This is a genomic window from Burkholderia sp. MR1-5-21 (assembly GCF_053427715.1).
The window spans coordinates 1-57,210 of record NZ_JBSAXD010000045.1; the positions used below are offsets into that span (position 1 = coordinate 1).

Genomic DNA, 57,210 nt, shown 5'->3' on the forward strand with positions numbered 1-57,210 from the left:
GATGTGACCTACGCGTGCCAGGCCGCGCGTAGCTGCTGTCCAGGCAGCCACGCCGCGGTCGCCTTTGCTGTCCGTGTGCCCTGTCCGACGCTCCGCCATTGCTCGCGAATCTTTATCCGATATCCGACGTGCCGCTCGGTAGCGAATCGAGGAAGACGTAGAGCGCCGCAATCTTCCCGTCGCGAACGATGATCACATCCAGGCCCGTATAGTCGGGTTCTTCGCCTCGCGGGCCGGAACCCCACGCAAGACGACCGGCATTGTGAAGCGCTTGAGGTTCGCCGTGCGGCACATACGCGAAATGCGGGTGCGTTGCACGAAGATCGCCGGCGAATTTGTCGAGTGCGTCGTGCCCGACTAACGTACCGGCGGGCGAATAGAGCACACAGTCATCGGTATAGAGCTCCTCGACGGCCGCGCGACGGCGAGTCGCGTCGCCTTCGCCGAAAACCTCCTGAAGGTTGCGATAAAGCAGCTCATGGATACGGTCATTCATCACACTTCTCCTTGATCATTGATTCCGGAACGAGTCAGGTTGCGTCTTGCAGATCACCGAAAAACGGCGGGTTGCATCGCATTACTGAGCGAGCGCCAACGTCTTCGCGATCGCGGCAGCGACGGCGGGGCGCGCAGAAATGTCGTCATGCCAACGGGCAACGAACGGAAACTTGTCGAGGGTCACGCCGAGTGCCTGATGACGCCACATTCCCCCGAAGTGAGCGATGTCCGCGATGCTGTACGCATCACCTGCAACGTACGGATGTCGCTCGAGACCACGATTGAGGACAGCCAGCGACCGGTCAACTTCCGATAGCGCACGCGCTTTTGCGTCGGGTTGTGGCGACGACTGGATCGTGGCCAGGAAAGCCTGCAGCAACGCCGGACCAAGGCTGGACGCCTGGAAGAAGAGTTGCTCGAACACCTTGGTGCGTTCGGGGCCGTCCTTCGGAAGAAGCCGCCCGGTCTTCTCTGCCAGGTAGACCAGGATCGCGGCGGACTCGCTGAGCACCACGTCGCCGTTTCCGCCAACCGTACGGTCGACGAGAACCGGGACTTTCGCGTTGGGATTCATCGCCTTGAAGGCGTCGGTCTTCTGCTCGCCCTGGCGCAGGTCGACGCGAACGAGCCGATAGTCGAGCTTCATTTCTTCCAGTGCGATGGGCACCTTGACGCTGTTGGATGTGGCGAATGCGTGAACTTCGAGCATGGTGCTCATGAAAATTTCCTTTGCGGGTTGATTGCCTGCGCCCTGGGCTCCAAAACGCGTGGCGGTAGCAACGCCGATGCCGGTCGTGCCGCCGGTGACGACGGCTGCCTTTCCTTCCGGTTGGCGTTCCATGATTCGTCTCAGATGAGATGAGACAAATCTAAGGCGGCGTGCTAATTTTCGAAATAGAAATGAATGCAAACCATCGTTGCAGAAGTGTCTATGTCGAAGCTGCCGGATTTTGAAGGACTCGCGATGTTCGCGAAGGTCGCCGAGGAAGGTTCGTTCGCTGCGGCGGCAACGGCAATGGGCGTCTCCGTTGCCACGGTCTCCCGGGCCGTGACCCGTCTTGAGGAGCGATTGGGCGGGCGGCTCTTCAACCGTACCTCGCGACGACTCGCACTCACGGACTACGGCCATATGCTCGCGGAGCGGGCCGCGAAGATTTACGTCGACGCCGAGGAGGCAGAGGATTTCGCGCGCGAGACGTCAAGCCGGCCGCGTGGCCTGGTCAAGCTCGCTGCGCCCCTTTCCTTCGGCGCCCGCTGGGTTGCACCGCTGCTGCCCGAGTTCTTCCGCGCCTATCCGGATATCTCCGTGGATCTCCATCTCACGGATGTCCACGTCGACCTGATCGGGGAAGGGTTCGATGCCGCCCTCCGTATTGCGATCCTGGAGGACTCGTCTCTCGTCGCCCGTCTCATTGCCCCCGTCCGCCGATTTGTCGTGGCGTCGCCCGACTATCTGGCTCGTCATGGTCGTCCGCAGCACCCGCGCGATCTCGGCGCGCACCCGTGTCTGACCTACGTCAACAGAAGCAAGCGCGACGTATGGCGCTTTACGCACGAAAGCGGCGACGAATGCGCGGTCACCCCCACCGGGGCGTTGCGAGGAACGAGCGTGGAAGCGTTGCTGCCTACGGTGCTCGCGGGACTTGCAATCACCGAGCTGCCGGAATTTGCTGCGACGGAGTACTTCCCGGACAATCGGCTTGTACCGATTCTCACAGATTGGCGCTTGCCCGAAGGCGGCCTTTATTTCGTCACGCCGAGTGCCCGTGCGCGACCGGCAAAGGTGAGCGCATTGGCCGACTTTTTCGTCGCGAAGCTGACCCACGCGGAATGGCGCGCCGAGGCGCTCACGGGCTGGAGGCCGCCAGACCACCGCCGAACGTGACGTGACGGCCGCCGCTCGGGCTACTGTTCGAAATTGTGCGAAGGCCAACCGCGCATATGGCGCCGCGGACATACGCTTGCGGTTCATGAATCTGGTGTCCGACGTGCCTCGCCGGTGATCGCACCCCAATCGACAACGCGCCGCGCGCGTGTATTTACGCGCATAAATCACGTGTGACCTCGCGTTTCGGCCAAGCGAAGATTCAGGCCTTCAGGGTAATATTGGCCACTCGTGCCGATCGTTCGCGACTGTCAACGTCGGGAGCGGCACCCGGCGTCTACTGCATTCCGCCCACCGTCCTGCTAATGGCTGCTACTTCTACTCAAAGAAGTCGGACGACCGACCTCTTGCCGTATCTCGTTGCCGCGACATTCTTCATGGAGTATCTCGATACGACCGTGATTGCGACCGCGCTGCCGCAGATGGCGCACTCCTTCGGCGTCGGGCCGAACGCGTTGAGTCTCGGGATGACCGCCTACATGCTCGCGCTCGCGGTGTTCATCCCGATCAGCGGCTGGATCGCCGACCGATACGGTTCTCGCACGGTATTCGGTAGCGCAATCGTCATCTTTACCGGCGCGTCGGTGCTGTGCGGCCTGTCCAACGGCGTCGCGTCGTTCACGGCCGCCCGTCTTCTGCAGGGCATCGGCGGGGCGATGATGGTGCCGGTCGGGCGGATGATCGTCGTGCGCAGCACCGAGAAGGCGCGCCTGATGCGCGCGATCGCAACCATTACGTGGCCGGGAATCGTCGCGCCGGTCGTCGGGCCGCCGATCGGCGGATTCATTACAACCTATGCGTCGTGGCGGTGGATCTTCCTGCTGAACGTGCCGTTCGGCATCGCCGCGTTCGTGTGCACCTGGCTGATCGTCAGGAATACGCGCGCCGACGAGCAGCGGCCGCTCGACTGGGTCGGTTTCGTGCTGGCGGGCGCCGCGCTGACCTGTCTGCTGATCGGAACGGAGACAGCCGGGCAGCAGGATGCCCATTTCTTGCGTGCGGCGGTGCTCGTCGGCGCGAGCGTGCTGTTCGGCTACGCCACCTGGTTGCACGCGCGGCGATGCGCGCATCCGCTGCTCGATTTCACGACGCTGAAGGTGCCGACGTTTTCCGTCACCGTGATTACGGGGTCGGTCACGCGGATCGCGATCAATGCCGTGCCGTATCTGCTGCCGCTGCTGTTCCAGATCGGCTTCGGCCTGTCGCCATTCCAGTCCGGCCTGCTGCTGCTGGCGAGCGCGCTCGGCAATCTCGGCATGAAGGCGGGAACGTCGTGGATCCTCGACCGGTTCGGCTTTCGTCGCGTTGCGCTCGTCGACGTGACGATCGCCGGCGTGTTCACGATCGCATGCGGCTGGCTGACCGCGTCGACGCCGCTCGCGATCACGCTGCTCGTCGTATTCGTCTACGGACTGACGCGCTCGATGCAGTTCACGGCGCTCGCGACGCTCGCCTATGCGGACATCCCCGCGCAGCAGACGAGCGCCGCGAGCACGTTGTGGAGTGCCGCGCAGCAGATGACGATCGGCATGGGGATCGCGTTCGGCGCGCTCGCGCTGCGGGTCGCGGCGAACTTGCGCGGCGACGCGACGGGTGTGCATTACCTGCTCGAGGATTTTCGCTGGGCATTCTTCGTGGCCGGTGCCCTTGCGTTGCTGACCTTGCCCGGCTATGCGCGGCTTGCAGCAAACGCGGGAGACCGGTTGCGGGCGAGCGTCGCGAGAGGGTAACGAGGGTCGCCCGCGCGACGCACGGACGTCGCGATCTCCAGGCGGATCATCCGCGTATGGCGGATCAATCGTCGCGCGGCATGATGCCCGTGACTGTCATGGCTCGCCAGGCGCTGGCCATTGCGTTTTCATTCGGAATGCAGAGCGAGCGCATCACGTCACATTGCATGCCGGATACAGCCGATGATGCCATGACCGACGATGCCGCTTGCGGTTCGATCACTGCGCATCGTGGAAGATGATGCCGACCGTATGACGCTGTCCCGACCGGATGCGGCTCACGCCGTGACGCAGATTGACGCGATAGACGCCGCGCGTGCCCTGCACGGGCCGGCCGTGGACGGCGAAGATCACCGCGTCGCCCTGGGTCAGCGGGACCACCTCCGCCCGCGACTGCATGCGCGGCCGCTGCTCGGTCAGCACGAATTCGCCCCCCGTGAAGTCGCGCCCGGGCGCCGACAGCAGGATCGCAACCTGCAGCGGAAACACGTGCTCGCCGTACAGGTCCTGATGCAGGCAGTTGTAGTCGTCCGGCCCATATTGCAGGATCAGCGGTGTCGGACGGCTCTGTCCCGCCGCGTGGCATCGCGCGAGAAAGTCGGCGTGATCGGCCGGATAGCGGACGTCGATGCCGAGTGCGGCGTTCCAGCGATTCGCGATCGGCGCCAGGTGCGGATAGAGCGTCGAGCGCAACGTATCGATCGTTGCCGGAAGCGGATACGCAAAGTATTTGTACTCGCCGCGGCCGAAGCCGTGGCGTGCCATCACGACCCGCGAGCGGTACAGCGGGTCGTGCGGGTAGAGCGACGCCAGCGCGTCGCAAGCGGACGCCGGCAGCAATTCCGGAACGTGTGCGCATCCTTGAAGATCCAGCTCCGCAGCGATTGCCGGCCAGTTCAGGGCGTCGATGCGCGGGACGATGTCGCGCGCGCCGGTGTCGGCAGCGCGCAGGTCGGCGATGTTCACGCGTGTTCTCCCTTCATCAACCGGGTTGCTGTGGATCCCTGAATGCGTCGGGCCGACGGGCGGTTCAAGCAAACCGAACGCACCGTCGTCGACGGCAAGCAGAACAGGGGGCGTATCGAACGAGCGAGTTCCGACGGCGTGACGCGCATGACTGTATTCGGGGCAGTGATCGATGAATCCAGTCTAGCGGCGTCGTTCTGCGGATGCGCTCCGCATCTTGCGGTCAAATTCGACGAGTGGGAAGCGGAGGCGTTGCCGGCGGCACCGGTCGAAACGCATGCGCGCGCCGCTCAATGCGCGTCACGCGAGGCCGCCGTGCCGGCCAGCGCGTCGGGCGCGGGCGTCTCGGCGATCACGCGCCGCTCGCGGTCGAGATCGAGCGACCGCGACAGCAGCCAGTACACGCCGCCCGCGACGATCAGCCCGACGAGCCACGCGACGTCGACGCCACCGAGCATGCGCGCGAACGGCCCGACGAACACCTCGCGATTCGCTTCCGCATCGAACACGTAGAAGAACGGCACCATCGCCGCGAAGCCGATCAGGTACGACAGGATCCCGCGCAGCTGCCACGTGCCGTACAGGCCGCGCGGCGTGAAGAAATGCGCGATCGCGTAATGGCCGCGCCGCACGAAGAAGTAATCGACAAGGTTCACGGCGGTCCACGGCACGAGGAAGTAGAGCATCAGCGTGAGGAACGTCTGCAGCAGCGCGATGCCGTTGCCGCGGATCGCGAACACGCACGCGAGCACGAACGTGCTGATCGCGAGGATCGATGCGACGCGCGCGCGGCGGGTCGGCTTGATCGGCACGATCGAATCGATGCCGGTGAGCACCGTCAGCATCGCGCTGTATGCGTTGAGCGCGATGATCGGCAGGAAGCCGACGAGCGAAACGATCGCGATCAGCTTGCCGAGGCCGGGGACGAGCGACGCACCGACGTCGTTCATCGCGACCAGCGCATCGGCCGCGTGCAGCTTCTGCGCGAGCCACGCGCCGAGGCCGATCATCCAGGTGCCCGACAGCGACGCGCCCGCGAAGATCACCGCGATCAGCTTCGCGCGGCTCGTATGCTTCGGCAGGTAGCGCGAATAGTCCGACACGTAGGGCGCATACGAGATGTTGTAGCTCGCGGCGATCGCGAACTGCGTCGCGAACCCGATCCAGTTGAACCCGGGCGCGGCCGACGGCGCGGCGGCCGCGCTCGCGGGCGCCGCATGGCCGAACGCGAGCGCAAGCGTGACGAGCGCATACAGCGGCAGCGTCGCGATCAGCGCCCAGGTGAAGGTCCGGTGCATCAGGTCGTGGCCGTAGATCGCGAGCAGCGCGCCGACCGCGACGGCCGCGACCGCGACGAATCCGCCGTCGATCCCGAACACGTTGTGCACGCCGTCGACCATCAGCGACACGTTGACGACATTGAAGCCGACGAACACGAACAGCGTTGCGAGCAGCGCGACGATCACGCCGCGATAGCCGAACTGCGCGCGCGACTGGATCATCTGCGGCAGGCCCATTTCCGGGCCCTGCGAACCGTGGAACGCCATGAAGATCGTACCGAACATGATGCCGAGCGCGCCAGCGAGCGTGGTCCAGCCGGCCGACAGGCCCATGCCGGGGCCGACGAAGCCGATCGAGATCGTGAAGAAATGGAAGTTGCCGAGGAACCAGAACGGGCCCTGGCTCGCAAGCTTCGCGTGGCGCTCGTTCTCGGGGATGTAGTCGATCGAATGGTGTTCGATCTCGAGGCCGGCCGGTTCGGCGCGACCGAGGTCGAGGGTGTCGGGGCGATTCATGACTGCGATGTCTCCGGGTTGCGTGCAGCTGATCGGCCGTCGTTGGCGACGCGAGCGCGCACGCACGCCTGCCGCGATGCAGTCGCAGCAGGCAGTCGTGATCTGAAATCTGAAATCCTCTGGCTGGAATATCTTGTGTCGGGATCAGGCGCGGTACGCGACGCCCGGCAGCACGCACAGCAGCTCGTACGCGAGGTTCGCGCCGAGCAGCGCGGTGGTGCCGAACGGGTCGTACGGCGGCGCCACTTCGACGAGGTCGCAGCCGACGATGTTCAGGCCCTTCGCGCCGCGGATGATCTCGAGCGCCTGCGGCACCGTGAGGCCCGCGATTTCCGGCGTGCCGGTGCCCGGCGCGTAGGCGGGATCGATGCCGTCGATGTCGAAGCTGATGTAGACGGGGGTGTCGCCGATCCGCTCGCGCACTTCCTGCATCAGCGGCGCGAGCGACTTGTTCCAGCATTCCTCGGCCTGGACGACGCGGAAGCCCTGCTCACGGCACCAGTCGAAGTCCTCGGCTGCGTAGCCGGTGCCGCGCAGGCCGATCTGCGTGACCTTGTCGCCGTGCAGCAGGCCTTCCTCGACCGCGCGGCGGAACGGCGTGCCGTGCGCGATCTTCTCGCCCATCATCGTATCGTTCACGTCGGCGTGTGCATCGACGTGGATCAATGCAACCTTGCCGTGCTTGCGGTGGATCGCGCGCAGGATCGGCAGCGCGATCGTGTGGTCGCCGCCGAGCGTGATCGGCTTGCAGTCGTGCTCCAGGATCGCGTCGTATGCCGCCTCGATGCGCGCGATCGAATCGTGCAGATTGTACGGATTGATCGCGACGTCGCCGATGTCCGCGATCTGCAGCGAATCGAACGGCGCGGCGCGCGTCGCCATGTTGTACGGGCGCAGCAGCACGGACTCGGTGCGGATCTGGCGCGGACCGAAGCGGGCGCCGGTGCGGTTGGACGTGCCGAGATCGAACGGCACGCCGACGAAGCAGGCGTCGAGGCCTTCGGCCGTCGGCACGTGCGGCAGGCGCATCATCGTCGCGATGCCGCCGCAGCGCGGCATTTCATTGCCGCCGAGCGGCTGGAAATGGGTGTGGTCGTTCATGGGGCGTCTCTTCCAATGTGGGGTTGCCGTATCATTCGACCGGCTTGGCGCACAGTTGTACGCGTTCCGGCCGCAAAGAAGAATGCGAAGATATCGACGTAAACATCGATTTCCATCGATGTATGGAAGGGGAATAGCGTGCTGGGGAATCTGTCGACCCTCGATCTGCGGCTGATCCGCGTGTTTCTGGCGGTCACGGACGCCGGCGGCGTATCGGCCGCGCAGGCGATGCTGAACGTCGGGCAATCGACGATCAGCGCGCAGCTGTCATCGCTCGAAACCCGTCTCGGCTACCGGCTCTGCGAGCGGGGCCGCAGCGGTTTCCGGCTCACGCCGAAGGGCGAGCGCTTCCATGCGATGAGCCGCAAGCTGCTGAGCGCGCTCGACGAATTCGGGATAGCCGCGCGGCATATGGACCGGCAGCTGGTCGGCACGCTGAACATCGGCCTGATCGGCCATACGCCGGTCAGCCAGAACGCGCGGATCGCCGAGGCAATCGCCGCGTTCCGCACGCGCGACGAGGCCGTGCGCTTCTCGATCTGGGTGCGGGCGCCCGGCGATCTCGAGGAAAAGCTGCTGAGCGACGAGATCCAGATCGCGGTCGGCTATTTCTGGCACCGGGTGCCCGCGCTGCACTACACGCCGCTGTTCATCGAGCGCCAGGTCGCGTATTGCGGCCGCGGCCATCCGCTGTTCGAGCGCGCCGGCGCGCTGACGCCGGCCGACGTCGCCGGGTTCGAATGGGCATGGCGCTCATACCCGCTGCCGGAAGCGCAGATGTCGACGACGCCCGACCGCGTGACCGCAACCGCCGACAACATGGAGGCCGTCGCGCTGCTGATCCTGTCGGGCCACCATCTCGGCTACCTGCCGCAGCACTTCGCGGCGCCGTATGTCGCGCAGGGGCTGCTCGCGCCGCTCAATCCGGAGCGGCTGCACTACGACGTCACGTTCCACATGGTCGTCGCGCGCAACGGGCGCGGCAATCCGCTTGTGGAGGCCTTTCTCGAGGATCTCGAGCGCGCGCATCAATCGCCCGATGTCGCGTAAGGCCGGCAGCGCCGGCAATGTGGACGAGCGATACGTCGGCGCGGTTCGCAGCCCGCATCGATGCGTGTCGAAGTGACGGGCCGAACGGTGCCGTGCGTTCGTCTCCTGCCCGCCCATCGGCATCACGGCACCGGCAACCCCGCGTCGTGCTTGACCTCGCGCAGCGACAGCGCGGATTCGATCGACGTGACGCCCGGCAGCATCCGCAGCGATTCGCGCAGGAACGTGCCGTAGTCGTCGAGGTCGTGCGCGACCACCTGCAGCAGGTAGTCGGCCGTGCCCGACACGTTGTGGCACGACAGGATCCGCTCGATCCCGAGCACGTCCCGCTCGAACCGGTCCGCGACCTTGCGGTCGTGCGTCGCGAAGCGCACGAGCACGAACGCGACGACGCCGAAGCCGAGCGCCTTGCGCGACAGCTGCGCGCGGTAGCGCTCGATGTAGCCGTCGCTTTCGAGGCGCTTCAGGCGCCGCGCGCACGGCGTCTCGGACAGGCCGACGGTGTCGGCGAGACGTGCGATCGGCATCCGGCCGTCGCGCTGCACCGCAGCGAGAATCGCACGGTCGGTTTTGTCGAGATCGGTCATGTTGGCGGAATCCATGTTCGAATCCCGTCATTGTGGGGGATTCCCCTCTCGATCGCCAGATAGCGGCCAAAGATGGCCAATAATCCCTCGTTCGTTGGCGGCACCATATCGTCATCGACGGATGGGGGCAGAACATGATTTCCACGCATTTGCTGTTGATTTACCTCGCCGCGCTGGCGGCGATCTACGCGGTGCCGGGGCCGGACATGGCGCTCGTGCTGCAGACCAGCATCGGCCGCGGCGTGCGGCCCGGCATCGCCGCGGCGGCCGGCCTGTCGCTGTCGCGCTCCGCGCATGTGACGCTGTCCGCGTGCGGCGTCGCGGCGCTGATCCGCAGCGCGCCGTGGCTCTATGAAGTGATCCGCTACGGCGGCGCGCTCTATCTCGCGTACGTCGCGATCCAGGTGTTCCGCTCGCCGGTGTTCGCGCTCGGCGACGGCGCGGCCGATACGGCCGGCGAGTTGCGGCAGGCGTTCGTGAAGGGCCTGCTGACGAACCTGCTGAACCCGAAGGCGCTGCTGTTCTGCTCGGTGCTGCTGCCGCAGTTCGTGCGGCCGGAGGTCGGGCCGGTGGTCTGGCAGATGTTCGAACTGGGCGCGCTGCTGGTCGCGGCCGGCGTGTGCTTCGACCTCGCGTGCGTGTTCGGCGCGTCGCGAATCGCCGCGTGGATGCGCGCGCATCCACTCGCGCAGACCGTGCAGCGCTGGACGTTCTCCGCGGCGCTGATCGGCTTCGCGCTGCGACTGTCGATGGACTGAGCAGCACGGCGCGCGGTGGTCAGGGACACGCGCCCGCACCGCGCCGCCACCGGCGAACCACCCGTTCGCCGATGCGCTTGCCGGCCACCGGCCCGCAAGCGCAATTCATCCGACTTGTTCTAAACTTCCTTTACCTCGCCGCGCTGCGAATCCGTCTGATCGAACGGAACCGACCGCCGCCGATCATGTCCGATTTTCTGGCTGTTCCGTGCAACGCGGTACCAAGGAGGGTCTGAACATGGCAAGGCATCTTCACGCCGACCGCGAACCCCGAATCGTCGCCGAGTCGCAGTGTCTCGGCCCGTGCGATCCGGCCGAGCGCATTCACGTCACGATCATGTTGCGGCGGCAGGAAGAAGGGGATCTCGATTCGTTGCTTCACCAGCTGGCGACCGGCGATCCGAACGCGCGGCCGCTGTCGCGCGACGCATTCGCGAAGCGCTTTTCCGCCAATCCCGACGATATCCGCAAGACCGAGGAATTCGCGCGCCGTCATCAGCTGACGGTCGATCGCGTCGATCCGGTCGAAAGCGTCGTCGTGCTGTCCGGCACGATCAAGCAGTTCGAAACCGCGTTCGGCGTCACGCTCGAACGCTTCGAGCATCGCTCGATCGGCCAGTATCGCGGCCGGTCCGGCGCGATCACGCTGCCCGACGAACTCGGCGATGCGGTCACCGCGGTGCTCGGCCTCGACAGCCGGCCGCAGGCGCGGCCGCACTTCCGGCTGCGCCCGCCGTTCAGGCCGGCGCGCGGCGGCGCGGCGGCCGTCACGTTTACCCCGCCGCAGCTCGCGTCGCTGTACGGCTTTCCGGCCGGCGACGGCGCCGGGCAATGCATTGCGGTCATCGAACTCGGCGGCGGCTACAACGCGGCCGATATCGCGCAGTATTTCCGCGGGCTCGGCATCACGACGCCGCCGAAGCTCGTCGACGTGAACGTCGGCACGGGCCGCAATGCGCCGACCGGCGATCCGAGCGGCCCGGACGGCGAAGTCGCGCTCGACATCGAGATCGCCGGCGCGATCGCGCCCGCCGCGACGATCGCCGTGTACTTCGCGCCGAACAGCGACGCGGGCTTCATCCAGGCCGTCAACGCGGCGGTCAACGACACGACGAACCGGCCTTCGGTGATCTCGATCAGCTGGGGCGGCCCCGAGGCGATCTGGCAGGCGCAGTCCGCGCAGGCGTTCAACCGCGTGCTGCAGACGGCGGCCGCGCAGGGCATCACGGTCTGCGCGGCGTCGGGCGACAGCGGCTCGGGCGACGGCCTGCAGGACGGCGCGCAGCATGTCGATTTCCCTGCGTCGAGCCCGTACGTGCTCGGCTGCGGCGGCACGCAGCTCGACGCGCTGCCGGGGCAGGGCATTCGCAGCGAGGTCGTGTGGAACGATGAAGCGTCCGGCGGTGGCGCGGGCGGCGGCGGCGTCAGCACGATGTTCGACTTGCCCGCGTGGCAGCAGGGGCTCAAGGTGACGCTCGCCGACGGCAGCACCGCGCCGCTCGCGAAGCGCGGCGTGCCGGACGTGGCGGGCGACGCGTCGCCGCAGACCGGCTACGAAGTCGCGATCGCGGGCACGCCGACAGTGATGGGCGGCACGAGCGCGGTGGCGCCGCTGTGGGCCGCGCTGATCGCGCGGATCAACGCGGCGGCGAGTGCGGCGGCGAGTGCGGCGGCTAGTGCGGCGGCGAGTGCAGCTGCAAGCGCGACGGCAGGTTCGGCGGCGAGTGCGGCGCCCGGCATGTCCGTCGGCTGGATCAATCCAGTGGTGTACAAGAACCCGGGCGCGCTGCGCGACATCACCGAAGGCACGAACGGCGCGTATGCGGCGGCGCCGGGCTGGGACGCGTGCACCGGGCTCGGCAGCCCGAATGGCGCGCAACTGGCCGCGATCCTGACACGCAAGCCGTCGAGCTGACGGCGAGCGTCTTCACGCAGCACGCTTGTTGCGGGTTACCCGCATCCCTTTCACCTCCAGGAGCAGCACGATGGGCATCGATTCCGCATCCAATGGCGGCGTGTATCCGCTGCATCACGGCGACCACAATTCGCACGGCGTGCCGCCGACCGTCAATCCGGTCGCGCTGAGCCACGGCCGTGACCAGCCGTTCTTCGATCCGGTTGCGTATGGCAACGGGCCGGACGACTCGGTGACCGACACGACCGAGGCGGCCGCCGTCACGCATCACGCGGTGACGATCGGCGGACGGCGCATCGCGTACACGGCGACGGCCGGGCATCTCGTGACGGTCGATCCGAGCAGTTCGCTGCCGGCCGCGAAGATCTTCTATGTCGCGTTCACCGAAGACGGGCAGAAGGAGGAGGCGCGGCCCGTGACGTTCTTCTATAACGGCGGGCCCGGTTCGTCGTCGGTGTTCGTGCTGCTCGGCTCGTTCGCGCCGCGCCGCATCAAGACGTCGATGCCGGGCTTCACGCCGCCCGCGCCATACCAGATGGAAGACAACCCCGACAGCCTGCTCGACCGCAGCGACCTCGTGTTCATCAACCCGGTCGGCACCGGCTATTCGGCCGCGGTCGCGCCGAACAAGAACCGCGATTTCTGGGGCGTCGACCAGGACGCGAATTCGCTGAAGCAGTTCATCAAGCGCTACCTGACGAAGAACAACCGCTGGAATTCGCCGAAATACCTGTTCGGCGAGTCGTACGGCACCGCGCGCAGCTGCGTGCTCGCGTACAAGCTGCACGAGGACGGCATCGACCTGAACGGCATCACGCTGCAGTCGTCGATCCTCGACTACCGGCAGGCCGGCAACCCGGTCGGCGCGCTGCCGACCGCCGCGGCCGACGCGTGGTATCACAAGCGGCTCGGCGTGTCGCTGGCGCCGACCGATCTCGGCGCGTTCGTCGAGGAAGTCGCGCAGTTCGCGCGCACCGACTACCTGGATGCGCTGCGCAAGTTCCCGCAGAGCGATCAGGCGGTCGTGCAGAAGCTCTCCGAATACACGGGCATCGACACGACGACGCTGCTGTCGTGGAGTCTCGACATCTCGGGCTACGACGCGCGCGGCAATTCGCTGTTCCTGACGACGCTGCTGCATGCGCAGGGGCTGTCGCTCGGCTCGTACGACGGCCGCGTGACGGGAATCGGCACGGGCATCGCGGGCAAGGTCGATCCGAATTCGGGCGGCAACGATCCGACGATGACGGCCGTGTCGGGCGTCTATACGGCGATGTGGAACAGCTACCTGAACGAGCAGCTGAAGTTCACGTCGAATTCGGCGTTCACGGACCTGAACGACCAGGCGTTCCAGAACTGGGACTTCAGCCACATCGACCCGACCGGCGCGCAGCAGGGCATCGACGCGAAGGGGAACGTGATCCTCTACACGGCGGGCGACCTCGCCGCAGTGATGGCGCTGAACGTCGACCTGAAGGTGTTGTCGGCGAACGGCTTCTATGACTTCGTCACGCCGTTCTACCAGACCGTGATCGACCTGCAGCAGATGCCGCTCGAGGATCAGAAGGTGCGGCAGAACCTGTCGGCGCGCTTCTATCCGTCGGGGCACATGGTGTATCTCGACGGTGGCTCGCGCACCGCGCTCAAGCACGACCTTGCGGCGATGTACGACACGACGGTCGCCGATACGGGCGCGCGGATGCGGATTCGCGCGCTGCAGGCGAAGCAGGCGGCGCCCGTGTCGGGCGGGCACGCCTGAGCCGTCAGGGCGACGCGCCGGTGCGTGAATGGGGCGGCGCGGTGATGCGCGTTCGGCCGTGGCCGCGTGCGGCGGCGCGCGCCGGCAGCGGTCCGCCGGCGCGCTGCGGTTGATGGCGGCGGCCGACGGCAGGCGGGCGATCCGTCATGCCGTGGGCGGTCGCCGCCTGCCGCGAGATGCGCCCGGGCGCGCCGTCAGCCGCGCTGCTCGGGCCAGTCGAACGGCGTGTAAGGCAGCGCGCGCTTGTGTCGCGAGCCGTGATGGAAGCGCAGCACCGTTTCGTACACGTGGTCGCTGACGGGCTTGCCCTCGAGGAAGTCGTCAATCTCGTCGTAGGTGACGCCGTATGCGTGCTCGTCGGGGCGCAGCGGACGCAGCTCCTCGAGATCGGCGGTCGGCACCTTCATCACGATCGTCTCCTCGCCGCCCAGCGCGCGGGCCACCGCGCGCACGCGGCGCTTGTTCAGGCCCGCGAGCGGCAGCACGTCCGCGCCGCCGTCGCCGAATTTCGTGAAGAACCCCATCAGCGATTCGGCCGCGTGATCGGTGCCGATCACGATCCCGCGCCGCGCGCCCGCAACCGCGTACTGCGCGATCATGCGCTCGCGCGCCTTGATGTTGCCGTGCACGAAGTCCTGCTGGGCCGGGGTTTCGAACGCGTGGCCGGACGCGGCCAGCGCGCCGAGCATCGCTTCGGCGGCCGGCTTCACGTTGACCGTCAGCTCCTCGTCGGCGCGCACGAACGCGAGCGCGCGCTGCGCATCGACTTCGTCGTTTTGCACGCCGTTCGGCAAGCGCATGGCGATGAAGCGCGCGTCATAACCCTCTGTGCGCAGGCGTTCGACCGCGAGCTGAGCGAGCCGGCCCGCCGTCGACGAATCGACGCCGCCGCTGATCCCGAGCACATAGGTCTGCAGTCCGGTCGAGCGCAGGTAATTGGCCAGGAATTCGACGCGACGCGCGATCTCGGCATCGGCGTCGAAGTGCGGGGCGACGTTCAGTTCGGCAATGATTGCGCGTTGGCGGCTGGCGTAATCGGCGGCTGTCATGGGAGAGTCCCGGGTCGAAATGCGAGGCGCTCATCATAAGCGCATTCGCGGCGCCGTGCCGCGCCGGGGGCATGATGCCGGGGGGCACGTTGCACGGGGGACACGGTGGATCGGCAGGTCGGTGAATCGGTGAGTCGGTGAATCGGTGAATCGGTGAATCGGTGAGTCGGTGAGTCGGTGAGTCGGTGAGTCGGTGAGTCGGTGAGTCGGTGAGTCGGTGGATCGGTGGATCGGTGGATCGGTGGACCGGTGGATCGGTGGATCGGTGGATCGGTGGATCGGTGGATCGGCGGACCGGCGGATCGGCAGGGCGGCGGACTGACCGACTCGCCTATCGCCGCGCGAGCACGACGCCTGCCAGTGCAACTGCGAACCCCGCGAGCTGGACGGCCGCGAGCGTTTCGCCGAACAGCATGTAACCCTGCAGCGCGGCGAGCGGCGGTGCGAGGAACAGCAGCGACGTCGCACGCGCCGCGTTGCCGCGCCGGAGCATCCACATCAGCATCGTGACCGCGCCGCCGGACAGGAACACGACACCCCAGACGAGCGACACCCACAGCGCCGGTGCGCCAATCCAGCGCGTCTCGTGCAGCAGCGCCGCGAACACGGCCGCGACGATCGCGGCGCCGAAGTTCTGCACGGCGACGGCCGTGCGCAGGTCGCTCTGCGCGAGCCGGCCCTTCTGATAGAGCGAGCCGGCGGTGATCGATCCGACCGACAGCACCGACACCGCGACGACGAGCCATGCCGGCGCGGCGCCCGGCGGCGGCGCGACACCCCCCATCACCTTCGGGGCAAGCACGAGCGCGACGCCGGCGAGCCCGAGCGTCATCCCGAGCCATCCGCGCGCGGACAGCCGCTCGTTGAACAGCGGCACCGCGAGCACCGCGGTTGCAAGCGGCTGCAGCGCGCCGAGCAGCGCCATCACGCCGGCATTCAGTCCTTGCGCGACCGCCCAGTAGCTGGCGCCGAGGTACACGCCCTGCAACAGCGCACCGGCAATCAGGTGGCGCGGCCATTCGCGGCGCGCGGGCCACGGCGCGCGCGCCGCGAGCGCGACCGCGCCGAACAGCACGGCGGTGCCCGCGAAGCGCGCGAGCAGGAACAGGTTCGGATCGGCGTAGGGCTTGATTGCCCGCGCAACGATGAAGCCGGTGGACCAGAGCGCGACGAAGGCTGCCGCGACTATCGAGTTGAGCATGCGAAGCGGGCCGGGACACGGCCGGACGGAATCACGAAGTCCGGCAGTATCCGGCGCCGCGGCGCAGGTGTCTTGTCGAATCCTGCAATCGCCCACGCGGCACGAAGCGGGCGGATTGGGGGATCAGTCGATGGAGAAGGTGTCGAGCGGCTGGTTCGCGCTCGTTTCGTTCGCGAAGCGCGCGGCGAGCTGCTGATGGAGACGGCGGGCTTCGTCGAGCGTGAGGTCGATCCAGTACGGATCGCCGGCGGCGTCGTTGAGTCGTTCGGGCGGAAACTGGATTTCGAGCACTATGCCTTTGCGATACATTGCGCAAGTCCCCTGGATGGTCTGTCGTTCGGTGAAGCGCAAAGTGTAGCAATCCGCACCGCTGCGATTCGCTCGCTTCCGGCAATACAGAATTTCGCTACCTGCTACCTGCTACCTGCTACCTGCTACCTGCCTCCTGCTGTCCGCTGCCGATTTCCGATTTCCGATTTCCGGTTGCCGATTTCCGGTTGCCATCCATCGAGCGCCCGACACCCAACCGTCAAACGCCGGTCAAATCGTCGTAATACAATGGCACGCTCCCCATTTACTTGTCGCCTCGGGCGTGTAACGAGATGCTGGCGGAACAACGTCATCAATTCATTCTGTCGGAACTCGGACGATCGGGCGCGCTGTCGGTCGCGGAACTGGTACGTTCGCTCGACGTGTCGCGCGAGACGGTGCGGCGCGACCTGAACGCGCTCGCCGCGCGTGGCCTGCTCGTGATGACGCACGGCGGCGCGCTGGCCGCGGACCGCCGCGAGCCGAGCCTGTCCGAGCGCGAGGCCGCGAATGCCGACGCGAAGCGCATGATCGGGCGGCGCGCGGCCGAGTTCGTGCCAGACGGCGCATCGGTGCTGATCGATTCCGGCAGCACGCCGCATGCGGTGGCGCTCGCGCTTGCCGACAAGCACCGTCTGTCGGTCTACACGAACGACTGGCGCACCGCGTTCGTGCTCGCGCGCCGCAACGGCAATCGCGTGACGCTGCTCGGCGGCGAGCTGTCCGACGACGAGGACGCGACGTTCGGCCTCGACACGATCCAGCAGCTTGCGCAATACCACGTCGATTTCGCGTTCGTCGGCGCGGGCGGCATCACGGCCGACGCCGAGTTCACCGACTACTCGCGGCTCGCGGCCGAAGTGCGCAGCCGGATGATCGCCGCGGCTGCGATGGCGGTCGTCGTTGCCGATCATTCGAAATTCGGCCGCGTGACGCCGGTGCGGATCAACGGCACCGACGCGGCGCGCTGTCTCGTGACCGAGCGCGCGCCGGACAAGGCCGTGCGCCGCGCACTGACCGCGCGCGGCATCGAGCTGATCGTGTGCGGCTGACGCACGCGCGACACGCAAGGTTCATCGAACCGTCATCCTGCGTGAAAGACCGCCGAGGACACTGGTCCATTCGATCTTGACCGGCCGTTGAGCCACGGAGAATGCCGATGTCTGTCAGCGTGCGCAGCTATCTTTCCCCGACCCTGGTGTTGCTGGCCTTCGACTGGCCCGGCGCGCAGGCGCGACCCGATTTCCTCGGGTTCGCGATCAAACGCACGCCCGGGTTCTGGTCGGCGGACGGCAAGACGCGCGCGCCCTACAGCTGGTTGCCGAATCGCCTGACGTTCGATGGCCCGGCCGCCGACACGCAGGGCGACGCGCCGACCGACCAGGCGCCGATCCAGAAATTCATGTGGTGGGACGCGCGGATCGACCCGCAGGATCGCGGCGCCGGGTTCCGCTATGACGTCTATCCGGTCGTCGGCACGCCCGCGAGCCTGCAGGTGCTCGATGCGGAAGCCGGCACGTGCGACGTCGTGCTGCCCGCACATGTCGAGGACGGTGTCGGCACGTGGTTCAACCGCGCGGTGGTCAGCTCGCAGGCGTTCGCGAAGCAGGTCGCGGCGCTGCAGCTCGCGCCCGGTGCGGCGCCGAGCGCCGAGCAGGCGCTGAAGCTGCGCACGTGGCTCGCGAACGACATGGAACAGGTGTTCGCGCAGATGCTGGATCCCGCGTCGCGCGCGGTGTCGGCCGTCTATCACCTGACCGACACGCGGTGGGCGCTGCCCGCGTTCGAGGCGTTCGGCCATGCGCACGGCGAGGCGGCGCTCGCGATCGTCTACGACGCGCACGTGACGCCGCGCAAGGGCCAGCCGCCGCTGCCGTCGCCGAACCAGCCGGCCGTCGACGCGCTGCAGGGGCTGGTGACGCTCGCGCCGCGCGACAAGACGCACATCATGCACGACAAGTTCATCGTGACGGACGCGCCGGCGAACGCCGTACCCGCGCGCGTGCTGACGGGCTCGGCGAACTTCACGACCGAAGGCCTGACCGAGCAGGCGAACGTGCTGCACACGTTCGATTCGCCCGCGCTCGCCGCGCTGTACAACGACCGCGCGCGGGCGCTGGCCGCAAATCCGCCGGTCGCCGAGACGGCACGGCTGTCGCCGGGCTGGTCGGAGCCGCTGACGGTCGGCACCGCGCAGCTGCGCGTGTCGTTCTCGCCGGAGCCGGCCGGGCAGCGCACGCAGATCGACACGATCGTCGCGGCGATCGCGGCGGCGAAGCATTCGGTCTCGTTCTGCCTGTTCATGCCGACCGACGCCGCGTTGCGCGACGCATGCTTCGCGGCGGGCGACCGCGGTCTGATGATGTTCGGGCTCGTCAACAAGATCAACATAGGCAGCGCGACGAAGGCCGAGACGGAACAGCAGAACGGCCAGGCGCTCGATGCGGCGACGCTCGCGAACCTCGAGCTGTACCACCGCAGCCGCGACCACCGCGACGTGATCGACGCGCAATACTTCTCGCCGGCGACGGTGCCGCAAGGTTTCGAGCCGGAGTTGCGGCTGTTCCCGGGCGAGCCGGCGCCCGCGTATCCGCCGGTCGTGATCCATCACAAGTTCATCGTGATCGACGCGGAAGGCGCGAACCCGATCGTCTACAGCGGATCGGCGAACATGAGCCGCAACTCCGAGCAATTCAACGACGAGAACCTGCTCGAGATTCGCGATTCGCGGATCGCCGCGATCTATCTGGCGGAATTCCTGCGGCTGTACGAGCACTATCGCGCGCGGGCGCTGTCGATCGATGCGAAGAAGCAAGGCGGCGCGTCGGCGCACCCGCAACTCGCGCTGGCGCCGGATTCGAGCTGGGCGAAGAAGTATTTCGTGGCGGGGAGCCCGGAAGAGAAGGCGAGGATCGCGCTGGCGGCGGCTCCGACGAACTGACGCACATCGGCATCCGGAAGGCGGTCGCGCACGTTGCGGATCGCCTGCGCGATGCGCATTGCGCGCGTGCTGGCGGTATTCGCTTCGTTCCGGCGGCGCGTGCCGCCGGCTGTCACGCTCAAGGCGATCGTCGCGGTGCGGACGCCTTCCGGCAGTCCGCACGATGCGCTCGGAAGGGGAACGGGCGGAACGGGCGTTATGCGGCGACGTAGCGCAGCACGGCCTCGGCGATCGTGTCGCGGTGCCGTGCGCGCAGGCGCGGCGCCGACGGATCACGGCCGAACGCGGCGCCGAACGTGTAGCGGTTCGACACGCGATGGAAGCAGAACGAGCTGATCAGCAGGTGCAGGTCGAACGCATCGACGTCCTGGCGGAACGCGCCGCTTGCCGCGCCGCGCTCGAGCAGTTCCTCGAGCGTCTTGATGATGCTGACGTTGCGGTTCTTGAACGACTTCAGCTGTTCGAGATACTTCGCGCCGTGGATGTTCTCGATCGACACGAGACGGACAAAATCGCGATGCTTGTCGTGGTAGTCGAACGTGAACTCGACGAGGCGGCGCATTCCTTCGCGCGGCTCCATGTCGCCGACGTGCAGTTCCAGCTCGAGCGCGCGGATGTCGCCGTACACCTTCTCCAGCACGGCCTCGTACAGGCCTTCCTTGCTTTCGAAGTAGTAATAGAGCATCCGCTTCGTCGTGTTGGTGCGTTCGGCGATGGCGTCGACGCGCGCACCGGCGAGGCCCATCGCGGAAAACTCCTGCGTGGCAACGTCGAGGATGTTGCGCTTGGTCTGCTCGGGATCGTATTTGCGCCGCGCATCGGACGGAAGCGCGCGGTTATCGGACGAGGCGGTCCTGCTTCCAGATTTCATGTGGCGTTTTTTGTGGCTTTGCGGCGGCTTGGACAGGGCATTCTAGCATGTGGAAAACCCCGTCCCGCCTGCGTTTCGCCGACCTTTCGTTCTAGCCGGAGCACATCGCGCGGCACCCGGCGGGGCGCCGCGCGGGCGTTCAGTTGCGGTATGCCGCGATCGCATCGCGGGCCTGGTATGCGGTGTACGTGAGCTGCGCGGCGGCAAGGCCCGCGAGCCCGAACGTGCGCGTCAGGCCGAACTCGGCGAAGCCTGCCGGCACCGGCCGCTCGCCGGCCAGCGCGGCCGCGAGCGTTTCGCCGGCGACCGTGGTCGGCGCCATCCCGTGGCCGCCGAACGCGATCGCGTGCCACACGCCGTCGGCGTCGCGGCCGATCTGCGGCATCTTGTGCCGCGCATAGCTCATCAGCCCGCCCCATGCGTATTCGACCTTCACGTCCGCGAGCTGCGGATACACGCGCACGAGGTCGCGCTTGAGCAGGCGAGCGATCGCGTCCGGGCCGCGGTCGAGTACCGAGATTCGGCCGCCCCACAGGATCCGCGTGTCCTGCAGCGGACGGTAGTAGTCGAACGCGAAGCGCGTATCGTAGATCGCATAGGGCGCGTCGATCGCGTCCGGCAGGCGCGCGCCGAGCGGCTCGGTCGCGATCACGTAGGTCGCGATCGGCAGCACCGCGCGTTCGATGCGCGGCGACACGCCGCGCGCGTAGCCGCCGCACGCGAACACGACGTCCTTCGCGCGCACCGCGCCGTGCGCCGTGCGCACGACGTACCCGGCGCCTTCGCGGGCGATGCCGAGCGCGGCCGACTGTTCGTAGATGCGCGCACCGCCGCGCGTCGCGGCCGCGGCGACGCCGAGCACGTACTTGAGCGGGTGGAAATGGAACGCGTTCGGCTCGAACAGGCCGCCGTGGTAGCGCGCGGTCTTCAGCCGGTCGCGCAGCGCGTTCGCGGCGACCGGCTCCCAGTCGACGTCGAGTTCGTTCTTCATCAGCTTGCGCAGGCTGTCGAGCCGGGACGGATCGTCGAACCAGTTCGCGAGCATCACGCCGCGGTCGACGATGTCGCAGTCGATCCCGTAGCGTGCGATGCGCGAGCGGATCAGGTCGACCGCATCGACCGTCAGCCGGTACAGGCGGCGCCCTTCTTCGCGGCCGAGCGTGCGCAGCAGGTCGGCGTTGTCGAGGCTGTAGCCGCCGAACACGAAGCCGCCGTTGCGGCCCGACGCGCCGTAGCCGACGCGTTCGCCGTCGAGCACGACGACGTCGCGCACGCCGCGCTCGACTAGGCCGAGCGCCGTGCACAGGCCGGCGAGGCCGCCGCCGACGATACAGACCTGGGTGTCGATCGTGCCGGTCAGTTGCGGATAGGGCTGGCGGGTAACGGTGGCTTCGTAGAAATTCTGCATGTGATTCGATGACTGATGAACGACGGAAAAACGGACGCCGCGCGTCGATCTTGCCTGATCGCGCGCGCCGCGTCGAATGCCGGATGAACCGCGCCGGCGGCGGCCCTCGGACGGGCGGCCGCCGGCGCGGCGGGAATCAGGCGCCCGGGGTCGGGGTCGCGGCGTAGCCGGCGGCAGGCGCGGGTGCGGATTGGGCTTCAGCCGCCTGGGCCGCTGCATTGCGCTGGATCCACGGCGCGATCTCCATGTCCTCGTAGCGGACCAGCCGGCACTTGCGCACCAGCGCGTAGCCGAGCCAGATCGCGAAGAAGAACGGCAGGCCGATGTAGGTCGCGGCGATGCCGGCCCAGTCGATCTTGCTCGACAGGAACGCCTGGTAGTCCTGGCCCAGCGCGACGATCGCGCACAGCACGAACGCGAAGATCGGGCCGAACGGGAACCACTTCGCGCGGTACGGCAGCTGGTCGAGCCGGTAGCCCTGCTTCAGCAAACCCTTGCGGAACCGGTAATGGCTGATCGCGATGCCGAGCCACGTGACGAAACCGGCCATGCCCGACGTATTCAGCAGCCACAGGTAGACCGTCTTGTCGCCGTACAGCGACGTGAGGAAACACAGCGCGCCGACCGCGGTGGTCGCGTACAGCGCGTTGAGCGGCACGCCGCCCGGCGACAGCTTCGCGAACAGCTTCGGCGCGCGGCCTTCGACCGCGAGGTTGTAGAGCATCCGCGTCGACGCGTACATGCCCGAGTTGCCGGCCGACAGCACGGCGGTCAGGATCACCGCGTTCATCACGCCGGCCGCGAACGCGAGGCCCGCGTGGCGGAACACGAGCGTGAACGGGCTCACGCCGATGTCGGTCACGTCGCTCTTCAGCAGGTTCGGGTCGGTATAAGGAATCAGCACGCCGATCACGAAGATCGCGAACACGTAGAACAGCAGGATGCGCCAGAAGATCTGGCTCACCGCGCGCGGGATCGTGGTGCGCGGGTTTTCCGATTCGCCGGCCGCGACGCCGATCATCTCGGTGCCCTGGAACGAGAAGCCCGCGATCATCGCGACGCCGAGCATCGCGGCCCAGCCGCCCGCGAACGGCGCGTCGCCGATCGTGAAGTTGCTCCAGCTTGCGCGCGGCCCGCCGTGCATGATGCCGAAGATCATCAGCAGGCCGACGCCGACGAATGCGACCACGGTGACGACCTTGATCAGCGCGAACCAGTACTCGGCCTCGCCGAAGCCGCGCACCGACAACGCGTTGAGCGCGAAGATCAGGACGAGAAACAGCGCGCTCCACCAGACGCCCGGCACATGAGGGAACCAGTAGTTCATCACGAGCTGCCCGGCGACCAGTTCGACCGCGAGCGTGACGGCCCAGCTGTACCAGTAGTTCCAGCCGATCGCGAAGCCGAAGCCTTCGTCGACGAATTTCGAGCCGTAGGTCGCGAACGAACCGGACACCGGCATGAACGCGGCCATCTCGCCGAGGCTCGTCATCAGGAAATAGACCATCAGGCCGATCATCATGTACGCGAGCATCGCGCCGCCGGGGCCGGCTTGCGAGATCGACGCGCCGGACGCGACGAACAGGCCGGTGCCGATCGAGCCGCCGATCGCGATCATGCGCAGGTGGCGTGCCTGCAGGCTGCGGTGCAGGGCAGGCTTCGAAGCTTGCGAGCCGGACGGGCTCGTGGAATCGGGGTGGGAATCTGAACGCATGGGGGAGCTGAGCGCTGTCTCCGGGATTGTTTTGGGGAGACGAAGCGCGGCACGTCCGCCCGCCGCCTGCCGGCGGCGTCGACGCGCGGTGCGGGGGCCTGCCGACCTGCGCGTCGCCTTCGTCTGGGGTCCGGCCGTGCCCGGCGAGGCGGGCAGGGCGGCTGTCGGCGCGCCGGGTGCTGTATCGCACGCCTTGACGCAGATCAGATTGTGTGGGGGCGAAGCGTGCGCAGCAAACGATATTTCCGAACTAGTTGATGCGTCTTTATCATCAAGTCCTGCCGCATCGCGGTGTGCGCGGCAATCGCGCCGTCCGCCCGGGCTTGATGCGCTGGACGCATGCCGCGACAACCCGAAGGGTCAGGCCGGATTCCATGGTGTGATGCGTTTTGGGAATGAAGTCGTGAGTTAATATCAATAGCCGCCCGACTTGTGGACACCGACAATGCTGGTCATGGATCGCGGCTCGCGAGGCGAGGCCACGTGCGACGGCAGAGGCGAACCGGCGATGGCCGGCGCCGAGTGGCCTCGTATGGCCGGATAGCGGCAGGCTTGCCCGGGCGCGTATCCGCTTGCACCGGGCGCGCGAACGCGCTCCAATCGAATCACGAGGGCGGCGTCGCCGCCGCACCGATCAATCTGTCCCTGAAGAGGAAGTGATGCAATTCAACGACATTCTCGCCGCGCTCGACGTCGATCTCGCCCAGTGGAAAGGCAATGCGCTGACCGCGCGCTCGCCGCTCGACGGCGCGACGCTGGCGACGCTGGCCGTCGACAGCCCCGCCGATGCAGAGCGCAAGATCGACGCCGCGCACGCGGCATTCCTCAAGTGGCGCACGGTGCCCGCGCCGGTTCGCGGCGAATTGGTGCGCGTGTTCGGCAACGTGCTGCGCGAGCACAAGGACGCGCTCGGCCGGCTGGTCACGCTCGAGGCCGGCAAGATCACGTCGGAAGGGCTCGGCGAAGTGCAGGAAATGATCGACATCTGCGATTTCGCGGTCGGCCTGTCGCGCCAGCTTTACGGCCTGACGATCGCATCCGAGCGCCCGGGCCACCGGATGATGGAGACGTGGCATCCGGCCGGCGTGTGCGGCGTGATTTCCGCGTTCAACTTCCCGGTCGCGGTGTGGGCGTGGAATGCGGCGCTCGCGTTCGTGTGCGGCGATCCGGTCGTCTGGAAGCCGTCGGAGAAAACCCCGCTCACCGCGATCGCGTGCCACGTGCTGCTCGGCAAGGCGCTGCGCGAGTTCGACAAGACGCATCCGGGCGTCGCGCCTGAAGGCCTGAGCCAGCTCGTGCTCGGCATGCGCGATGTCGGCGAGGTGCTGACGTCGTCGAAGAAGGTGCCGATCGTCAGCGCGACGGGCAGCGTGCGGATGGGCACGGAAGTCGCGAAGGTGCTGAGCCAGCGTCTCGCGCGCGGCATCCTCGAACTCGGCGGCAACAACGGGATGATCGTCGCGCCGAGCGCGGATCTCGACCTCGTCGTGCGCGCGGTCACGTTCGCCGCGGTCGGCACCGCAGGCCAGCGCTGCACGACGCTGCGCCGCCTGATCGTCCATCGCAGCGTCGTCGACCAGCTGCTGCCGCGCCTCGAGAAGGCCTATGCGTCGGTGAAGGTCGGCAGTCCGCTCGAAGCGGGCACGCTGGTCGGGCCGCTCGTCGATCGCGCATCGTTCGACGCGATGCAGAAGGCACTCGCCGACGCGCGCGAGCAGGGCGGCGAAGTGAAGGGCGGCGAGCGTATCGACGTCGGTCATGCGGATGCGTACTACGTGCGTCCGGCCATCGTCCGGATGCCGGCGCAAACGGCAGTCGTCGAGCGCGAGACGTTCGCGCCGATCCTGTACGTGATGGTGTATGACGACTTCGCGGACGCGATCGACGTGCACAACGCGGTGCCGCAAGGCCTGTCGTCGGCGATCTTCACGAACGACATGCGCGAAGCCGAGCAGTTCATGTCGGCAGCGGGCAGCGACTGCGGGATCGTCAACGTGAACATCGGCACGAGCGGCGCGGAGATCGGCGGCGCGTTCGGCGGCGAGAAGGAAACGGGCGGCGGGCGCGAGTCGGGTTCGGATTCGTGGAAGGCGTACATGCGCCGCGCGACGAACACGATCAACTACAGTCGGGAGCTGCCGCTGGCGCAGGGGGTGAAGTTTGATGTTTGATGCGTGAGCGTCGTTTGCGGACGTGTATTGTGTGCTGATCGCTTACTGCGACTGACAATACGACGTTTATAGCTTTAGCGGAAAAGCCGGCCATGTGCCGGCTTTTTTGTTCTTCGAACGAACCAGCCAGAGGGGCCTTCGGATTCGCAAGGCGGATCAGATGGTGTCTCCAAGCGTTTGGAGTCGTTGGAAATGTCCGGGGAATTCACGATAGGACAGGTACGTAATTGATTGGGGTTTTTCGTATGAGTATGAAAATAAATGGTTTGCTTGTTTTCTTTCAATTCTTTCTATATCTTCGTGGCATTGCGTCTTGTCAGTGGGTAGTGTGATTCGTGGTTTCGATTTGATAACACTTTGAAATATTGATTAGGTATCCATATGGAGTGGGGGCGTGAGCCAAGATGGCGTGCTTGTGATAACGAGCGGGAAGGGGCTAAGCCGCATTGTAGGCCGCTATTGACGGAGGGGGGCGATGGCAAAGGGCCACGAAATATCTTTAGTTTCTTGTTCGAGCTCTATCGCAGGAGTCCGGCGCTCATGGTGTTGCATCTGGCAGGTGCACTGATTGCATGGTTTGCACCGGATGACGCGCTGACGCGTTGGCCTGTGCTGAAGACAATTGTGGTCAGTATCGGGGAAATATTTTCGTTGCTACCTAAGGCAATCGAGAAATCCCGGTTTCCTGAAGTAACTGCACTCTATTTCGCTCTGATGTTGGCCGCTACACCTCTCAGGATTTTTGAGGCATTTCGCCTTTGTTATGCAGAGAGGGAGAGGATAGCTCTTGGGTACTTGAATTATTCATGGAAAAGGAAAATTTCAGCATTCCTGGTTGCATTTTTGTTTGTATCTGGGAGTGTGTTTCTATTGATTTTTCGAGGTCAGTATTTTGATTGGAATTTTATGTCGGTTGGGCAATCGAAATTCTGGCTCGGAATGGTTGGGCCATTGTTTGCAGGTGGATATTTGATAATTTGCTTTGTTGCAGGCGTTGTGGCGATGCTTTCTTTGTTGCGCTGCGTATTTCTTATTGATAGAGGGTGAGATATGGCTTGGTATGAGCTCGATGAATGGGATGCGTTGGGGGCGTCTGGTGAGGGGGTGAGGGTAGCCTTGCAAAATATTGCTACCCAATTGGAAGGAGTCGCAGAAAGCTCTGCAAAGTTGTCCACTGACGCGGCGGCGCGCGCTGAATATGCCCGAACTATGTGGAAAAATCTCGACTCACTAAGTGTTGGCGCGGTCAAGGCGCTCGATAGTGTTGATCGTAGTCGACTCGATGCTCAAGTAATTGCGCGAGTCGAAACTATGCGAGCGGAATTGGGCAAGATGCGCTCGTTTTTGGAGATTGCTCAGGAGGCCGGTACATCTGCGAAACGGATGTCTGCTATTGGGGGGAAATTAGGCGGTATTATTTCTGCCGTTCAATTGATATGGGTTGTCAAAAATCCGAGCGCGTCATCCTATGAAGTAATCGACACCGCCGTTGGAATATTGGGCGGTATTGTCGGCGCGGCCGTGGCCACCGTTCTTCTACCTGCATCTATTTCGGCCTTTACGGTGGGCGTAGCCGCCGTGGGGGGGGTATGTTTGTTGGAGCCCTAGCTAAAGGTGCTTGGGAGGAATATATTGCACCGAACGTCCTTGGCCTGACCGCAGACAACAGCCCGCTTTTTCGTGATGAAGTGTCGCGCACTATCGACCGGCTGATGGGAGTGCCATCGTCTGGTGTGACTGTGGCAAGTATTCGTACCGATGGAGACTGGAAGATCACAAGGTACAGCAATGGTGTCGAGATAAAAATGTCGACTCTGTCGCTCGAGAATTACCCGCCGGGGTTTGAGCCAGGATACATCGCGGTTGGAGACCGGTGGGAAGGGTATTCAATCCAGATCACCACGCCCAACGGAAAGGGCGGCCGTACCGTCCAGTACATAGGACAATCTGGCACGATCACAAAAGCCGACACCAACGGTGACGGCATATTCGATAACATCAAAAAAGAAACACGCGTCGGCGATGGCGCAAGCATAGTCCGCGAAGACACCAACGGCGACGGCATCGCCGATCGCAATTTCGTGGTGAACAACGGCCAGCGCTACGACCTGTCGAACGCACGCGATGCAATCTTTGCCGACAGCCTGCTGTCGCGGTATCGCGCGACGGGATTGCTGAGCGGCGCGAGCTACCTGAACCTGAGTCAGGTCATTTCGCAAACCCTGACCTACGGTGGCCGCAACGACTACGGATTCACGATGCCGTCCGGCTGGTACAACCCGATCGGCGCATTCTACGAAGCGAAGAGCCAGAACCTCGACACAGCCGTATCGATCGCCAGCAAGACCCCGGTGCTGCTCAATGCGCATCGACAGGGCCTGAATACCGGGATACTGAATGCGATGGACGCGAATCGCGACGGCAAGCTTTCGGGGGCGGAATTGAATGGTCTGCAGGTGTGGATCGATGCCAATGAAGACGGCATCGCCGACGCTGGCGAATTCCGGACTCTCGCCCAGGCAGGCGTCTCCGAAATCCGCGCGATCGACTACGACATCCTGACTCGCGGAAACAGCCGCTATGCTGCAGCGCCGGTTGCCACACCGGCGAAGGGTAACGAAGCGGCTGGCCAGCCCGGCAGGATTTACGTCGCACCGGCGGTGCCGTTCTCGAACTATCGCAACCTGCGCGATAGCGACAACATCTACGTGACCGGTGCCGAGCAATTCATCTTCTTTCAGTCCAGCCAGATCAAGGTCAACAACAAGAATCGCTCCTATCTCATCGGAACCGACGGCAACGATGTGTTCGACGCGAGCTATTACGCAGCATACGGCCACTGGATCAACAGCAGCCTGCTCGTGAACTTCCTTGCCGGCGACGGCGACGACACGATGGGCGGCAGCACGCGCAACGACAACCTGTGGGGTGGAACCGGCAACGATGTCCTCTTCGGGTACGCCGGTGACGACAGGCTGTACGGCGAGGAAGGCGACGACGAACTGAACGGCGGTGACGGAAACGACGTGCTCGATGGCGGCACGGGCAACGACAAACTCTTCGGCCAAGCCGGCAACGACATCATGAATGGCGGCGATGGCGACGACATCATGATGGGTTTTACCGCCTCGAACGAAAGCAAGCAATCGCTCGCGCCAGGCGAAACGGATGACGACATCATGTACGGCGGCGCCGGCAATGACCGGATGTGGGGCGGTTTGGGCAACGACTACATGGACGGCGGCGACGGTGCGGATCTCGTTTTCGGTGGCCATGGGAACGACATCGTGTTCGGCGGCACGGGCAATGACGAATTGCACGGCAACGAAGGCAACGACCGGCTGTTCGGCGAGGCGGGCCATGACCGGATCTTCGGCGAGGCAGGCGACGACGTGATCTGGGGCGGCGACGGCGACGACGTGCTGGTCGGCTTCACGGCCAGCAATGACGCGAAGCAGTGGCTCGCATTCGGCGAATCCGATAATGACACGCTGTATGGGGGCAACGGTAACGATTCGCTATACGGCGGACTCGGCAACGACTACCTCGACGGCGGCAACGACGATGACTTCCTCGACGGTGGAGACGGTGACGACAGACTCTTTGGTGGCGCGGGCAACGACGAGTTGAATGGCGGCAACGGCCACGACATGCTTTCCGGCGAATCAGGCAACGACAAGATCTTCGGCGGCGCGGGCAACGACACGATCTGGGGCGGAGATGGCGACGACATTCTTGTCGGCTTTACCGGCAGCAATGAGGCGAAGCAGTCTTTGGCAGCGTGGGAATCCGATGACGACACGATCTACGGCGGGGCAGGAAACGATCTGATTCTGGGCGGCCTCGGCAACGATCTGCTCTACGGCGAGGCGGGCAACGATGAACTTCAGGGCGGGGACGGCAACGACCGGCTCTATGGCGGCGACGGCAACGACCGCCTCTTCGGCCAGGTCGGGAACGACATTCTGTATGGCGGCGCGGGCGACGATCTGCTGGTGGGTTTCACCGGCGACAACGAGGCGAAGCGGACGCTGGGTCCCGGCGAGTCTGATGACGATTATCTCTACGGTGGCGACGGCAGGGACACGCTGATCGGCGGTCTGGGAGACGATTATCTCGACGGCGGCGCAGGCGCGGACCACATGGAAGGCGGGCAGGGGAACGACACCTATATCGTCAACACCGTCAACGACGTGATTCTCGAATACGCGAACGAAGGCTACGACACAGTCATCAGCAGCGCGAATTACATTCTCAACGCGAACATCGAGGAACTGCGCCTCGTCGAAGGATTCAACATCAACGGCACCGGCAATGCGCTCGACAACCGGATTGTCGGCAACAGCGCGGACAACATCCTGGATGGCGTGACCGGCGCCGATACGATGATCGGAGGCAAAGGCAACGATACCTACTATGTCGACAACGTTGGCGACCGGGTCGTGGAATTCGCGGGAGAAGGAATCGACACCGTGCAGAGCAGGATCAGCTATGTGCTGGGTGACCACGTCGAGAATCTGAACCTGCTGGATTTCGGCAAGCCTGAAAAAGGTCTCGTCGATGACGCAGCAGTTCTGGTATACGGCTACCCGAAGGCCAACGAACTGGATTACATGCAGGGCGATGCGATTCCGACGTTCCAGGGCACTTGCGCCTTGACATCGATCGCCAATCTGCTCACGCAGACGGGGACGCCGACGACCGAGGGGGAGGTGGTGAGACGCGCGATCGAAAACCAGTGGGCTGTTACCAGTCCGACTGCGACTGATTACCAGCGAGGCGGGTCGAACTACATCCAGCAACAAGCGCTTCTCGGCAGCTACGGCATCGCGAACAATTTGCTTGCCGGGTATGACGAGCATGCAATCGCCAACCTGATTCGTAGTGGTCGCGGCGTGATTCTCGCGCTGAATGCCGGTCGATTCTGGGAAGACGGTGCCTATCTCGACAACGGTGGGGTCAACCACGTCGTGACCGTGACCGGCGCGGTGTACGGAGAGGCCGACGGTACGCTGAAGGGCTTCTATATCGCCGACTCGGGCCGTCGGCGCGTCAGCGACATGACTCGCTACGTGAGCCTTCAGGAGTTCAGGTCGGCTGCCAATGTGCCGAATGCCTATGCAATCTATACAGCCGAGGCATTGAAATTGTGGAACGAGGACATCAACGGCACCGGCAACGCGCTCGACAACACGATCGTCGGCAATCGGGGCAACAACGTGCTCGACGGCGGCGCAGGCAATGACATTCTGGTGGGCGGATTGGGCAACGACACGTACCGCTTTGGCCGCGGTTCGGGGCGCGACACGATTCGGGACGAGGACGTCACGGTCGGCAACAGCGATGTGATCAGTATCGGCAGCGGCGTATCCACGGATCAATTGTGGTTCCGTCATGTCGGGAATGATCTCGAAATCAGCATTCTGGGTACCGGCGATACTGCCTGGGTCCAGGATTGGTACCGCGGGGCTCAGCATCAGATCGAGCAGATCCGGACGGCCGATGGACGGACACTCGTGAATTCCGATGTCGAGAATCTGGTGCAGGCGATGGCGGGCTGGGCGCCGCCGGCAGCCGGTGCCGTGACGCTGCCGCTGGATTACCAAAAGGCACTCGCACCGACGCTGGCCGCCAACTGGCGGTAATACCTGTTATCGGAAGCGCTTCGGCCAGACATCTTGTCTGGCGCGAAGCGCTCCTTTGCATGCTGTAGCACACTCTTCTCGCAGTTTCTTCTCCCTATGGACAGCCAAACTTCGCGGCCTGCCGCGCCGCGCGCGACGCAGGAGGCCGATTCCGGTCTGGCGGTCGTGCTGGCGATGGCCAGCCTGCACGGCATCGCTGCCGACGAGGCCGCCTTGCGGCACGAATTCGGCTTCGACCGTTTCGATACTCGCACGATCCTGCGAGCTGCCCGCTCGCTCGGCCTGACGGCACGGGCCGTTCGGCAGGATCCGACGCGGCTCGATCGTGCGCCGTTGCCGGCGGTCGCACAGTCGAAAGACGGCGGCGGTTATTTTCTTGTCGGGCATTATCAGGCCGGCGACGGTTCGCGGGCGCCTCGCGCGCTTATTCAGATCCCCGGCGCCCCCCCGAAAGTGCTGACGCGAGACCAGCTGCTTGCGATCTGGACCGGCGAACTCGTCTATTTCACGAGCAGAAGCAGCATTGCCGGTGCGCTCGCGCGATTCGACTTCAGTTGGTTCATCCCGGCAATCGTGACCTACCGGAAGCTGCTCGGCGAGGTCGTCCTGATTTCATTGGTACTGCAGTTGATTGGCCTCGCCACGCCGCTGTTCTTCCAGGTCGTAATGGACAAGGTACTGGTCAATCACGCAATGAAGACGTTGAACGTGATCGCGGTCGGGCTCATCTGCGCAACGCTGTTCGAAGCGGCGCTCACCGGCATCCGAACCTGGGTGTTTGCTCACACGAGCAGCAAGATCGACGTCGAACTCGGAGCGCGACTTTTTCGTCATCTGCTGGCGCTGCCTCTGGCCTGGTTCCAGGCGCGCCGTGTCGGCGATTCGGTTGCGCGCATTCGCGAGCTGGAGAACATTCGCGCCTTTCTGACCGGCAATGCGGTAACCCTGGTGATGGACCTGGCCTTCTCCATCATCTTTCTGGGCGTGATGCTCTGGTACAGCGCGTGGCTGACCCTGATCGTCGTCGTCTCGATTCCGCTGTACGTCTTGCTGTCCTTTGCATTGACGCCAGTCATCCGGCGGCGCCTGAACGAGAAGTTCAACAAGGGTGCCGAGAATCAGGCATTCCTCGTGGAGACGATCAGCGGCATCGACACGGTCAAGGCGTTGGCGCTGGAGCCGCGCTGGACGGAGCGGTGGGACCGGCAACTGGCCGCCTACGTGAGCGCCGGCCTGTCGACGACCAACGTCGCCACGATCGCAAGCGGCGGCGTGACATTGATCAGCAAGCTGGTGACAGCGTCGATCATGTGGTTGGGGGCGACGCTCGTCATCGACAGCAGGTTGACCGTGGGCGAGCTCATCGCATTCAACATGCTGGCCGGACAAGTATCGAGCCCGATTCTGCGTCTGGCGCAGCTTTGGAACGACTTCCAGCAGGTCGGAATTTCGATGGGGCGGCTCGGCGACATCCTGAATGCGGTCCCCGAAATCGCCGGCAAGAAGACGCGGCTGCCGCGCCTTTCGGGCACCGTCGAGTTCGACCAGGTGTCTTTCCGGTACAGGCCGGATGCGAGCGATGTGATCCGGCATGTCTCCGTCAGGATCGCCGCCGGTGAAGTGATCGGCATCGTGGGGCGTTCGGGTTCGGGCAAGAGCACGCTGACAAAACTGGTGCAGCGTCTGTATGTGCCGGATCGCGGCCGGGTGCTGGTCGACGGGCAGGACCTCGCCGTGATCGATACGGCAAGCCTGAGGCAGCAGATCGGTGTCGTCCTTCAGGAAAACACGCTGTTCAACCGTTCGGTACGGGACAACATCGCCCTGGCCCGACCGACAGCCTCGATCGAGGCTGTGATCGAGGCGGCAAAACTGGCCGGCGCCCACGAATTCATCTGTGAGCTTCCCGAAGGGTACGACACATTGGTGGGCGAGCATGGCACGGGACTCTCGGGCGGACAGCGCCAGCGCATCGCGATCGCACGGGCACTGATGACGGATCCGCGCATCCTGATCTTCGACGAGGCGACCAGCGCGCTCGACTACGAATCCGAAGCCATCATTCAAGCGAACATGCGCCGCATCTGTGAGCGCCGCACAGTCATTGTCATTGCGCATCGCCTTTCGGCGGTGCGCGACGCAAACCGGATTCTCGTGATGGAACGCGGGCAGATTGCGGAGAGCGGCTCGCACGAGGCGTTGCTGCAGATTCCGGGTGGCATCTATGCACGTTTGCATGCATTGCAGCAGGACGGTCGTGACGTATCCGGAGCATGCGCGTGAGTGCGAGGCAACTGATACAGGCTTGGCGCGAACTGTTCGGACGTTACCGGGACATCTGGCTTCATTGCTGGGAACGCCGCCATCGAATGACACTGCCGAGGTTCGACGCGCACGAGGCCGAATTTCTGCCGGCAGCCTTGGCCGTGCAGGCCGCTCCCGTGTCGCCGATGGGACGGTGGGTCGCCCGCATTCTGATGCTGCTGGTCGTGACGCTGGTCGCGTGGGCGTGTTTGGGCAAGATCGACATCATCGTCAATGGCAGCGGCAAGATCATCCCGTCCTCGCGCACCAAGACGCTGGCGGTGGTGGAGGTGGCGAGCGTGCGGGCGCTGCACGTGCGTGACGGCCAGACGGTGAAGGCCGGCGACGCGCTGATCGATCTCGATACGCGCGTCATCGACGCGGAGCGTCAGAAGGCGGATGGCGATCGGATGAACGCGGCATTGCAGGTTGCGCGGGCTCGGGCCCTGATCGAGGCGATCGAAACGGGGCGGCAACCCCGCCTGTCCGGTATCGAAGGGGCGCCGACAGAGCGTCTGCGTGAAGCCGAGCGTCACCTGATGGGTCAGTGGCGTGATTTTGTCGCGCGGCGTGATCGGTTCGATGGCGAAGTTCGTCGCTACAGTCAAGCGCTCCCGCTCGCCGCACGTCGGGCGAGGGACTACGCCGAACTCCTGAAAACGCATGATGTTGCCGAACACGCGTGGATCGAGGCCGAGCAGCAGCGGATCGACACCGAAGGGCAATTGGCCGACGCACGTCACCAACGCGCGGCGCTGGTGGCAGAAACGCGCAGAAATGCACAGGACGCGCAGAACGACGCGCAGCGAGTCGTGGACGCGTCCGCACAGGATGTGCGCCGGGCAGAGGCACACGGCGAGCTGTTGCAACTGACCGCGCCAGTCGACGGCACCGTGCAGCAGCTTGCGGTGCATACCGTTGGCACGGCGGTGCCGGCCGCGCAGCCGCTGATGCAGATCGTGCCTCGGGAGACCGCAGTGGAGATGGAGGCGTTCATCGAAAACCGGGATGTGGGCTTCATCAAGGAGGGGCAGCCGGCAAGCGTGAAGATCGATGCATTCGAGTACACGAAGTACGGGACCGTGCCGGCGACCGTCAGTCATGTATCGCGCGATGCGATTGAGGACGAGAAGAAGGGGTTGATTTATGCGGTCAAGGTGACGCTCGATCGTGCCACGCTGCTCGTGGACGGCCGTGAGATCAGGCTGTCTCCCGGGATGTCGGGCAGCGTCGAGATCAAGACCGGTATGCGCCGTGTGATCGAATACGTGCTGTCGCCGCTGCTGCAGCACAGCCGGGAGAGTTTGCGTGAGCGCTAGGATCCTGAGTCGGTTCAGATGCCGCCGACGGATGCGTGACGTACTGCTCGCTTTGATCGCCTGCAAGGCTCACGCGGCGGGTGTTCCGGATGTATTGACCGATCCATTGCTGACTCGGCCGCCAGTGCTGGACACGGGGGCAGGGCTCCCGGGAGACGACGTCCCCGCCGTTTGCCCGCCGTCCGTCAATCTGGTGCGGCCATTGACGCTTGGCGATGCGGTGGACCATGCAATGTGTCACAACCCGCGAATCCGGGTCGCCTGGGCGTCGATCAAGATTCAGGCCGCGGCGTTGGGTGAGGCGAGGTCGGCGTGGCTTCCCACGCTCAATGGATCGGTGAACTGGCTCGCCGCGCACAGCCGTTATCCGCAGGCGCCGTCGATGAATAGCCGTGGCACCGGGACCACGTCGAATGCAAGCATGAACTGGCGACTGCTCGATTTCGGTGGGCGGGCCGCGAACCGGGGCGCGGCGCAGCAGCTGTTGACGGCCGCGTTGGCGAGCCACGACGCCGCGATGCAGAAAGTCGTGGCGGATGTCATCGGAAGTTATTTCGATGTTCAGAACGCGCAAGCTGCCTTTGCAGCGCGTACCGAGTCTGCGGGTCTTGCCGAATCTACGTTGCTTGCATCGCGTCAGCGTCTGACCAAAGGCGTCGCGGCGCGCAGCGACGCGCTGCAGGCGGAAACGGCGCTGGCGAAGGCGAGGTTGGCTGCGAGGCGGGCTGGTGGCGACGTGGCTCGGGCTCGCGCGGAACTCGTTTATGCGATGGGGCTGCCGGCCGGCACGCGGATCGACGTGACGGAGGCAGCGGCGCCGGTTGCGACGGATGCGTTGCGCGAACTGGGTGACTGGCTTCGCGAGGCGGAACGGTCTCACCCGGAAATCACGGCCGCGCGCGCTCAATGGGAGGCCGCGAAGGCGAAGGTGACGACAGCGCGGTCGGAAGGCCTGCCGACGCTGGACTTGAGTGGCACGTTTTCCCGGAACGGTTATCCGAATCAGGGATTGCAGTCACTACGTTCGACACAGACGAGCATCGGTCTGACCCTGACCATTCCGTTCTTCGAAGGCTTTTCGCGGACGTATCGGATTCGTGGGGCGCAGGCTCAGGCCGAACAGGCACAAGCGCAACTGCTCGACACGCAACAGCAGATTCTGCGTGAGGTGCTGAAAGCGCATGCGGACGCCGAGACCGCCATCGGCAATCTGGATGCATCCGCACAGCTGTTGGTTGCCGCTGAAACGGCGCTGGCTTCGGCACACAATCGTTACGCGCTCGGAGCCGGGGATATCCTTGAGCTGCTTGCGGCGCAAGCGGCCTTTTCCGAGGCACGTCAGGAGCGCGTGCGCGCGCTCGCCGACTGGGAATCGGCGCGGCTCCGTCTGTTCGCCAGCGCAGGCATCATGGGGCGATGGGCAATACGGTAGCCCGCAAGGCGGACGACGGCGCAGCATACAGCGCCGCTCAGGCCGGAATCGGATCGAGCGCGCATGCGGCAGTTCGAGCACTTTGCAGACCTTCGAGCCCAAACGTCCATTAGCCTCCCGCTTCGTACGCATCCTCCGCCGGCATGTTCTGCACCATCAGCATCTGCGGACTCGACAGCGTGATCGACGCCGCGCGCAGCCGCTTCAGGATCTCGAACAGCAGGTCGCTCTTCGTCGACGCCGTGATCCGCGGGCTCGCGACGTAACCCGTCACGCTCAGCGTGATGCCGTCCGGCGTGAGCTGGCTGAACGTCACCGACGGCGCGGGCTTGTCCAGAATCGTCGGATGGTCGCGATAGGCATCGAGCAGCAGGTCGCGCACCTGTTCGGGGTCCGTATTCAGCGGGAACGTCAGCATCAGCGTCGCGACGCCCTGCGTGCTGTTGCCCATCGTCACGTTGCGCACGTTCTGCGAGATCAGCTGCGAGTTGGGCACGATCATGGTCGAGCGGTCGCTCAACTGGATCTCGGTCGCGCGCACGCTGATCCGGCGGATGTCGCCTTCCACGCCGCTGATGCTGATCATGTCGCCGACCTTCACCGGCCGCTCGGTCAGCAGGATCAGCCCCGACACGAAGTTCTTCACGATCTCCTGCAGGCCGAAGCCGATACCGACCGACAGCGCGCTGACGATCCACGCGAGGTTGTCCCATTTGACGCCGAGCAGCGACAGCGTCATCAGCACGAGCAGCACGTAGCCGACGTTGGTGAACAGCGTGATGAGCGACGCGCGCATGCCGGGATCCATGCCGAGCGCCGGCATGAACTCGTTGTCGAGCCAGCGCCGCACCGCGCGCAGCAGATAGAACCCGACCGCGAGCCCGATCGCCGCGTTCATGATCCGGTCCGGCATGATGTTGAGGCTCTGCAGCCGCTGGCCGCCGAGCATCGCGAGCAGGCTGTCGAGCAGGTCGCCGGGCGTCGTGCCGAAACCGCCCGTCATCAGCGCGACCACTGCGAACAGCATCAGCAGGCTGGTGCCGAGACCCGACAGCACGGTCTGCGCCTGCTCGAGATGCCTGTCGCTGAGCCCGAACAGATGCTTGATCTGCTTGCCGCTCGACAGGTGCGCGGCGAACAGGGTCGCGCACGCGTCGCGCGTCAGTTGCGTGAGTACGTAGACGCTGCACAGCACGATCTCGAACCACACCAGCTCGTAGGTGATGAAGCGCGCGACCGTGATGTAGCCAATCGCGAGCGCGGCCAGCGACGCGATGATCGCGAGCGTGACGCCGGCGTGGATCAGCCCCGCGAGCGTCGAGCGCTGTTCGGGCGATTCGCCGGCCGCCGCGAGCGCGCTGCGCACACGGTTCGAGCGCAGCAGCGACGCGCCGACCGTCAGCGCGACGACGAGCGACACGATGCCACGGCCGAACAGCGTGACCGACAGGCTCGTGTCGACGATCCGGTTGATCGATTCGAGCGTGCCGGACACGAGCAGCAGCCCCGCCAGCACACCCGGGAACGGACGCATCGCGCGCGCGACCGGATCGGCGAGCGCGGGCAGCCGCCACGACGGATGCCGCGTACACAGCAGCGCGCGGCCGAGACCGGCGATCAGTGCGCACGTGAGCGTCAGCTTCGCGAACTGCTCCCACAGGTCGCTCAGCGCCGGCGTGAGTTCGTAGTGGCGCGTCAGGGCGACGTAGAAGATCTGCACCGCGATTCCCGTGGTCAGCAGCGTCGCGACCGCGGTCGACAGCGCGAGCGCGCTGCGGCGCAGGCGGGTTTCGGGCAGGCGGTTCAGACAGAACCACGCGAGCGTGCGTTCGACGAGCCGCCGGCCGACGAGCCAGACCGCCAGCGCGACGAACAGCAGCAGCGCGGTCGTCGCGCGCTGCCCGGGCGTCCACGCCGACTGCAGCATGTCGCGCAGCTGCGAATTGAACGCGCCGAGCCGCACGGCGTCGCGCGGCGAATGCTCGACGAGCGGCGCCCAGAATTGCGCGCCGAAGATGCTGCCCGAGCGCAGCGCGAGCTGGTTCTTCAGCAGGCTGCGATGCAGTTTCGAGAACTGCTCGGTCAGGTTGGCGAGATTGTCCTTCTGGTCGGCGGCCTGCTTCAGCGCCGCGTCGATCTGCGTCTTGCGCGCGTTCAGCGTCGAGCGCTGCTGCGCGACGGCCGGCGTTTCGGGCGCGGCGCCCGGCGCAGGCGGCGGCCCGAGCACGTCGAGCTGCGCCTGGATCTGCGCGCGCTGCGGCCCCAGCTGAGCCGCCAGTTTCGCGACGTCGGCGCTCAGTTCCTGGGTCGCATCGGCGAGCGCGTCCAGCTCCTTGCTGTTCGTCGCGGCCGACGTTTGTTGCTTGATGCGGTCCTGTTCGACCTGCATCTGCTTCAGCTGCGAGATCGCGTCGTTCAGCGAGATCGTCGCGACGGGCGCGCCGACGGCGCTCGCGCTCGTCGCGGACGCCGCGAGCGGGAACGCGGAGGCCGTGGCGACCGGCAGCAGGTGCAGCAGGGCGATCAGCGCGAGCCGGCGTGCGAATGGGAGAAGTCGTTTTATCTGCATGGAATGTTTACGATTGGCTGACATGATCGACGTCTGCGAATCGTCGGAAGAGTGCCATGTTCGGGCTGACTGCATGTTACCCGTGCTCGCCAACGTGGCGCTCCCGGAAGTTGTGCATGCCGGCAGCGCGCGACCGGCGGCGCGGTGCGGTGCAGCGGCCGCCGCGTGCTGTTGCCGGAGGTAGCGCGCGGGACAGACCGTTACGCAATTTACACAATGTCGATGCGGGGTACGGTCTGAATGTAAAGAGGGACGGGCGGCCCGTCATGCTCGTTCTCCGTCCCCGCTAAAATGCGCGAACCCGCCCGCCGATCCGACGCGTGGCGGCGAACAGACCAATCAAGATTCCGGAGACGCGCCACCATGGCTTCGACCCAGCCCGATCCGCTCGCTGCAGCGGACGTCGCCCGCACTTCAACGCTCGACGCCGGCTCGATATCGGCCCGCCTCGACCGCCTGCCGCCCACCCGCAGCGTCTGGAAGCTCGTCGTGCTGCTGAGCCTCGGCTTCTTCTTCGAGCTCTACGACCTGCTGTACAGCGGCTACGTCGCGCCGGGCCTCGTGAAAAGCGGCGTCCTCACGGCGACCACGCACGGACTGTTCGGCACGACCGGCGTCGCGAGCTTCATCGCCGCGCTGTTCGCGGGCCTCTTCATCGGCACGATCGCATGCGGCTTTCTCGCCGACCGCTTCGGCCGCCGCGCGATCTTCACGTGGTCGCTGCTGTGGTACACGGCCGCGAACGTCGTGATGGCGTTCCAGGACACCGCCGCCGGGCTGAACTTCTGGCGCTTCATCGTCGGCCTCGGGCTCGGCGTCGAGATGGTGACGATCGGCACGTACATATCCGAACTCGTGCCGAAGCAGATCCGCGGCCGCGCGTTCGCGTGCGAGCAGGCGGTCGGCTTCGTCGCGGTGCCGGTCGTCGCGTTCCTCGCGTACCTGCTCGTCCCGCACGCGCCGCTCGGCCTCGACGGCTGGCGCTGGGTCGTGCTGATCGGCGCGCATGGCGCGATCTTCGTCTGGTGGATCCGCCGCGCGCTGCCGGAAAGCCCGCGCTGGCTCGCGCAGCAGGGCCGGCTCGACGAGGCCGATCGCGTGATGTGCGCGCTCGAGGCGAAGGTCGAAGCCGAATACGGCCGCCCGCTGCCGCCGCCCGCGCCCGCGGAGCCGGTGCCCGCGCGCGGCAGCTTCCGCGACATGTGGGTGCCGCCGTACCGCAACCGCACGATCATGATGACGATCTTCAACGTGTTCCAGACGGTCGGCTTCTACGGCTTCGCGAACTGGGTGCCGACGCTGCTGATCAAGCAGGGCATCACCGTCACGACGAGCCTGATGTATTCGAGCGTGATCGCGCTCGCCGCGCCGGTCGGCCCATTGATCGGACTCCTGATCGCCGACCGCTTCGAGCGCAAGTCGGTGATCGTCGCGATGGCGGGCACGGCGATCGTCTGCGGGCTGCTGTTCAGCCAGACGAGCGTGGCCGCGATGCTGATCGTGCTCGGCATCGGCCTCACGCTCGCGAACAACATCATGTCGTACAGCTTCCATGCGTACCAGGCCGAGCTGTTCCCGACCGCGATCCGTGCGCGCGCGGTCGGCTTCGTCTATTCGTGGAGCCGCTTCTCCGCGATCTTCACGTCGTTCGTGATCGCAGCGGTGCTGAAGGGTTTCGGCACCGTCGGCGTGTTCGTGTTCATCGCGGCCGCGATGGCGGTCGTGATGGCGGCGATCGGCCTGATGGGGCCGCGCACGAAGGGCATCGCGCTCGAAGCGATCTCGAAGTGACGGCGGCGCGGCGCGCAAGCGGTGCAGCTTGCGCGCGCGTAGAATGAAAAATCAGACGACTCTCTGGTTGCCATCGGCCTGATCGCGTTGTGCGCGCGGCCGGGTGTGCCGCGTGGAGGCGTCGGCGTCCGGCGTGCGCGATGTACCCGACGCGTCGTTGCCTCGCGCGGCCTGTGTGCCGCTCACGACGTGCGATGGCCGATCCGGCCGATGGCATCGATCGTATGACGTTTCCTCGCCTGACGCGGCGTTTTTCGCGGCCGCGTCGACTTGCCGCTTTGCTTGCCGCGTGCGCGTGTGCCGCGGTCCCGGTACTTCCCGTCCTCGCAGAACCTCCCGCGTCCGCCGTGTCACCGATGTCGGCTGCAGCACCGTCGGCCGCCGGGGCGGCTGCGTCCGGTGCATCGGCTGCATCAGGTGCATCGAATGCATCGGGCAGCACATCCAGCGCACCGGCTGCCGCAGAGGCCGGCGCCGCATCCGCCGCATCCGGTACGCCGGCCAGCGAAGCAGCGGCCGTGACGCCGCGCATGCATCCGCCGCTGTCTGCTGCCGATGCCGCGAGCGCGACGACCCGCGCGATCGACTTGCGCAAGCGGTTCGTGCAGGAAGTGACCCGCCGGCTGAACGTGCCTGTCAGCGCGCAGCGCGCGTACGGGCAGCGGCTGCAGCAGGCGCTCGCGGCCGACGATCTGGCCGGGCTCGCGGGCGAATACGTGGTGCTCGTCGATCGCGCGCCGACGGTGCAGGCGCTCTTCATCTATTTCCGCGCGACGCCGGCGAACGCGTGGCTGATGATCGGCGCATCGCCGGTCGCGACCGGCTGGCCCGGCAAGTACGACCACTTCCTGACGCCGCTCGGCGTGTTCACGCATACGCCGGACAACATGGATTTCCGCGCGGAAGGCACGACGAACGACAACGGCATCCGCGGCTACGGGCGCCGCGACATGCGGATCTACGATTTCGGCTGGGTGGACAGCGAGCGCGGCTGGGGCAAGGGCGGCGTGTCGCCGATGCGCTTCCAGATGCATGCGACCGACCCGGACCGCCTCGAACCGCTGCTCGGCATCCGCCACTCGAAGGGCTGCGTGCGGATCCCGGCGTCGCTGAACGTGTTCATCGACCGGCACGGCATTCTCGACGCCATCTACGAGGCGCGCATCGAGGCCGGCAAGTCGTACTGGGTGCTGCAACCGCGGCGCGACGTCACGCCGATCGAAGGCCGCTACGTTGCCGTGATCGATACCGCGCGCAACACGCGTCCAGCGTGGTCGCCGCTGCCGGGCCACAAAGCGTGGGCCAAGGTGCCGAAGGGCGGGGATACGGCGGATTGACCGGCAGCGACTGCGCAAGACTGCCGCGCGCGGCGCGATTCAACCGGGCGCCGCTGTCGATGCGCGAATGACCAGGCGCGGCTCGAACGTCGTATGCGCGGTATCCGCATGGCCCGCGAGTGCGTCGACGAGCTTCTGCATCGCGCGTTCGCCGATTCTTTCGCTCTGCGTATCGATCGTGGTCAGCGCAGGCGTCACGTACTCGCCGTACGGGACGTTGTCGATGCCGGTCACCGACAGGTCGTGCGGCAGCTGGAACCCCAGCGCTGCCGCTTCCTTCATGAACCCGAGTGCAATCAGGTCGTTGTAGCAGATGATCGCCTGCGGGCGGCGCGGCCCCAGCATCACGCGCGAGCATGCCTGCTCGCCGGCACGCGTGGTCGGCGCGTGCGCGTCGTACACCGCAAGCGTGAGCCCGGCCTCCGCGAGGCACGTGCGTGCGCCGCGAATGCGCTCGTCGTTGATGCCGGCCTGCCCGAAGCCGAGGTACGCGATCTCGCGGTGCCCGAGCTTCAGCAGATGCCGCGCCAGCATGTAGGCTGCCAGTGCGTTGTCGACGCCGACGCTCGGGATCCGCAACTGCGCGCTGTGATGCAGCAGCACGAGCGGCTTGCCGAGATCCAGCATCCACCGCGATTCGGCGTCAGGCGCACGCGCGCTGACGATCAGGCCGTCGACGCGTTGCGCGAGCGCTTCGGTCAGCGGGCGCTCGCGCGCCGGGTCTTCATCGGTGTCGACCAGCAGCAGCGTGTAGTCGTGCTGGAGTGCGACGCGGTTTGCCCCCTTCACGATGTTCGTGAAGTGCGGGTTCGCGATGTCGAGAATGGCGAGCCCGATCGTCCGCGTGCGACCGGTGATCATCGACCGCGCAAGCGGATTCGACCGATACCCGAGCGTATCGACGGCCGCCTTCAGCCTGGCCTCGACCGGTGCGGAAAAGCGCTTGGTGCCGTTGATGTACTTGGACACCGTCGCGATCGACACGTCGGCCGCCCGCGCGACGTCGCGAATGGTCGGAGAGGGCTTTTTCATCCGGGCAATCACGATTTCCTGGTGGATCGGCGGATTGTGGCAGAAAAGCGGCCGCGTCAGGCGGGCCCGTCGCGGCGCGGGTCCGGCGCTGGCGCGGCCGGACCTTGCGCTGCCGCATGACGCGGCCCCGGCCTCACTGGGCGATGCCGATCGAGCCGGCGAGCGCCGGATTCTGCGACGAGTTGCCGACCAGGATCCCGTATTGGCCGTTCGCCGTCGTCCACTGTTGCGCGTGCGTGTCCCACGTTCCGAGCGGATGGCTCGTGGCATTCGGGTCGATCGTGAGCTTCACCGTCTGCTTCTCGCCGGGGTTGAGCCAGACCTTCTTGAATGCGACGAGCCGCTTGGGCGGCTGCCCGAGACTGGCCGGCAGCGACACGTAGACCTGCGGGACCTCGGCGCCGCGCGTCTTGCCGGTGTTGGTGACGTCGACCTGCACGGTGATCGGCACGGTGCCGTTCGACGACTGCGGCGCGACCTGCAGGTTCGACAGCGCGAACGTCGTGTACGACAAGCCATACCCGAACGGGAACAGCGGCTTGACGTTCTGCGCGTCATACCAGCGATAGCCGATATTCAGCCCCTCCGAATACGTGACCGTCGGCACGCCGTCGACATTCACGCCCGGGTACTGCGCGGGCGTGTTCGCCGGCCAGTCACCCGCGTTCTTCGGGAACGTGACCGGCAGCTTGCCCGACGGCGTCGCGATGCCGAACAGCAGGTCCGCCGCGATGTTCCCGTCTTCCTGTCCGGGGAACCACGTCTCCAGTACCGCCGGGACGGTGTCGATCCACGGCATCAGGCTCGACGCGTTGTCCTTCATCACGACGGCGGTCCGGGGATTCGCCGCGGCGATGGCCGAGATGATCGCGTCCTGGTTGTTCGACAGCGCGATGCTCGTGCGGTCCGCGCCTTCTTCCGCGATGGTCCCGGCGAGCACGATCACGACATCGGCGGCCTTCGCGGCATTGACGGCATCGGCGAGGTTGCTGTTGTCGTCGGCAACGACGGTCAGGCTGGCCGTCGCGCTCGAGCCGAGCTTCGCGAGCGCATTCTGCACGCCCTGGAGCGGCGTGACCGTGTACAGCGGAATCACGTCGGAACTGCCGCCGCAGCATCCGGATACCGCCTTGGTCGCGTAGGCGGCCTGACCGATCAGCGCGACCGAGCGAATCGCCTTCGCATCGAACGGCAACAGGCTGTTGTCGTTCTTCAGCAGCACGGCTGCCTGCTCGCCGATCGAGCGCGCGATGGCGCCGTCGCCGGCCTGGTCGATGGCCGTTTGCGCGACGGGCCGGTCGAAGATGCCGAGCCGGAACATTTGCGTATAGCGGCGCGTCAGCGCGGTATCGATGTCGGACACCTTGATCTGGCCGGCCGCGAGCGCCGCGTTCAGGCGGTCTGCGGTCCACCAGGTCGTGAGGGCGCCCGGGATGTTGATCCCCGGCATCTCGTTGTCGAGGCCGGCCAGCATCGTGCTGGCGGTGCTGTGCGCGGCGAAGAAATCCGACTGGACGTAACCCGTGAAGCCCCACTGGCCGCGCAGCACGTCGGTCAGGATGTGCTTGTTCTCGCACATCGAGAAGCCGTTCACCGAGTTGTACGAGCACATGACGGACGCGACCTGGCCGTCCTTCACGGCCATTTCGAACGGCAGCATGTAGAGCTCGTGCAGCACCTTGTCGTCGATGTTCTCGTTGATGGTCATCCGGTTCGTTTCCTGTTCGTTCGCGACCAGATGCTTCGCCATCGCAATCACGCCGTGGGACTGGATGGCCTTGATCTCGGCGACCCCCATCGTCCCGCTCAGCACCGGATCCTCGCCGAAATACTCGAAGTTGCGGCCGAGCGTCGGATTGCGTGCGAGGTTCATGCCGGGACCCTCGAGCACCTGCAGCGCGAGATTGTTCGCCTCGCGCCCGATCACGTCGCCGAATTGCGCAGCCACCGTGTTGTCGAACGACGCCGCGACCGCCATGCCGGACGGCAATGCGGTCGCCTTCGCCGAGGCGGGGCTCGACAGCGATGCAAGCGGGAGGCCCGGCAGGCTCGGCGACACGCAGTCGTTCTGGCCGACCCCGACCGGTCCGTTCGTGATCCGAAGTGTCGGAATCTGCAGGTCCGGGATGCCCGGAATGTGGCGCGAGCCGTAGCACGTCGGAATTTCCGCGACCACGCCGGGCGTGCCGACGAGCTGCTCCATTTTCTGCGGCAGGGTCATCGCCGAGACGAGCAGCGTGGCGCGCTGTTGCGGCGCCATCGACGCATTCATCCACGGATGGGCCGAACTGCTGGCAATGTCGCCGCTGCCGCCACCGCCGCAGCCCGCTATCACGGCCGCGGCGGAAATGGCGGCGGCGCAACCGATCGCGATCTTTCTCATGCTCACAGCCTCCTCATGTCTCTCTTTTGAAATGTGAATGTCGCGGGAAGACGTCCGGCATGCCGGTCGTTCGGTTCCCGCGGCTCGTCCGACTGCTTTGCGGGCGGCAGCGTGCCGCCGGCGTGTGTCGACGTCAGCTTCATAATCCGACGTCGTATGACTGCGTATGTTAGCCAGATAGCGGGATTGGAAGAAGATCGTTTACCCTGAACGAATCTAGGCTTCATAAGGATAAGTGAGGAAAAACGGGGGTAACGTTTTCCCTCGCGTTGTGACGAGCTCAGAGCTGATCGGGGCGAGGCTGCCCCCGGGTGGATTCGATCAGACTTTATTGGTATGACGTCGTATGAAAATCTTGGGGGTGCTAGCTGCGAGCAATCGGACAACCACGAGCGCGCGACAGGTCATCGAGCGAAGCGCGGGCGCTGATGTTCAGCCACTTCGGCTTCGCGATCGCAGACCTGAAGCAGTTCATGCTGAACGGGATCGACGGCGCATGGGTCGACGATGCGGAAAAGGCCGCGTGGCGCGCGGGCTGGTCGCAGGAATTCGACCGGCTGGCCGGCACGCTCGCGGCCGGCTGAGGCTGGTCACGCCGAGCCGGCATTCGTGTTCGTTATATATTGGGCGCTCGGCGGCGACCGGCCGTGTCGCTGCTACCGGGCACGCGTGCGCCGGACTTCCCGATAACGATTCGACTGCCAAGGACTCAGCCGTGAGGATTTTCCTGTTCTGTCTGCTGCTGTTCGCGTCCGTGTCGGCGCGCGCCGCCGGCGCGTGCGACGCGCTGCTCGGCGACTATGCGCCGGCGCCCGGCAAGCCCGCGACGCTGCGCGTCGAGAAGGTCGGCGGCGAGATGGTGCTGCGCGTTAGCGAAGCCGGTCAATGGTCCGTCGAAACGCAGCCGACGCGCGAAAGCAAACCCGATGCCGACGATCCCGGCCCGATCCCCGCCGGCGCATGCGTGCTGATGGTCCCGGGCGGCGAACTGATCAAGATGCCGGTCGGCGCGCCGTATCAGGTCACGTCGATCACCGGCAACGGCTGGACGACGAAGCATTCGACGACCGGCGTGCTGATGCTTGCGATGCAGGGTTTCCAGGTCGACGGCGTCGAACTGTACTCGGTCGCGCGCAGCGGCGATTCGCCGCCCGAGCCTGTGAAGGCGGTGCCCGGCAGCGAGATCTCCGGCGCGGGGCTGTGTCCGGGGCGCCGCGCGCCGGACATGAGGCAGGCCGACTTCGACGCGCTGCCGGAATCGCTGCGCCACTATTTCGCGGGGCTGGAACCGCTCAATCAGCGCAAGTTCATCTGTGGGCAGATGCTCGACGAGATCATGTCCGGCAGCATGGCGACGAGCGACGACGAACAGAAGCGCGACAACATCTGGCACTGGTTCGACGTGCTGCTGCGCGCGCATCAGGTGCCGCGCGACGAGCACGGCAGCGACGATCGCTGGTACGTGGCCACCTATCTGCTGCGGCAGATCCGGCCGGAATCGGGCGCGGCGGCGTCTGCGCATCGCGACCGTGACCGGGCGATCGTGTTGAACGCGCTGCTGCATAACCTGCCGCCGCCCGACACGCTGCGCGACGGGCGCGAGGAGCAGGCGAGCGATCTCGTCGCCGAGATCATGCATTTGCCGGAAGCGGATGCGCTGGCCGCGCTCGGGTCGCTGCATGAACGCGGCATGCTGCGCTGGCAGGTGCACGAAAACAATCCGTATCGCGTTGCCGACGTCGCGCTGTCCAATGCGTTGAGTCCGTCCGTGCCGGCGTCGGTATTCGCACTGCTCGCGAAGGATGCGAGCCCCGATGTGCTGCACGACGACGCGCTGCTCGACGGCGAGGTGACCGCGAATCACGAGGAAGGCGTGCGGCGCCTGCTGGCTGCCGGCGTGAAGCCGTCCGTGCAGACGCTCGCGCACGCCGAGGACAACCCGGCGATCCGGCAGCTGTTGCAGGCTGCCGTCGCGCAGTGACGCCGCTCGCGCATCGCGTGTCGTCGTCGGTTCCGGCCGTCGTGCGAGCCCGTGCGATGGGCGGCTAGCGGAACAGCCTCAACCAGTCGAAGAGACCCTGCGGACGCGAATGCCGCTTTTGCGGCGGCGTCGCGGGCCGTGGCCGGAAGTCGGGCGTCAACTGCGCGCGCGGATCGATGACGTGTGCGCGCAGCGCCGAATCGTAGAATGCGCCGACGATCGGCAGCGCGCTGTGTGCGCCTTCGCCCCAGTAGTCGCTGCCGAGCGTCACGTGGCCGTCGTCGAAGCCGACCCACGCGCCGGCGACGAGCTGCTCGTGCATCAGGATGAACCAGCCGTCCGCGTTGTCCTGCGTCGTGCCCGTCTTGCCCGCCACGTCGGCGCGGATGCCGTAGCGCGTGCGGATGTCCGCGCCCGTGCCGCGGTCGACGACGTCGCGCATCACGTCGACGAGCGTCTGCGCGGCGCCGGCGGGCAGCGCGCGTTCCGGCGGCGCGCTGCCGAACTGGGCGAGCACGTTGCCGTTGCGGTCCTCGATGCGCGTGATCATCTGCGGCGCGACGTACACGCCGCGGTTCGCGATCGTGCCGTACGCGGACACCATTTCCTTCAGCGTGACGGGGCTCGTGCCGAGCGCAATCGACGGTACCGCGTCGAGCGGACTCTCGCGCACGCCCATTGCGCGCGCGAGCCGCACGACCTTCGCGGGGCCTTCGCGCTGCATCAATTGCGCGGTGATGCGGTTGCGCGAATGCGCGAGCGCGTCGCGCAGCGTCATCGGCAGGCCCGTCGGCGGCTCCGCGTCGGTCGGCCGCCACACCGCGTGCCCCGACAGCGGGATCGCGACATTGCGGTCGATGAACGTATCGCTCGGCCGCGCACCGTCCGCGAACGCCGCGCCGTACACGAACGGCTTGAACGTCGAGCCCGGCTGGCGGCGCGCCTGCTGCACGTGATCGAACGGCTCGTCGGCGAAGTCGCGGCTGCCGACCCAGGCCTTGATCTGCCCGTCGCGCGGATCGATCGCGAGGAAGCCGGCCTGTACCTGTGTCTTGCTGTCGCATAGCGCATGGACGAACGTGCGGTCGGAGCCGAGCTTGCGCAGCGCGGCCGGGTCCGGCATGCCCGCGTCGCGCAGCGTCCGGTAGTCGGGCGTCTGCCGGATGAACGTGCGGAACAGCTCGTTGCGCAACCCGCAGCCGCCGGGGTTGTGCCATTCATCGTTCGCGATCTGCTGCAAGCGGTCCGTCTGCGCGTTCAACGCTTGCGTCGCCATCTCCTGCAGACGCGAGTCGATCGTCGTGCGCACGACGAGCCCGTCCGAATAGATGTTGTAGTCGTTGCGGTCGGCCCACGCGATCAGCCACTTGCGCAGCTGCGCGGCGAAGTGCGGCGCGGGGCCCGGCGACGCGGTCTGCGGCTCAAAGTCGACGCGCAGCGGCTGCCGGATCAGCCACGCGTATTCGTCGGGCCGCAGCTTGCCATAGCGGTTCATCTGCGCGAGCACCGTGTTGCGGCGCTGCAGCGCGCGTTCGGGGTTCAGCACCGGGTTGTAATAGCTGTTGCCCTTCAGCATGCCGACGAGCGTCGCGCTTTCGAGGATGTCGAGCTGGTCCGCCGACTTGCCGAAGTAGGTGCGCGCGGCCATCTCGACGCCGTACGCGTTGTACAGGAACGGCACCGTGTTCAGGTAGGTCTCGAGGATCTCCGGCTTGCTGTAGACCATCTCGATCTTGAACGCGGTGATCAGCTCCTTCAGCTTGCGCGTGAGCGTCGGCGCGCGGCCGACGTCGTCGGGGTACAGGTTGCGCGCGAGCTGCTGCGTGATCGTCGAGCCGCCCTGGCGCTCGCCGGAGAACGTGTGCAGGCCGGCCGCGATCGTGCGGCGCCAGTCGATCCCGTGGTGTTCGTAGAAGCGCCGGTCTTCCGTCGCGATCAGCGCATCGACCATATGCGGCGAGATCTGCTTGAGCGGCACCCATTCGCGGTTCACGGGCCGGAATTCGGCGATCACCTGGCCGTCCGCCGACACGATCTGCGCGGGCCGGTCGATGCGCGCCTTGCGGATGTCGCCGATGCTCGGCGTGAACGGGATGAACGCGAGCAGCACCAGCAGGCCGAGCACGGGCACCGCGGCGAGCGTCAGCGCGATGCCGCGGCGGGTCGGATGCCGAAGACGCTGCAGCGCAGCGGCGAGCAGCGCGCGAAGGCGGGTGGCGCCGGCGGCCGCCAGCGGCCGGATGCGGGCGAGCCACCTGGCGCACTGGTCACGGAGAGACGACACGATTCGGCGATTCACGAAGATTCACGGGGACGGCGCACGGCGCGGAAAAGGCGCGATCGTAGCAAACGGACCCCATGCGTCGGCGCCGGAAACGGGCTTCTGCTTGCAGGATTTACAGACGATTACGTTTGTTTCGGATCGACAACGTATTGGGTTCGGGACGGCCCCGGCGTACGCGGTTATTCGACTGATGAATGGAGGGCGCGAAAGTGGGGGGCATGCCCGTCGCGGTCGACGCTGCGCACGACGGCAATCCTCTTTTGTCGCAGGAATCCGCTCTCCAAGCGCACTAGTGAGAGGCCATTTGACGGCTGGCATCCTGCAGCCTATCCTGTCTGCGCGAATATTGTATCCAATATAATTGACAAGGAGTTCGGGATGGAAATCGTGAACCTGACATTGACTCAGGTCTACAACCTGGCTTTTCGTGTACTGACCTCGAACGGCATGGCCGACGATCATGCCGGTGCGATCGCGCGGGTGATTACGGCCGGACAAAGGGATGAATGTCATTCTCACGGCATCTATCGTCTGCTCGTGTGTGTCAGGTCGCTTCGGGAGGGCAAGCTTGTTGGCGACGCCAAACCGCAGGTCAGCGAACCGACGCCGGCGATTGTCCGTGTCGACGCGGGCTTCGGGTATTCGCAACTTGCGTTCGACGTAGGCAGCAAGATCCTCGTCGAGAAGGCCCGGACGATCGGGATCGCTGCACTTGCGATCAACAACTGCTTCCATTTCTCGGCGCTGTGGCCGGAAGTCGAAGCGATCGCGGCCGAAGGTCTCGCGGCGCTCGCGATGACGCCGAGCCATAGCTGGGTCGCGCCAGCGGGCGGCACGAAGCCGGTGTTCGGAACGAATCCGATCGCATTTGCGTGGCCACGGCCGGGCAGGTTTCCGTTCGTGTTTGATTTCGCTACGAGTGCGATTGCCCGCGGCGACATCGAACTGCATCGCCGCGCGAGTAAAGCCATTCCAACCGGTTGGGCGGTCGACGACGCGGGTCGACCGACGACGGATCCGGCCGCGGCGCTGAAAGGGGCGATGCTCACGTTTGGCGGTCACAAGGGTTCTGCGCTGGCGGCGATGGTCGAACTGCTCGCCGGTCCGCTGCTCGGTGACCTGACGAGTCTCGAGTCGCAGAAATTCGACGAAGGCGCTGGCGCAACGCCGTGCCATGGCGAGCTTGTTCTGGCGTTCAATCCCGAGATTTTTGCGGGCGGAAGACGAACCGACGGAGAGCGGTACGCAGAGGAGATGTTCGACGCCATCGTTGGCCAAGGTGCGCGTCTGCCGTCCCAGCGGCGCTTCGAGGCGAGAGTGCGTAGCGAGGAGAATGGTGTGCAGGTGCCGGCGCAACTCATCGCCGACGTTCAGGCGCTGATGCACAACTGACTGACACGGGCCGGCCGATTTCTCTCGCACAGGCTTCCGGCGACGTGGCGACATTTCACGACCCGGTCGCTCGCTATGCCCATTCTCGAAAGCCCCCGCCGGACACTTGCGGAGTGCCTGCCCGCTGCCCGATACGGGATGACGCCTGGCGTGATCTGGTGCTTTTGAAGGTACGCATGTTCAAGAAACGCTTGGTGCAAACCCGATGTTGAATTTGGATGTTGGATCCAATACATTGAGGCCAGTTGTTTCAGCCCAAATTGCCCCTTTGCTGACCCCCCATTCCCTGGAGTCAGTCAGGTCGCTTGCCGCAGCTCGGCTGGAACACCTTCCGTTCTGCCGCTTCATTGCAAGCTTCCGGGACTGCCGGTTCGCCGGCGCGCCTCAGGAAGTGTCCGTCCATATGCTGCGGAAGCTCGACAGGCCGGACCGGGTGGACTACTGGAAGTCCTTGGGGCGGGGTAGCGTGACGCGATCCCGGATTTTTCGGAAGTTGATTGACTGACCCGCTGAAGGGCGGCATCATGAGTTCGTGAAATGGATATTGGATCCAAAATACTGGACTCTGATCCGTCGGGAGCGGTTTTTTGGGTAGTAAGGAGACAGGTATGAACGTCCGCATCACCACTTTCGCAGCGGCCTCGGCGCTGCTGGCTCTCTTCCTCGGCTCGTCGGCGCAGGCGGCCGAGGCTCAAACGGTCAAGCTGGGTCTGGCTGCGCCCATGACGGGTGCTCAAGCGCAGTACGGGAAGGATTTCCAATCGGGCGCTCAGCTCGCCGTCGATGACTTCAATGCAACGAAGCCGAAGATCGACGGCAAGGAGACGAAATTCGTGCTCGAGTCGCTCGACGACCAGGCTGATCCCAAGACGGGGACGGTCGTCGCGCAGAAGCTCGTCGACGACGGCATCAAGGGCATGCTCGGCCACTTCAATTCCGGCGTGACGATCCCGGCATCGGCGATTTACTCGCGCGCCGGCATCCCGCAGATCTCCACTGCGACGGCGCCGGCCTATACGCGCCAGGGCTTCAAGACGACGTTCCGCATGATGACGTCGGACACGCAGCAGGGCAGCGTGATGGGCAAGTATGTGGTCGAGACGCTGCATGCGAAACGCATTGCGATCATCGACGACCGGACCGCGTATGGCCAAGGGTTGGCGGAGCAGTTCGAGACGGCGGTAAAAGCCGTGGGCGGCAATATCGTCGACCATCAGTTCACTTCGGATAAGGCCGTCGACTTCAAGGCGATCCTGACCGGCATCAAGTCCAGGAATCCCGATTTCGTCTACTACGCGGGCGCTGACGCGCAATCCGCACCGCTCGTGAAGCAGGCGCGTCAGCTGGCGATGAAAGCGACGTTCGCGTCGGGCGAAATGTCGAAGACCGAGGACTTCCTCAAGATTGCCGGTTCGTCCGCCGAAGGCGTGATCGTTTCGCTCGCGGGCCTGCCGCTCGACAAGATGCCGGGCGGAGCGGGATTCACGAAGCGCTACAAGGCGAAGTTCGGGATCGAGCCGACGACCTATGCGCCGTACACCTACGACGGTGCGATGGCGATGATGCAGGCGATGCAGAAAGCCAATTCGTCGGATCCGGCGGTGTATCTGCCTGTCCTCGCGAAGACCGACATGAAGGGCGTGACGAGCGATCACTTCGCGTACGACAAGTACGGCGATCTGCGCGACGCAATCATCACCGTCTACAAGTGCGAGAACGGGAGATGGAGTCCCGTGACGGTGCTCGGCGGCAAGTAACGGCAACCGGGGTGGACGGGCTGTCTGCCGTCCGCCTCCCTGACAGTACGGCGCACTCGAAATGACTCAGCAAGCTCGACATTCACGGACGACTTCCGATGTCGTCGTCATCGGCGGCGGCATCGTTGGCCTTGCCTGCACATGGGCTGCGCTGCGCGACGGCGCCACGGTCACCGTCGTCGACCGCGATTTCGAAGGGGATCGCACGTCGCACGGCAATGCCGGCGGAATCGCCGTGACGGAGAGCACGCCGATGTCCATGAACGGGTTGTACATGAAGGCGATCAAGTGGCTCTTCGATCCGCTCGGACCGCTGGCGCTCGATTGGAAGCATCTGCCTGCGGCGCTGCCGTGGTTCCTGGCGTTTCAGCGCGCCGGCAGCAAGCAGCGCTTCAAGGAGATTTCTTGCGCGCTGGCGAAGCTGAACAACCGTGTCTATGACGACATCGTTCCGATGTTCAAAGACATCGGCGTGATGGACAGCTTCTATCGGCGAGGCGCGCTGACCGTTTATGAGACGGACGAAGCGTTCGAGGCTGACCGGCACGAATGGGCTTACAAGCGGGAACTGGGCGTGCGTTGGCGCGCGATGACGGCCGACGAGGTGCGCGAATGCGAACCGTCGCTCGCTCCGGTATTCCGCCACGGGGTGTTTCTCGAAGACTGGTCGCACATCGGCGATCCCAAGCACGTCGTGATCCGGCTCCGCAATCGTGCTCGCGAGTTGGGCGCGCAGTTTGTCGAAGGCACTGCAAAGGCGCTCAATCTGTCGGACAGCCTTGCGCCTGCGGTCGTGCTCGCCAACGGGGATCGGGTCAACGGACGTCGAGTCGTAGTCGCGACGGGCGCCTGGTCTGCGGAGCTTGCGGCCTCGATCGGCGATCGCGTCCTGCTCGACAGCGAGCGCGGTTACAACACGACGTTGCCGTCGCACGGCATCAGCCTGTCCCGTGAAGTGATCTTCGCCGAGCGCAAGTTTGTCGCGACGCCGCTCGACATCGGCTTGCGGATCGGTGGTGCGGCGGAATTCGCGGGCCTGGAGGCGCCGCCCAACTACAAGCGCAGCGATGCGCTGCTCGCTCTCGGCAAACGCTTCCTGCCCGGCATCAACGACGCAGGTGCCGTGAAGTGGATGGGGCACCGTCCGGCGACGCCCGACTCGTTGCCTGTCATCGGACCCTCGCCGCGGGCGTCGAATGTCATTTACGCGTTTGGCCACGGTCATCTTGGCCTGACGCAATCGGCGACGACGGCCGCGCTCGTGGCTGATCTTCTCGCGAACCATAAAACCGGAATCGACCTCGAGCCGTACTCGATCAGCCGCTTCCGGAATTGACGAGGCCCCCGCGACCTCGATTTGACTGCGGGATTTCCCGCCTCTGTTGTCATTTTTTTATAAAGGTGTACTTATGGAACTCAATTGGAAAGGTGTTTACCCGGCTGTCACGACGAAGCTGAACGACGACGGTTCGCTCGATCACGATGCGATCAAGGCCGGTCTGAATCGCCTCATCGAAAACGGCGTTGCCGGCGTCCTCATGATGGGTATGGTCGGAGAAAACGCTCAGCTCACCCCGGAGGAAAAGCGCACGGTCCTGAAGCTTGCCGTCGAGACGGTCGCGGGCCGCGTTCCGGTGATTTCCGGTCTCGCCGAGACAAACACCGCAAGCGCGATCCAGTTCGCGAAGGATGCCGAAGCAATCGGCGTGAAAGGCCTGATGGTCTTCCCGGGACTGACCTACAAGTCGGACGTGCGCGAAACGATCGCGTTCTACAGGGCCGTCGCGAAAGCCTCCAGGCTGCAGATCCTCCTCTACAACAACCCGCGCGGCTACGGCGTCGACCTGACGCCCGACGTGGTGGCGGAACTGGTGGACGAGCCGACCATCGCGGCCATCAAGGAAGAGTCGTACGACACGTCGCGCGTCACCGACCTGATTTCCCGCTTCGGCGATCGTCTGGCCGTGGTCTGCGGCGTCGACGATCTGGTGCTCGAGTCGGTCGCACTGGGTGTGACGGGCTGGGTATCGGGCATGGCAAACGCCGTGCCGAAGGAGTCGGTCGAGCTGATGAACCTCGCAGTGAGCGGCGACTTCGTGCAGGCCCGCAAGCTCTATCGTGCGCTGATCGACCTGTTCCACCTCGATACGCACGTCAAGCTGGTGCAGTACATCAAGCTGGCCGAACACGTCATCGCAGGCTACTCGGAAAACGTCAAGGCGCCGCGACTGAAGCTCGAAGGCGAAGAGCGTCAGAAGGTCCTCGCGATCATCGAAAAGACGCAGGCCAACCTGAGCGCACTGTCGAAGTAACCGGCTGAATCGTCCGGCCGTCTCGTCGTGGCACGGCCGGACGACGCTGTGTGAACTCGAATGAAATCATCTCGCCGGCGGTGGGGCTGCCCGTCCTGTCGTCGCGTCATCTGCAATTCGGCGAAGCGGCATGCCAGATCTCTTCGACTGGACATCCAATGCGCTGGGAGATCTGAGCATGACCCAATATCGTTGCTTCATCAACGGAGAATGGCTGAGCGCATCGGGCGCGTTGCCGAACATCAATCCGTCGGACCTGTCGGATGTCGTCGGCGAGGCATTGCTGGCGGACGACACGTTGGTCGCCGATGCGATCGCCGCGGCGCGCCATGCCTTTCGCTCGTGGTCGCTGACGACGCCGCAGCAGCGGGCCGATATCCTGGACGCCGCCGGAACGAAGATTCTCGCTCGCCGCGAAGAGCTGGGCACGCTGCTCGCGCGCGAGGAGGGCAAGCGGCTGCCGGAGGCAATTGGCGAAGTGACGCGTGCAGGCAACATTTTCAAGTTCTTCGCGGGTGAAGCGCTGCGCGTGGGCGGCGAGATCGTCCCGTCCGTCCGATCCGGCATGACGGTCGAGGTGACGCGCGAGCCGCTCGGCGTGATCGGCATGATTACGCCGTGGAATTTCCCGATCGCCATCCCGGCGTGGAAGATCGCACCAGCGCTTGCGTTCGGCAACACTGTCGTGATCAAGCCGGCCGAACTCGTGCCGGGATGTGCGACTGAACTCGTCAGGATTCTCGAGGAGTCGGGCCTGCCCGCCGGCGTACTGAACCTCGTGCTCGGGCCGGGTCGTGTGATCGGCAATGCGCTCGTGACGTCGCCGGACGTCGATGCCATCACCTTTACGGGATCCGAAGCAACGGGGCGCGCGATCGCCGCAAAATGCGTCGAAACGGGCAAGAAAGTTCAGCTCGAAATGGGCGGGAAGAATCCGATGGTCGTCGTGGACGACGCCGACCTTGACGTCGCAGTCGACGCTGCCCTTGACGGTGCTTTCTTTGCCACCGGGCAGCGCTGCACGGCTTCGTCGCGCCTGATCGTCACGGCAAGGATTCACGACCGGTTTGTCGACGCGCTGAAACAGAAAGCAGCAGCACTCGTCGTCGGCCATGCACTCGACAAAGCGACCCAGATCGGACCGGTCGTCGACGACCGCCAGCTACATCAGAACCTGTCGTATCTGAAGATCGCCAGCGAAGAGGGCGGCCAGGTCTTCGGCGGGGAATTGATCGAGCGGGCGACCCGGGGTTTCTTCATGCAGCCGGCGCTCGTGACCGGCACCACGAATTCAATGCGAATCAACCGAGAGGAAGTATTCGGGCCAGTCGCGTCCGTCATCAAGGTGGCCGATTACGACGAGGCGCTCGCCGTTGCAAACGACACACCCTATGGGCTTGCATCGGGCATCTGCACGACGTCGCTCAAATACGCGGCTCACTTCAAGCGCCACGCGGAAGCCGGAATGCTGATGGTGAACGCGCCCACGGCGGGCGTGGATTACCACGTGCCGTTCGGCGGTCGCAAGCGCTCCAGCTATGGCCCCCGAGAGCAAGGCATTTATGCGCGGGAGTTCTATACCACCGTAAAGACGGCATACGTGAATGCATAAGAGACCGTGCGGGAAGTCGCTCGGCTAGCTGGCTTCCCGCACGCGTTCGGGGCGTGACCAAATAGACGAGCTTATAGCCTCGCGTATCCGGAGGAAGCAGTGGACATTTTCATTCAACAGATCCTCAACGGTCTGGTACTGGGTAGCGTGTACGCGATCATCGCGTTGGGCTACACGATGGTGTACGGCATTCTGGGCATCATCAACTTCGCGCATGCTGATGTGCTGATGGTGGGCGCGATGGTCGCACTGTCGGCGATCACCGTGTTGCAGAATCATTTTCCCGAGCTGGGCAACGTTGCAACGCTCACGATCGGTCTCGGGATCGCCGCGTGCGTCTGCGCGGTGGTC

General features: G+C 65.4%; 41 protein-coding genes and 1 pseudogene. 25 read left to right on the top strand and 17 right to left on the bottom strand.

The features are described 5' to 3' along the window. Positions 1-112 precede the first annotated feature (112 nt). The gene (locus tag ACV229_RS37055) at positions 113-496 is read right to left on the bottom strand and encodes a nuclear transport factor 2 family protein (protein ID WP_448088018.1); all 384 of its coding nucleotides are present in this window, start codon (positions 494-496) and stop codon (positions 113-115) included. 81 nt (positions 497-577) lie between these two features. Next, a complete protein-coding gene (locus ACV229_RS37060; protein ID WP_448088019.1) occupies positions 578-1,339 on the bottom strand; it encodes a glutathione binding-like protein in 762 nt (253 codons plus the stop codon). A gap of 90 nt (positions 1,340-1,429) precedes the next feature. Between ACV229_RS37060 and ACV229_RS37065 the strand changes: the two genes are divergently transcribed. Together ACV229_RS37065 and ACV229_RS37070 are read left to right on the top strand one after the other, a co-directional pair. Beyond that, positions 1,430-2,383 (top strand): LysR family transcriptional regulator, encoded by a 954-nt coding sequence (locus ACV229_RS37065; RefSeq protein WP_448088056.1) that lies wholly within the window; start codon positions 1,430-1,432, stop codon positions 2,381-2,383. Between the two features lie 305 nt (positions 2,384-2,688). Further along, entirely contained in the window at positions 2,689-4,113 is a 1,425-nt protein-coding gene (locus ACV229_RS37070; protein ID WP_448088020.1) for a DHA2 family efflux MFS transporter permease subunit, read from the top strand. A 64-nt stretch (positions 4,114-4,177) separates the two neighbouring features. Here the strand turns inward: ACV229_RS37070 and ACV229_RS37075 are convergent, their stop codons facing one another. From ACV229_RS37075 to speB, 4 genes are all read right to left on the bottom strand, one after another. Continuing rightward, complete coding sequence (locus ACV229_RS37075) at positions 4,178-4,336, bottom strand: hypothetical protein (protein ID WP_448088021.1); 159 nt, start codon at positions 4,334-4,336, stop codon at positions 4,178-4,180. Then, a complete protein-coding gene (locus ACV229_RS37080) occupies positions 4,333-5,079 on the bottom strand; it encodes a 2OG-Fe(II) oxygenase (protein ID WP_448088022.1) in 747 nt (248 codons plus the stop codon). Before ACV229_RS37080 ends, ACV229_RS37075 begins: the two co-directional genes overlap by 4 nt. A gap of 290 nt (positions 5,080-5,369) precedes the next feature. Further along, the gene (locus tag ACV229_RS37085) at positions 5,370-6,875 is read right to left on the bottom strand and encodes a purine-cytosine permease family protein (protein ID WP_448088023.1); all 1,506 of its coding nucleotides are present in this window, start codon (positions 6,873-6,875) and stop codon (positions 5,370-5,372) included. A gap of 144 nt (positions 6,876-7,019) precedes the next feature. Next, positions 7,020-7,976, bottom strand: a complete 957-nt coding sequence (gene speB / locus ACV229_RS37090) for an agmatinase (RefSeq protein ID WP_448088024.1) — start codon at positions 7,974-7,976, stop codon at positions 7,020-7,022. Positions 7,977-8,114: 138 nt separating this feature from the next. Between speB and ACV229_RS37095 the strand changes: the two genes are divergently transcribed. After that, positions 8,115-9,026: a LysR family transcriptional regulator gene (locus ACV229_RS37095; protein ID WP_448088025.1), complete on the top strand. Its 912-nt coding sequence runs from the start codon at positions 8,115-8,117 to the stop codon at positions 9,024-9,026. 122 nt (positions 9,027-9,148) lie between these two features. Here ACV229_RS37095 and ACV229_RS37100 read toward each other — a convergent pair whose 3' ends face one another. Further along, a complete protein-coding gene (locus tag ACV229_RS37100) occupies positions 9,149-9,613 on the bottom strand; it encodes an Lrp/AsnC family transcriptional regulator (protein ID WP_448075116.1) in 465 nt (154 codons plus the stop codon). Positions 9,614-9,747: 134 nt separating this feature from the next. On the opposite strand from ACV229_RS37100, the gene ACV229_RS37105 reads away from it, so the two are divergent. The 3 genes from ACV229_RS37105 to ACV229_RS37115 all read left to right on the top strand — a co-directional run bounded on the left by ACV229_RS37105 (position 9,748) and on the right by ACV229_RS37115 (position 14,045). Further along, positions 9,748-10,371 carry a LysE family translocator gene (locus ACV229_RS37105; protein WP_448088026.1) on the top strand — a complete coding sequence of 208 codons (624 nt, stop codon included), beginning with the start codon at positions 9,748-9,750 and terminating at the stop codon, positions 10,369-10,371. Positions 10,372-10,609: 238 nt separating this feature from the next. Continuing rightward, the gene (locus ACV229_RS37110; protein ID WP_448088027.1) at positions 10,610-12,286 is read left to right on the top strand and encodes a S53 family peptidase; all 1,677 of its coding nucleotides are present in this window, start codon (positions 10,610-10,612) and stop codon (positions 12,284-12,286) included. Between the two features lie 70 nt (positions 12,287-12,356). Further along, the gene (locus ACV229_RS37115; protein ID WP_448088028.1) at positions 12,357-14,045 is read left to right on the top strand and encodes a S10 family peptidase; all 1,689 of its coding nucleotides are present in this window, start codon (positions 12,357-12,359) and stop codon (positions 14,043-14,045) included. A gap of 194 nt (positions 14,046-14,239) precedes the next feature. Here ACV229_RS37115 and nadE read toward each other — a convergent pair whose 3' ends face one another. From nadE to ACV229_RS37130, 3 genes are all read right to left on the bottom strand, one after another. Continuing rightward, complete coding sequence (nadE, locus tag ACV229_RS37120; RefSeq protein WP_448088029.1) at positions 14,240-15,094, bottom strand: ammonia-dependent NAD(+) synthetase; 855 nt, start codon at positions 15,092-15,094, stop codon at positions 14,240-14,242. Between the two features lie 331 nt (positions 15,095-15,425). Further along, entirely contained in the window at positions 15,426-16,295 is an 870-nt protein-coding gene (locus ACV229_RS37125; RefSeq protein ID WP_448088030.1) for a DMT family transporter, read from the bottom strand. 123 nt (positions 16,296-16,418) lie between these two features. Continuing rightward, positions 16,419-16,604 (bottom strand): hypothetical protein, encoded by a 186-nt coding sequence (locus ACV229_RS37130; protein WP_076482052.1) that lies wholly within the window; start codon positions 16,602-16,604, stop codon positions 16,419-16,421. A 293-nt stretch (positions 16,605-16,897) separates the two neighbouring features. Here ACV229_RS37130 and ACV229_RS37135 point away from each other — a divergent pair, with 293 nt between their 5' ends. Together ACV229_RS37135 and ACV229_RS37140 are read left to right on the top strand one after the other, a co-directional pair. After that, positions 16,898-17,656, top strand: coding sequence for a DeoR/GlpR family DNA-binding transcription regulator (locus ACV229_RS37135; protein WP_448088031.1), 759 nt, complete (start codon positions 16,898-16,900; stop codon positions 17,654-17,656). Between the two features lie 107 nt (positions 17,657-17,763). Further along, complete coding sequence (locus tag ACV229_RS37140; RefSeq protein ID WP_448088032.1) at positions 17,764-19,545, top strand: phospholipase D-like domain-containing protein; 1,782 nt, start codon at positions 17,764-17,766, stop codon at positions 19,543-19,545. A 196-nt stretch (positions 19,546-19,741) separates the two neighbouring features. Here the strand turns inward: ACV229_RS37140 and ACV229_RS37145 are convergent, their stop codons facing one another. From ACV229_RS37145 to ACV229_RS37155, 3 genes are all read right to left on the bottom strand, one after another. After that, positions 19,742-20,416 carry a TetR family transcriptional regulator gene (locus tag ACV229_RS37145; protein WP_448088033.1) on the bottom strand — a complete coding sequence of 225 codons (675 nt, stop codon included), beginning with the start codon at positions 20,414-20,416 and terminating at the stop codon, positions 19,742-19,744. A gap of 139 nt (positions 20,417-20,555) precedes the next feature. After that, positions 20,556-21,824 carry an NAD(P)/FAD-dependent oxidoreductase gene (locus ACV229_RS37150; protein WP_448088034.1) on the bottom strand — a complete coding sequence of 423 codons (1,269 nt, stop codon included), beginning with the start codon at positions 21,822-21,824 and terminating at the stop codon, positions 20,556-20,558. 136 nt (positions 21,825-21,960) lie between these two features. Continuing rightward, a complete protein-coding gene (locus ACV229_RS37155) occupies positions 21,961-23,538 on the bottom strand; it encodes an amino acid permease (RefSeq protein ID WP_448088035.1) in 1,578 nt (525 codons plus the stop codon). A 659-nt stretch (positions 23,539-24,197) separates the two neighbouring features. Here ACV229_RS37155 and amaB point away from each other — a divergent pair. The 7 genes from amaB (at position 24,198) to ACV229_RS37190 (ending at position 36,409) form a co-directional block, all read left to right on the top strand. Further along, positions 24,198-25,709 carry an L-piperidine-6-carboxylate dehydrogenase gene (amaB, locus tag ACV229_RS37160; RefSeq protein ID WP_448088036.1) on the top strand — a complete coding sequence of 504 codons (1,512 nt, stop codon included), beginning with the start codon at positions 24,198-24,200 and terminating at the stop codon, positions 25,707-25,709. A gap of 540 nt (positions 25,710-26,249) precedes the next feature. Continuing rightward, entirely contained in the window at positions 26,250-26,756 is a 507-nt protein-coding gene (locus tag ACV229_RS37165; protein ID WP_448088037.1) for a hypothetical protein, read from the top strand. 3 nt (positions 26,757-26,759) lie between these two features. Beyond that, positions 26,760-27,317: a hypothetical protein gene (locus ACV229_RS37170; RefSeq protein ID WP_448088038.1), complete on the top strand. Its 558-nt coding sequence runs from the start codon at positions 26,760-26,762 to the stop codon at positions 27,315-27,317. A gap of 197 nt (positions 27,318-27,514) precedes the next feature. Continuing rightward, complete coding sequence (locus tag ACV229_RS37175) at positions 27,515-31,354, top strand: calcium-binding protein (protein ID WP_448088039.1); 3,840 nt, start codon at positions 27,515-27,517, stop codon at positions 31,352-31,354. 96 nt (positions 31,355-31,450) lie between these two features. Continuing rightward, entirely contained in the window at positions 31,451-33,637 is a 2,187-nt protein-coding gene (locus ACV229_RS37180) for a type I secretion system permease/ATPase (protein ID WP_448088040.1), read from the top strand. Continuing rightward, complete coding sequence (locus tag ACV229_RS37185; protein WP_448088041.1) at positions 33,628-34,977, top strand: HlyD family type I secretion periplasmic adaptor subunit; 1,350 nt, start codon at positions 33,628-33,630, stop codon at positions 34,975-34,977. The genes ACV229_RS37180 and ACV229_RS37185 overlap by 10 nt, the downstream gene beginning before the upstream one ends. A 31-nt stretch (positions 34,978-35,008) precedes the next feature. Continuing rightward, positions 35,009-36,409, top strand: coding sequence for a TolC family protein (locus tag ACV229_RS37190; RefSeq protein ID WP_448088042.1), 1,401 nt, complete (start codon positions 35,009-35,011; stop codon positions 36,407-36,409). 109 nt (positions 36,410-36,518) lie between these two features. On the opposite strand, the gene ACV229_RS37195 is transcribed toward ACV229_RS37190, so the two are convergent. Then, positions 36,519-38,978, bottom strand: a complete 2,460-nt coding sequence (locus ACV229_RS37195) for a DUF3772 domain-containing protein (RefSeq protein ID WP_448088043.1) — start codon at positions 38,976-38,978, stop codon at positions 36,519-36,521. 363 nt (positions 38,979-39,341) lie between these two features. Here ACV229_RS37195 and ACV229_RS37200 point away from each other — a divergent pair, with 363 nt between their 5' ends. Together ACV229_RS37200 and ACV229_RS37205 are read left to right on the top strand one after the other, a co-directional pair. Continuing rightward, positions 39,342-40,769 (top strand): MFS transporter, encoded by a 1,428-nt coding sequence (locus ACV229_RS37200; protein ID WP_448088044.1) that lies wholly within the window; start codon positions 39,342-39,344, stop codon positions 40,767-40,769. 140 nt (positions 40,770-40,909) lie between these two features. Next, positions 40,910-42,106: a hypothetical protein gene (locus ACV229_RS37205; protein ID WP_448088045.1), complete on the top strand. Its 1,197-nt coding sequence runs from the start codon at positions 40,910-40,912 to the stop codon at positions 42,104-42,106. A 39-nt stretch (positions 42,107-42,145) separates the two neighbouring features. On the opposite strand, the gene ACV229_RS37210 is transcribed toward ACV229_RS37205, so the two are convergent. Both ACV229_RS37210 and ACV229_RS37215 read right to left on the bottom strand, forming a co-directional pair. Further along, positions 42,146-43,138 (bottom strand): LacI family DNA-binding transcriptional regulator, encoded by a 993-nt coding sequence (locus ACV229_RS37210; protein ID WP_448088046.1) that lies wholly within the window; start codon positions 43,136-43,138, stop codon positions 42,146-42,148. A gap of 133 nt (positions 43,139-43,271) precedes the next feature. After that, complete coding sequence (locus ACV229_RS37215) at positions 43,272-45,521, bottom strand: beta-glucosidase (RefSeq protein WP_448088047.1); 2,250 nt, start codon at positions 45,519-45,521, stop codon at positions 43,272-43,274. Between the two features lie 413 nt (positions 45,522-45,934). Between ACV229_RS37215 and ACV229_RS37220 the strand changes: the two are divergent. Both ACV229_RS37220 and ACV229_RS37225 read left to right on the top strand, forming a co-directional pair. After that, positions 45,935-46,105 (top strand): annotated as a pseudogene (locus ACV229_RS37220) (adenosine deaminase); the annotation flags it as partial. A gap of 131 nt (positions 46,106-46,236) precedes the next feature. Beyond that, positions 46,237-47,502, top strand: coding sequence for a hypothetical protein (locus ACV229_RS37225; protein WP_448088048.1), 1,266 nt, complete (start codon positions 46,237-46,239; stop codon positions 47,500-47,502). A gap of 64 nt (positions 47,503-47,566) precedes the next feature. Here ACV229_RS37225 and ACV229_RS37230 read toward each other — a convergent pair whose 3' ends face one another. Continuing rightward, a complete protein-coding gene (locus ACV229_RS37230; protein ID WP_448088049.1) occupies positions 47,567-49,801 on the bottom strand; it encodes a penicillin-binding protein 1A in 2,235 nt (744 codons plus the stop codon). 363 nt (positions 49,802-50,164) lie between these two features. Here ACV229_RS37230 and ACV229_RS37235 point away from each other — a divergent pair, with 363 nt between their 5' ends. From ACV229_RS37235 to ACV229_RS37260, 6 genes are all read left to right on the top strand, one after another. Beyond that, positions 50,165-51,178, top strand: coding sequence for an Ldh family oxidoreductase (locus tag ACV229_RS37235; protein WP_448088050.1), 1,014 nt, complete (start codon positions 50,165-50,167; stop codon positions 51,176-51,178). Positions 51,179-51,786: 608 nt separating this feature from the next. Next, complete coding sequence (locus ACV229_RS37240) at positions 51,787-52,935, top strand: branched-chain amino acid ABC transporter substrate-binding protein (protein WP_448088051.1); 1,149 nt, start codon at positions 51,787-51,789, stop codon at positions 52,933-52,935. A 61-nt stretch (positions 52,936-52,996) separates the two neighbouring features. After that, the gene (locus ACV229_RS37245) at positions 52,997-54,271 is read left to right on the top strand and encodes an NAD(P)/FAD-dependent oxidoreductase (RefSeq protein WP_448088052.1); all 1,275 of its coding nucleotides are present in this window, start codon (positions 52,997-52,999) and stop codon (positions 54,269-54,271) included. A gap of 73 nt (positions 54,272-54,344) precedes the next feature. Next, complete coding sequence (locus ACV229_RS37250; RefSeq protein WP_448088053.1) at positions 54,345-55,247, top strand: dihydrodipicolinate synthase family protein; 903 nt, start codon at positions 54,345-54,347, stop codon at positions 55,245-55,247. 178 nt (positions 55,248-55,425) lie between these two features. After that, positions 55,426-56,859, top strand: coding sequence for an aldehyde dehydrogenase family protein (locus ACV229_RS37255; protein ID WP_448088054.1), 1,434 nt, complete (start codon positions 55,426-55,428; stop codon positions 56,857-56,859). Positions 56,860-56,958: 99 nt separating this feature from the next. Further along, positions 56,959-57,210: ABC transporter permease subunit (locus ACV229_RS37260; protein WP_448088055.1), on the top strand; the 252-nt coding region annotated here is incomplete at its 3' end.

Excerpts from the sequence above, each read along its gene's own strand:
- ACV229_RS37055 (WP_448088018.1), bottom strand. The coding sequence starts at position 496 with ATGAATGACCGTATCCATGAGCTGCTTTATCGCAACCTTCAGGAGGTT.
- ACV229_RS37060 (WP_448088019.1), bottom strand. The coding sequence starts at position 1,339 with ATGGAACGCCAACCGGAAGGAAAGGCAGCCGTCGTCACCGGCGGCACG.
- ACV229_RS37065 (WP_448088056.1), top strand. The coding sequence starts at position 1,430 with ATGTCGAAGCTGCCGGATTTTGAAGGACTCGCGATGTTCGCGAAGGTC.
- ACV229_RS37070 (WP_448088020.1), top strand. The coding sequence starts at position 2,689 with ATGGCTGCTACTTCTACTCAAAGAAGTCGGACGACCGACCTCTTGCCG.
- ACV229_RS37085 (WP_448088023.1), bottom strand. The coding sequence starts at position 6,875 with ATGAATCGCCCCGACACCCTCGACCTCGGTCGCGCCGAACCGGCCGGC.
- speB (WP_448088024.1), bottom strand. The coding sequence starts at position 7,976 with ATGAACGACCACACCCATTTCCAGCCGCTCGGCGGCAATGAAATGCCG.
- ACV229_RS37100 (WP_448075116.1), bottom strand. The coding sequence starts at position 9,613 with ATGACCGATCTCGACAAAACCGACCGTGCGATTCTCGCTGCGGTGCAG.
- ACV229_RS37105 (WP_448088026.1), top strand. The coding sequence starts at position 9,748 with ATGATTTCCACGCATTTGCTGTTGATTTACCTCGCCGCGCTGGCGGCG.
- ACV229_RS37110 (WP_448088027.1), top strand. The coding sequence starts at position 10,610 with ATGGCAAGGCATCTTCACGCCGACCGCGAACCCCGAATCGTCGCCGAG.
- ACV229_RS37115 (WP_448088028.1), top strand. The coding sequence starts at position 12,357 with ATGGGCATCGATTCCGCATCCAATGGCGGCGTGTATCCGCTGCATCAC.
- nadE (WP_448088029.1), bottom strand. The coding sequence starts at position 15,094 with ATGACAGCCGCCGATTACGCCAGCCGCCAACGCGCAATCATTGCCGAA.
- ACV229_RS37125 (WP_448088030.1), bottom strand. The coding sequence starts at position 16,295 with ATGCTCAACTCGATAGTCGCGGCAGCCTTCGTCGCGCTCTGGTCCACC.
- ACV229_RS37130 (WP_076482052.1), bottom strand. The coding sequence starts at position 16,604 with ATGTATCGCAAAGGCATAGTGCTCGAAATCCAGTTTCCGCCCGAACGA.
- ACV229_RS37135 (WP_448088031.1), top strand. The coding sequence starts at position 16,898 with ATGCTGGCGGAACAACGTCATCAATTCATTCTGTCGGAACTCGGACGA.
- ACV229_RS37140 (WP_448088032.1), top strand. The coding sequence starts at position 17,764 with ATGTCTGTCAGCGTGCGCAGCTATCTTTCCCCGACCCTGGTGTTGCTG.
- ACV229_RS37145 (WP_448088033.1), bottom strand. The coding sequence starts at position 20,416 with ATGAAATCTGGAAGCAGGACCGCCTCGTCCGATAACCGCGCGCTTCCG.
- ACV229_RS37150 (WP_448088034.1), bottom strand. The coding sequence starts at position 21,824 with ATGCAGAATTTCTACGAAGCCACCGTTACCCGCCAGCCCTATCCGCAA.
- ACV229_RS37155 (WP_448088035.1), bottom strand. The coding sequence starts at position 23,538 with ATGCGTTCAGATTCCCACCCCGATTCCACGAGCCCGTCCGGCTCGCAA.
- amaB (WP_448088036.1), top strand. The coding sequence starts at position 24,198 with ATGCAATTCAACGACATTCTCGCCGCGCTCGACGTCGATCTCGCCCAG.
- ACV229_RS37165 (WP_448088037.1), top strand. The coding sequence starts at position 26,250 with ATGGTGTTGCATCTGGCAGGTGCACTGATTGCATGGTTTGCACCGGAT.
- ACV229_RS37170 (WP_448088038.1), top strand. The coding sequence starts at position 26,760 with ATGGCTTGGTATGAGCTCGATGAATGGGATGCGTTGGGGGCGTCTGGT.
- ACV229_RS37175 (WP_448088039.1), top strand. The coding sequence starts at position 27,515 with ATGTCGACTCTGTCGCTCGAGAATTACCCGCCGGGGTTTGAGCCAGGA.
- ACV229_RS37180 (WP_448088040.1), top strand. The coding sequence starts at position 31,451 with ATGGACAGCCAAACTTCGCGGCCTGCCGCGCCGCGCGCGACGCAGGAG.
- ACV229_RS37185 (WP_448088041.1), top strand. The coding sequence starts at position 33,628 with ATGCGCGTGAGTGCGAGGCAACTGATACAGGCTTGGCGCGAACTGTTC.
- ACV229_RS37190 (WP_448088042.1), top strand. The coding sequence starts at position 35,009 with ATGCGTGACGTACTGCTCGCTTTGATCGCCTGCAAGGCTCACGCGGCG.
- ACV229_RS37195 (WP_448088043.1), bottom strand. The coding sequence starts at position 38,978 with ATGCAGATAAAACGACTTCTCCCATTCGCACGCCGGCTCGCGCTGATC.
- ACV229_RS37200 (WP_448088044.1), top strand. The coding sequence starts at position 39,342 with ATGGCTTCGACCCAGCCCGATCCGCTCGCTGCAGCGGACGTCGCCCGC.
- ACV229_RS37205 (WP_448088045.1), top strand. The coding sequence starts at position 40,910 with ATGTACCCGACGCGTCGTTGCCTCGCGCGGCCTGTGTGCCGCTCACGA.
- ACV229_RS37210 (WP_448088046.1), bottom strand. The coding sequence starts at position 43,138 with ATGAAAAAGCCCTCTCCGACCATTCGCGACGTCGCGCGGGCGGCCGAC.
- ACV229_RS37215 (WP_448088047.1), bottom strand. The coding sequence starts at position 45,521 with ATGAGAAAGATCGCGATCGGTTGCGCCGCCGCCATTTCCGCCGCGGCC.
- ACV229_RS37235 (WP_448088050.1), top strand. The coding sequence starts at position 50,165 with ATGGAAATCGTGAACCTGACATTGACTCAGGTCTACAACCTGGCTTTT.
- ACV229_RS37240 (WP_448088051.1), top strand. The coding sequence starts at position 51,787 with ATGAACGTCCGCATCACCACTTTCGCAGCGGCCTCGGCGCTGCTGGCT.
- ACV229_RS37245 (WP_448088052.1), top strand. The coding sequence starts at position 52,997 with ATGACTCAGCAAGCTCGACATTCACGGACGACTTCCGATGTCGTCGTC.
- ACV229_RS37250 (WP_448088053.1), top strand. The coding sequence starts at position 54,345 with ATGGAACTCAATTGGAAAGGTGTTTACCCGGCTGTCACGACGAAGCTG.
- ACV229_RS37255 (WP_448088054.1), top strand. The coding sequence starts at position 55,426 with ATGACCCAATATCGTTGCTTCATCAACGGAGAATGGCTGAGCGCATCG.